Genomic DNA, 55,857 nt, shown 5'->3' with positions numbered 1-55,857 from the left:
GCGCGCGCGGCGATCGAGCTCTTGGCGGGCGCACCGCGATTCTGACGCTCGCGCAGATCGACCTCGGCGGCGCTGCCGCGATCGGGGGTGACCGCGCCGCCATGCACGCGGCGCAGCGCGCCCTGCTCCTCGAGCACGGCGAGGTCGCGGCGCACCGTCTCGGTGGTCACGTTCAGGCGCTGGGCCAGCTCGGCCACAGACACCCGCGCCTCATCGAGCAGCATCCGCTCGATCAGCTCCCTGCGCTCCGTCGCGTACATCGTCCTCCTTCGGATGCGAAGACATTACAACGCATTCCCACAGAAAACAACACAAACGCAGATCCTTGTCGTCCCGGATCCGGCGCCCGGCGCCCGGGCCCCGGCGGAGGCTCGAGGCGCGCCCGGCCCAGCGTGGGCCGTTGACTAGTCCCGCGCGGGATTACTAGTCCAGGCGGGACTAGTAATCCCGCGGAGGACTAGTCAACGCACGGAACGCCGTGTCGCCACAACTCACAGTCCCGCGTCCGGACCCCGCCCCGCGCGCGACCCCCAACGCGAGCGCCCCGCCTCGCCGGAGGGCGAGACAGGGCGCGGCGGGGCGGAGCGGATCAGCTCAGACCGGAGTAGGCGTGCAGACCCTGGAAGAACTGGTTCACGATCGTGAAGTTGAAGATGACGGCGGTGAAGCCGACGATCGACAGCCAGGCCGAGCGCGTGCCGCGCCAGCCCCGGGTGGCACGCGCGTGGATGTACCCGGCGTAGAGCACCCAGATGATGAAGGTCCAGACCTCCTTGGTGTCGAAGCCCCAGTACCGACCCCAGGCGTCCTGCGCCCAGATCGACCCGGCGATCAGGGTGAAGGTCCAGAAGATGAAGCCGATGATCGCGAAGCGATAGGCCAGCCCCTCGAGAGCCTCGGCGGTCGGCAGCGTGCGCAGGAACGAGCGCTTCGGCGCGGCGTCGGTGGCCGCCGCCAGCTCGAGGCGCTCGCGGCGGGCCTGCAGCAGCTGCAGCACCGACAGGCCGAAGGCGAGCGCGAGGAAGGCCGTGGCCAGCGAGGCGACGAACACGTGCACGATCAGCCACACCGAGCGCAGGGGGTCGGCAAGCGGCACGACATCCACGTGGTACAGGGTCGCCGCGCCCATCAGCACCGTGACGAGGCCCACCATGAACGTGCCGAGGAACCGCAGGTCGCGCCAGAACTGCACACCGAGGTACACGGCGATCACGAGCAGCGTTCCGGTCATCGCGAACTCGTACATGTTCGACCACGGCACGCGCCCCGCGGCGATGCCGCGCAGCACCGTGCCCGCGAGGTGGAACAGCCAGCCGAGCACCGTCAGCACGGTGCCGATGCGGGCAAACACCTGGTTGCGCCGGTCCTCCGCGGCGTGCATCGCCTGCACGCCCGGGGCGATCGTCTGCGTGTCGATTCCGCCGGCGGCCACGAGCACCTTCGCGTCGGCCCTCTCGAGCGACAGCTGCGAGCGCTTGGCGAGGTCGAACGCGTACGCGATGAACGCCAGAGCGTAGATGGCGACCGCGGTCCACATAAGAAGGAACGAGATCCCGTCGAGCGGGCCGGCTTCGGGGTGCATGGGCTGGATCCTACTTCTCGAGGGTGGAGAGGTGCTTGGTGCGCAGCTGCTCGAGGGCGGCCGCGAGGGTGGGGTCCTCACCGCGCGCGAGCGCGGCGTATTCGATCTCGATCGAGCCGTCGGTCCCGGGGGTCGCCTTCACCCAGACGCGTCGGCGCGGCACGAAGAGCGCGGTCATCAGTCCGGCGATCAGCAGGATCGCGAAGACCAGCACGAAGATCGCGGATCGGTCCTGGTGCGTCTGCAGCGACACGAATCGCTTCACCGACTCGGTCGCCCCGACCATCGCCCGATCGGCGTCGACGGGCGTCTCGTCCTCGAACGTGATGGTGCCGAGTCCGTTCGGCAGGTCGGCGGTCTCGCCCGGGGCGAGCTGGATCGCCTCGACGTCGGCGTCGCCGCCCGCGAGCTGCGTCATGCCCGTCGGGTCGAGCTCGTAGACGTTGCGCGGCACACCCTCGTTGATGCCGAGATCGCCCGAGTAGACGTTGAGCGTGAGCAGCGGGTCGAGCGTGTCGCCGTAGATGGAGGTCTTGGCACCGGTGTCGAGCTGCCCCCGGGTCGGATAGAAGAAGCCGATCATGCCCAGCTGCTCGGGCATCCCGTCGGCGATCTTCACCACGCCCATCGACGTCATGTTGGCGTCCTGCGGGATGAAGGGAACCGACTCGCTGAACACCGCGTCGCCGTCGGCGTCGCGCACGGTGATGGTCGGCGCGTAGCCGTTTCCGAGCAGGTAGACGCGCTCCCCCGCCACCTCGAGCGGGTGGTTGACGCGGATCGTGCCGCTCGTCTCCTCGCCGCCGGGCTTGGTCACGGTGACGTTGGCCGCGAAGTCTCCGGCCTGTCCGGATCCGAGCGGGGCCGGTGGCTGGTAGGTCACGTCGAACGAGTCGAGCCGCATCGAGTAGGGGTTCAGCGCCTCATCGCCGACGAACCGTCCGCGGTTCATCGACGAGTAGTCCACGAGCGAGTTCACGAGGGTCTGCCCCTCGACGAAGATGCGCTGGCCGGTGTACGCGAATCCGCCGCCGATGCCCACGGCCAGCAGCACGCCCACCAACGAGGCATGGAAGACGAGGTTGCCGGTCTCGCGCAGGTAGCCGCGCTCGGCCGACACGGAGAAGGCGCCCCTGCCGTCGTAGCGCTCGACGCGGTAGCCCTGGCCCTTCAGCAGCGCGGTGGCCTCGTCGATGGCGTGCGCGGCGCCGACCTCGGCGTCACCTTCGCCCTCGACGCGCTGGGTGAGGTGGTCATCGAGTCGCGACAGGCGTGCGGGCGTGCGCGGCGGGCGTGCGCGCAGGGCCTTCCAGTGGTGCTGCGTGCGCGGCAGGATGCAGCCGACGAGCGAGATGAACAGCAGGATGTAGATCGCCGAGAACCAGGCCGACAGGTACACGTCGAACATCTGGATCGCATCGAGGATCGGGAAGAGCCCGGGGTTGTCGCGCTCCCACTGCACAACGCCGTTCGGGTTCGCCATGCGCTGCGGGAAGATCGAGCCCGGAACCGCGGCGATCGCCAGCAGCAGCAGCAGCACGAGTGCCGTGCGCATGCTCGTCAGCTGACGCCAGCCCCACCGCAGCCAGCCGACGACGCCCAGCGCGGGCGAGGTCACCGTGTCGTCGGACGAGTCGACGTGATCTGACGGACGAAGCGGATCGGATCCGCTCGCCTTCTTCGACGCAGCCTCAGAGGAGGGTCGGGATACCAACGAACACCCCCTGGAGGCGAGACATGATCTGGGTCCAGATGCCGAGCACCATCAGCAGCCCCAGGAGGACGAGGAGCACGCCGCCGACCACGTTGACGACGCGGATGTGGCGGCGCAGGAATGCGAGCGAGCGCGTCGCCCAGCCGAAGCCGAGGGCGATGAGCAGGAACGGGATGCCGAGGCCCAGCGAGTACACGAGGCCGAGCAGTCCCCCGCGCACCGGATCACCCTGCTGCCACGCGACGGCGATGATCGCGCCCAGCGTCGGACCGATGCAGGGAGCCCAGCCGAGACCGAGCGCGATGCCGAGCAGCGGGGCGCCGATGAGGCCGAGGTCGCCCTTCACCTGCGGCTTGGCGATCTTCTGCGCGAAGCCGAACAGCCCCATGAACACCAGGCCGAGCAGGATGATCACCACGCCCAGGATGCGCGTGATCAGGTCGCCGTACAGGATCGAGAATCGCGACATCGCGCCGCCCGCGACCCCGCCGAGCACAACGATCGTGACGAAGACGAGGGTGAACCCGGCGACGAACAGCAGCACGCCGCCGACCAGCTTGCGGCGCCCGACGAGCGCTCCGGATCCGGAGGCCTGCGGATCGACGGATCCGCTGATGAACCCGAGATAGCCGGGCACGAGCGGAAGCACACACGGCGAGAGGAACGACAGCAGTCCCGCGACCAGCGCGAGCGGGAGCGAGGCCCACAGCGCGCCGTCCAGGACGACGGAGGTCACGCCTTCTCCGCCAGGGCGTCCTTGACGAGCGTCGAGAGGATCGACGGGCTCTCGATCATCGACAGGATGCGCGCGGCGACGCGGCCCTGCTTGTCGATGACGAGGGTGGTCGGTGTGGCCGAGATGGGCGTCTCGGCGGCGAACGCGAGCTTCACGGTGGCGTCATCGACGTCGATGATGCTCGGGTAGGTGATGCCGAACTCCTCGGCGAAGGAGCGCGCCTGGTCGGCCTGGTCGAAGGTGTTGACCCCGACGAAGGAGACGCCGTCGTCCTTGAACTCGTCGTACACCTTCTGCAAGTCGGCGGCCTCGACGCGGCAGGGCGCACAGGTGGCGTACCAGAAGTTGACGACCACGACCTGCCCGGCGAGGTCCTCGCTCGAGAGCTTCTCGCCGTGCTCGGTGACGCCCTCCCAGACGACCGGCTCGCCGCGATCGGCGGCCGGGAACTCCTGGATGAGCTGCTCACCGGCGATGTATCCCGTGTCGCCACCCTCGCGATACTGCTCGGCGACAGGATCGGGGGTGCATGCGGCGAGGCCCACGGCGAGCGCCGCGATGCCCAGTGCCGCGGTCAGACGCGCGACGAGACGGGGGTTCTGAGGCACCCTTGGATTCTACGTTTCCGGCTATGCCGGGGCTGTGTGCGCGCTGACTGCTCGCGCAGGTGCTTCGCTCTCGAAAGACCGCCGGATCACACCGCTCCCACGTCGACCGCGCCCGCGGTCTGGGCGGGCTCGGCGTAGGAGACCTCGCGCCACACGTCGCCCACGCGCTCGAACGACGTGACGCTCGAGAGGGCGCAGCGTCGCGTGCGGGGGTCGTGGCGCAGGGGCAGCCCCGCCACCGAGAGGTGCCAGAGCCAGATGGGCGCCTGGTGCGACACCACCACGACGTCGCCGCCGTCGGTGTGATGCCAGGCATCGTCGAGGGCGGATCGCATCCGCTCGACGATCGCGTTGTACGGCTCGCCCCAGCTGGGCAGCGACGGGCGGCGCAGCAGCCACCAGTTCGCGGGGTTGCGGAGCGCGCGGCTCATGCGCTGGCCGGCGAAGAGGTTGGTGGGCTCGATGACGCGCTCCTCGAGCTCGGGCGTCAGCCCGAACAGCTCGGCGAACGGCTCGGACGACTCCTGCGTGCGCTGAAGAGGCGAGCACAGCAGGCGCGACACGGGCCGGTCGAGGCCCCGGATGTGCTCGGCCGCGACCCGGGTCATCGCGCGGCCGGCTTGGCTCAGCCCGAAGCCCGGGATGCGCTCGTAGAGCACCCGGGCGGGGTTGTGGACCTCGCCGTGACGCACGAGATGGATCCGGTCGGCAGGCATGCTGTCCCCGTTCGTCGGCGTGGTCCGCGGGAATGGCGCGGTGCTTCGATCCTAGGATCGGTGCGCCAGCCGGAGAGTGTCGCCCGTCGCGGTTACCGTGGTCGGGTGAGCAGGCGGGGACGGCGATCCGACGGCGCGCGGCTGAGGGCGAGGGCGGCGTCGGCGCTGCTCGCCGCGGCGCTCGTTGTGGGGCTCTCGGCCTGCGTGCCCGAGCCGGAGCCCGGCGAGGCCCGTCGCGATCCCGCCCCCTCGTTCGCCGATGCCCGCACCACCCAGGTCGACGGCGACGGTGAGAGCTGGACCACCGGCGACGTGGCGATCGACGTGCCCGCGGGCGCCGTCACCGTCAAGGTCGCGGGCATCGCCGTGGGCGCCGAGATCGGCGTCGCCGATTCGGGGATCGCCCGCGAGACCTTCGGCACGCCGGTGCGGATCGAGACGACCTCTGCCCTGCATGATCCCGCCACCGTGACGTGGGATGTCGGCGGGCTCGACCCCGGTCTCGCAGAGGCCGCCGTGCTGGTGGCCTGGGACGACGACGCGCGCGTGTGGCGCCCGCTCGACACGCCCCTGACGGTGGCCGACGGCACGCTGTCGGCTCAGCTCGACGCCAGCGGGGTCGTGACCTGGGCGACCGGCGCGCTCTCCACGCCCGCCGCGACCCCGGATCCGGCGTCACCCGCCTGCGACGGCCCCTCGCTGCCCGGCTGGGTGGCGGTGTTCGGCGATCCGGACCGCTCGCGCGACGACGCCGCCCTCCCCTCGTGCCCCGAGAACCCGCAGGGCGACGAGCTCACCGTGCACACGGCGAGCGCGAGCCCCGTGACCCGCGCGCTCGAGGCGCAGGAGGGGGCCGGATGGCAGTGGGCCACGCGTCACGGCGCCGCCGGGCGGTTCTGGGCGCTGGCGGCGTCTCTCATCGACGACGAGCGCACCGTGCTGCTGCCCCCGTCGGCGACGGTCGACGTCGGATTCCGCGCGCCCTCTGATCCGGCGGTGCCGCTTCGCGCGGTCGCGCGGGTCGACGCTCGCACCGCGACCGTGGACCTGCTCGCCGCGTTCGCACGGCAGGTGTCGCTGGGCGAGGTGGCGGACGCCTCGGTGGACGCGCTGCTGACCACCCTGTACGAGTGCGGCGCTTCGCAGACCGGTGCGCTGACCGATCCGGCCGCCGCGGGGGCCGTCGCTGCGGCGCTGACGGCGTGCGACCTCGGGCCGGTGGCGCACGCGCTGGCCGGGACGATCCGCGACAGCGACGACGACGCGGCTGTCCAGGGCGCCCGCGCCGCCGCGACGGCGGCGCGGCTTGCCGCGCAGGGCCGCTTCGACGACATCGCGTCGAGCCACGCCGAGGCGCTCGCGGCCGCTGCCGCACTGCCGCAGGGCGGCGCGTCCTTCACCGTGCTCGCCCGCCGTGATGCTCCCGCGCTCGGCTCGTGGACGCCCACCTGCACCGACCCCGCCGCCGACTCGATGGCGCTGTTCGGCGTGCTCGCCGTGCAGCCCCCGTTCGTCGGCGTCCCGCGCGACATCGCGGCCGATCCCCAATGGCGCGACGCCGTCGTGACCGCTCTCGCGCCGCTCGCGCGCTGCACGCCCGCGCAGCAGGCGGCCTTCGCGATGCAGGTGCCGGGCGAATGGAACGACCCCGATGCGGCGGGCGTGGTCGTCGAGGAACTCGCGGGGCTCGGGCTGTCCCTGCTCACGTGCGATGAGCTGTTCGCGGCCGCCGCCCCGCTCGCCGCCGGCTTCTCGCCGGCATCCGGCGTCACCGCCGGCACGGGTCAGCTCGCGTGCGCATGGGGGGCTGATCGGGGCAAGGACGTCGCCGACGAATCCCAGCGCGCGCTCGTGCAGGTGTGGGTGTCGCGAGAGGCCGGAGACGCCGCGGCGGTCGCCACGCGCCGCGGCGAACTCGAGAAGCTGCCCGACAACGGCCTGCAGCAATCCGCCACGATCACTGCCGCGGACGGCTACCTGCTCGGCTCGTACATGCCCACGGGTCTCGAGCTCGAGGCGCGGGTGCCGGGCTACCGGGTCGTCATCACGACGACGAGCGCGACGGAGCCGGCGCAATGGCGCATGCATGAGGGGATCGCCGCGGCGGAGGCCGTCGTCGCCGCCGTCGCGGGCTGAGCGGGCCAGACGCGCCCGGGGCTACTCCTCGCGCTCGCGGCGCCCGCGGCGTCGCGCGCGCCACCGCACCACAACGAACCACACGATCAGGCCGGCGACAACGACGATCACGATGTCCTGCACGATCGACAGGTACGGATCGATCACGTGCCACTTCTCGCCGAGGATCCAGCCGAGCATTACGAACAGCGTGTTCCAGATCAGGCTGCCGCCGCCGGTGAAGGCGAGGAACCGGCCGAGCGGCATGCGCACGATGCCCGCAGGGATGGAGATCAGGCTCCGGATGCCCGGCACGAAGCGTCCCAGGAACACCGCGCGCCCGCCGTACCGTCCGAACCAGTCGACGGTCTTGTCAACGTCTTCCCCGCTGACCAGGGGAATCCGGTCCGCGATGCGGCGCAGGCGATCCGGCCCGAGCCACGCACCGAGCCCGTAGAGGGCGAGCGCTCCCACGACGGAGCCGAGCGTCGTCCAGAGCACGGCCTCCCACAGCGTGAACGCCCCGCGCGAGGCCGCAAGGCCCGCGCTCGGGAGGATGACCTCGCTCGGGATCGGCGGGAACACGTTCTCCAGCGCGATCGCGAGGCCCGCACCCGCCGGGCCGATCACGTCCATCAGGCCGACGACGCCGTCGATCAGCGCGCCGAGCCAGGATCCGTCGCTCATGCTCCGCCGTTCAGGATGAAGAGCGCGCCGAGGCCGATGCCGAGCGGGAGCACGATCGCCGCGAGCGGCACCCACCAGATCAGCCAGCGCTTGAGGATGCCGATGATGACCACCACGCTCGCGAGCGCGAGCGCGATGCAGGGCGCGAGGATCATCCAGGCGTAGAACCAGCCGTCCGGGTCATCGGCCACGCAGTCGAGTCCCTGGCAGGCCCAGCTCGCGATGCCCGAGACGGGCAGCGCGATGCCGATGCCGATGAGCAGCAGCACGACCGCGACGATCATGTCGAAGCTCCGGATGGGGCGCACGGCGTCGCCCTTCTTCGCACCGGGGGCCGCCGATCCGGATCTCGCCTTACCCGTCGATCCGGATCTCGCCTTCCCCGTCGATCCGGCTCGCGAAGATCCGGACTTCGCCGCCCCGGGCCTCGACGGGGCGGGGGCGCGGCGGGAGGAGGGGGATGAGGGCATGGGCGCAAACTAGCATCGGGACCTCGGTGAGAGCGGCACGGGCGGGAAGAAAGCCCCGGTGAAGCGCCGCGTAGACTTGACGGGTTGCCTGACGCCTATTCCGTCATCTGGCGGTCGTCAGATGAACCAGGAGGAACCCCCGTGCTTCGCACCCACACCGCCGGCTCGCTGCGAGCCGAGCACATCGGTCAGACCGTCACCCTCACGGGCTGGGTCGATCGCCGTCGCGATCACGGCGGAGTGGCGTTCATCGATCTGCGCGATGCCTCGGGCATCGCCCAGGTGGTCATCCGCGACGAGGCCGTGGCGCATCCGCTGCGCAGCGAGTTCGTGCTGAAGGTCACCGGCGAGATCGGCAAGCGCCCCGCGGGCAACGAGAACCCGAACCTGCCGACCGGCGAGATCGAGCTCATCGCGACAGACGTCGAGGTGCTGAACGAGTCGGCCCCCCTGCCGTTCCAGGTCTCGGGTGGCGAGAACGCCGACCCGATCGGCGAGGAGGTGCGCCTCAAGCACCGCTACCTCGACCTGCGCCGCCAGGGCCCCGCCGCCGCGATCCGCCTGCGCTCGAAGGTCTACAAGGCCGTGCGCGACGTGCTCGCCGAGCGCGAGTTCGTCGAGGTCGAGACCCCGACGCTGACGCGCTCGACGCCCGAGGGCGCCCGCGACTTCCTGGTGCCCGCACGTCTGCACCCCGGCAGCTGGTACGCGCTGCCGCAGAGCCCCCAGCTGTTCAAGCAGCTGCTGATGGTCGGCGGCATCGAGAAGTACTACCAGATCGCGCGCTGCTACCGCGACGAGGACTTCCGCGCCGACCGCCAGCCGGAGTTCACGCAGCTCGACATCGAGATGAGCTTCGTCGACCAGGAAGACGTCATCGAGATGATGGAGGACGTCATCACGGCGATGTGGAAGACCATCGACGTCGACGTCCAGACGCCGCTCCCCCGCATCACCTATGCCGACGCGATGGCGAAGTACGGATCGGACAAGCCCGACCTGCGCTTCGGCCTCGAGCTCGTCGAGGCGACCGACTACTTCTCCGAGACGCCCTTCCGCGTGTTCCAGTCGGAGTACGTCGGCGCCGTGCTGATGCCCGGCGGCGCGAGCCAGCCCCGCAAGACGCTCGATGCCTGGCAGGACTGGGCCAAGCAGCGCGGCGCCCGCGGCCTGGCCTACGTGCTGTTCAACGAGGACGGATCGCTCGGCGGCCCCGTCGCCAAGAACCTCTCCGAGGCCGAGCAGGCCGGGCTGAAGGACCTGGTCGGCGCCTCCGCCGGCGACTGCGCCTTCTTCGCCGCGGGCGAGACCAAGTCGTCGCGTGCTCTCCTCGGTGCGGCGCGCGTCGAGATCGGAAAGCGCCTGGGTCTGCTCGACCCCGACACCTTCGCGTTCACGTGGGTCGTCGACGCCCCGATGTTCGAGCCCGCCTCCGACGCGGTCGCCTCGGGTGACGTCGCCGTCGGCGCCGGCGCCTGGACCGCCGTCCACCACGCCTTCACGGGCCCGAAGCCGGAGTTCGAGGACACCTTCGACACCGACCCCGGATCGGCCCTGGCCTACGCGTACGACATCGTCTGCAACGGCACCGAGCTCGGCGGCGGATCGATCCGCATCCACCGCGAGGACATCCAGAAGCGCGTCTTCAAGATCATGGGCATCGACGAGGAGGCCGCACAGGAGAAGTTCGGCTTCCTGCTCGACGCCTTCAAGTTCGGCGCCCCGCCGCACGGCGGCATCGCGCTGGGCATGGACCGCGTGCTGCAGCACCTGACCAAGACCGACTCGATCCGCGAGGTCATCGCGTTCCCGAAGTCGGGCGGCGGCTTCGACCCGCTGACCGCGGCGCCCGCCCCGATCACCCCGGAGCAGCGCGCCGAGGCCGGCATCGACGCCGACCCCGAGGCCGACGAGGCGTAAGCCCCCGCTCGCCGAGCGAGCGAGCCAGTCGAGACGCCCCGAACCTCCGCATGAGGCTCGGGGCGTCTCGTCTTCGCCGCCTCCGCCTCGCCCGCGAGCGAAAAGGGCGAGCGGAAATGTAGCCTCCCCCCATGGACACCGACATCGTCGTCGTGGGGGCCGGGCTCGCCGGGCTTGTGGCCGCAGCCGAGGCCGCCGACCGGGGCAGGAGCGTCACGCTCGTCGATCAGGAGGGCGAGCAGTCGCTCGGCGGGCAGGCGTTCTGGAGCTTCGGCGGCCTGTTCCTCATCGACAGCCCCGAGCAGCGACGGATGGGCGTGAAGGACTCGCTCGACCTCGCCCGTCAGGACTGGTTCGGCAGCGCCCAGTTCGATCGTCCGGAGGACCGCTGGCCGCGCGCCTGGGCCGAGGCCTACCTGGGCTTCGCGGCGGGCGAGAAGCGCGCGTGGCTGCGCGAGATGGGCCACCGCCTCTTCCCCGTGGTGGGCTGGGCCGAGCGCGGCGACGGTCGCGCCGGCGGGCACGGCAACTCCGTCCCGCGATTCCACATCACCTGGGGCACGGGCCCGGGCCTCGTCGAGCCGTTCGAGAAGCGCGTGCGCGCGCACGCGGAGGCCGGCCGCATCCGCTTCGCCTTCCGTCATCGCGTCGACGGCCTGCTTCTCGACGCCGGGTCAGTGGTGGGCGTGCGCGGAGCGATCCTTGCTCCCGACGACACCGCGCGCGGAGCCGCCACCAACCGCGAGGTGCAGCGCGAGTTCGAGCTGCGCGCGCAGGCCGTGATCGTCACGGCCGGCGGCATCGGCGGCGACCACGATCTGGTGCGCGCCGCCTGGCCCCCGCGCCTGGGCACTCCCCCGCGCTCCATGGTGAGCGGCGTTCCCGCCCACGTCGACGGACGAATGCTCACCATCACGCGCGACCACGGCGCGAGCCTCATCAACCCCGACCGCATGTGGCATTACGTCGAGGGCATCCGCAACTGGGATCCGATCTGGCAGAACCACGGCATCCGGATCCTGCCCGGGCCGTCGTCTCTCTGGCTGGATGCCGCGGGCAATCGCCTCCCGGCCCCGCTCTACCCGGGCTTCGACACGCTCGGCACGCTCGCGCACCTGCGCGCCACCGGATACGACACCTCCTGGTTCGTGCTCACGCAGAAGATCATCGAGAAGGAGTTCGCGCTCTCCGGATCGGAGCAGAACCCGGATCTCACCGGTCGCGACCTCCGGCTGCTTGCGAAGCGGATCGGCAAGGGCGCGCCGGGGCCCGTCGAGGCGTTCAAGCGGCACGGTGCCGACTTCGTCGTGGCCGACACGATCGAGGAGCTCGTGGCGGGCATGAACGACATCGCGGATCCGGATGCCCCCGCGCTCGACGCGGCCGCCGTGCGACGCATCGTCGGGGAGCGCGACCGCGAGATCGTCAACCCCTTCTCGAAGGACGCGCAGGTCACGGCCCTCCGCGGAGCGCGCCAGTACCTCGGCGACAAGCTCATCCGCGTGGCGAAGCCGCACCGCATCCTGGATCCCGCCGCGGGACCGCTCATCGCGGTCAAGCTGCACATCCTCTCGCGCAAGACGCTCGGCGGGCTGGAGACCGATCTGCAGGGCCGGTGCCTCGCGCCCTCGCCGGACGGCACGGGCGAGCCCCTCCCCGGCCTGTACGCGGCCGGCGAGATCGCCGGCTTCGGAGGCGGCGGGATGATGGGCTACAACGCCCTCGAGGGCACGTTCCTCGGCGGCTGCCTGTTCTCGGGGCGCACGGCCGGCCGAGCCGCGGCCGCCGCGGTCAGCTGAGCGGGCTCAGAGCTCGAAGTCGATCGCGGCGCGGTGCTCGCTGCGGATGGTGCCGATGAACTCGGCGGCCTTCACGTGCTCGGGGTGCACGGTGTAGCCGTTGAGCGACTCGAGATCGTCGAAGTCGGCATCGACGGCGAAGTCGAAGTTGCCTCCCCCGAGCACGTCCTCGCGCACGTCCATGCGCACAAGGCCGGGCACAACGCCCACAAGCGCCTTGAGGCGCTGCCGGGCCTCGGCGACCTGGGCGGTGCGCGTCTCGGGGTCGTCGGAGACGAGCTGGAACAGGACGACGTGACGGATCATCGGATCTCCTCGATCAGGTTCTGGGGGCGGTGACGGCGGCGGTCAAGGCCGCCCGCAGACGGTCGGCTGACACGCGCCAGTGGCCGTGCAGGGTGTCGTCGATGAGGACGACGGGGATCTTCTCCCACCAGGCGTCGTAGAGCGCCGGGTCCTCCTGGATGGAGGCCTCGCGCACATCGATGCTGTCCGCGATGTCGGAGGGCAGTTCGGCGAGCACCTGATCCACGATCTCCCGCGCGACGTCGCAGAGGTGGCAGTCGGACTTGCCGATCAGCGTGAGGGTGGTCACCGCGCGGCGCTCAGAGGTCGACGGGGTAGCCGGCGTCGCGCCATGCGGCGGTGCCCCCGGCGACGTTGGTCGTCTCGTAGCCGCGCTCGTTCAGCGCCTGGACGACGCGCGCCGAGCGTCCGCCGAGCTCGCAGATGACATCGAACGGCTCGGCCGGCAGCTCGCCCACGCGCTCGTTGAGCTGCGACATCGGGATGTTGACGGCCCCGGGCACGTGACCGGCCTCGTACTCGTGCACCTCGCGAACGTCGACGAGGGGGACATCCTTGCGGGAGTGCAGGTCCTGGACCGAGATCTCGTTCATGTCTCCATTATTGCGGCGCCCACCGGCGAGGGCGCTCGATCCGGCCGTCACGCCGCGGTGATGCGCCGGGTGTGCCAGCCGGTCGCGCCATCCGGAGCGGGCGGCGCCGTCTTCGAGGTCTGGGTCGATCCGTCGGCGCTCAGAGCCCGGCATCGGATGATGTGCTCGCCGGCGCCGAGCTCGACGCGCGTCGACCACTGCACCCACGTATCCGCTGAGATCGCGACCGCGAGCGCAGCCGCTTCCCACGGTCCGTCGTCGACCTGCACCTCGACCCCGGCGATGCCGATGTGGGGGTGCCACGCGACCCCGGCCACGGTGACCTCGCCGGATGCGACCGCTCCCGCGCGCGGCACGTCGATGCGCGACTGCAGCTTGATCGGGCCTCGCGCCGACCATCCGCGATCGGTCCAGTACGCGCGGGCGCGGTCGAAGCGCGTCACCTCGAGATCCACCACCCACTTCGTCGCCGACACATAGCCGTAGAGCCCGGGCACCACCATCCGCACCGGGAACCCGTGCGTCAGCGGCAGCGGCTCGCCGTTCATGCCGATCGCGAGCAGCGCGCCGCGATCGTCGGTCAGCGCCTCCAGGGGCGTGCCCGCGGTGAAGCCGTCCTGCGACCGCGACAGCACCATGTCGGCCTCGGGCAGCGGCCCCGCCTGCGCGAGCAGCTCCCGGAGGGGGTGGCCGAGCCAGACCGCGTTGCCGACGAGGTCGCCGCCGACTTCGTTCGAGACGCAGGCCAGCGTGACGGGGCGCTCGACGAGCGGCAGGGCGAGCAGATCGTCCCAGGTCAGCTCGATCTCGCGCTGCACCAGGCCGTGCACCCGCAGCGTCCAGGTCGCGGGATCGATCTCGGGCACGATGAGCGCGGTGTCGATCCGGTAGAACGCGTCGTTCGGCGTGACGACGGGTGCGAGCCCCGTGACCCCGAGCTCCGATCCGGGAGGCAGGATCGCCCCCGCGGCGGGCGTCGGGAGCCGGAGAGCGGATCGGATGGCCGCGACCGACCGCGCGCCCGCTTCGCGAGTCGCCGCCCAGGCGATCATCGCCGCGCCCGCGAGCGCGGAGGCGAGCGAGGCGCCCAGGAAGGCGCGGCGGGTCATCCCCGCCGCGCCGTCGCCGTCCGTGCGCGCACGCGCCAGCAGGAGGGAGAGCACGATCGCCGCCACGGTCCCTGCGACGAGAGACGGCACAACGGCCAGCACGCCGCCGTCGGCGCGGGTCACGGCGGCGAGGGCGCCGACGACTCCGAGGGATCCGGCGACGACCGCGCCCCACGGCGGGCGCCGCCGCTGCAGCAGCCCCGCGACCGCCGCCACCGCCAGCAGCACAAGCGCGATGAGGGTCAGCAGGGCGACCTTGTCGCCCGTGCCGAACAGCGCGATCGCGAGGTCCTTGGCCCACGCCGGCGCGGCGTCGATGAGCACCGATCCGATCGCGGCGAACGGGCTCGTGCGGGGCGCGATCGCGGCGGCGAGCAGTTCGCCGGCTCCGGCGCCCAGAGCCGCCGCGGCGACGCCGGCGCCGGCCGCCGCGATGCGTCCGGGCTCGAACCTCATGGTCATGCCCCGAACGCTACGCCTCACGCCGCCGTGCGGGTCTCCCGGGTCTCGCGGTCGGCCCGGGCAGCCGCCCTGGACACCAGAAACGCCGGCCCGAGAACGGGACCGGCGTCAGTGGTTGCAGTCGCGACTTACTTCTTGTTGCGACGCTGGTGGCGAGTCTTGCGAAGCAGCTTGCGGTGCTTCTTCTTCGCCATGCGCTTGCGGCGCTTCTTGATGACAGAACCCATGGGAACCTCACGTAGTCAAGGGGTTGGACGCCGATCGAACAGCGTCCGGGATCGAGCACAGCGGAAGCGTGCCTTCGGGACAGCCTACCGCATGCGTCGCCCTGCACTTGGCGAGGGCGACGGTTCGGACGAGGCTCTCAGCCCGCGTCGGCGATGGGGCGCTGCAGCGCGGCGGTGACGGCCGACTCGGGGACCCGGTAGCTGCGGCCGAAACGAACCGCGGGGAGCTCGCCGGAGTGGACGAGGCGATACACGGTCATCTTGGACACGCGCATGATCTCAGCGACCTCGGCCACGGTCAGGAACCGCACGTCCGGCATCTCGGGCACTGCGGCCTCCCCTTCTTTAACTTGCCGCAAGCGTAGGGCTTTGCCGGGCCCCCTGTAAACCTGAGTGACGGATGTGACGGATGTGACGATCACGCGCACGCGCGCGACGCGTCACCCCTCGGGGCGCGGGCGGAGTGGAACGTCAGGCGCCGAGGCGTTTGAGCGCCGACTGCACCACGACCTTCGCGGAGGCGGCGGCACGTCCGATGCCCTCGGCGGCGCGCACGGCGGGCACGGGAAGCGCCGGCACCTCGATCTCGCCGAGGTCGAAATCGCCGTCGGCGACGAAGAAGGGCACAAGCCAGTCGTCCACCTGCTCGAGCGGCTCGGGCGAGAGGCTGTAGTAGCGGTGCTGACCCTCTTCGCGCACGGAGACCAGCTCCGACTCGCGCAGCACCTTGAGATGCTTCGACACGGTCGGCTGGCTGACACCGAGCGCCGCGACGATCTGCGACACGCTCGTTCCCGTTGCGCCCTCCGACGAGCGCTTCAGCAGGAGCTGCAGGATCTCGCGCCGGGTGCCGTCCGCGATCACGTCGAAGATGTCCGCCATAGGGGCCAGGGTAGCCGGACGCCCACGGGAGTACCATGTCCAAGGCCCGGGGCACCGCCCCGGCGCATGAACCGAATCGCATACCGAGGGAGACCGGATGGCGCCTACCGCCTCCTCCGTGCGCCTTGCGGCATGGAAGCGGTTCGGACGCGGGCTCGGATCGTGGTTCCGCGAGCTCACGACGTCCTCGCCGTCGCGCTTCGCGATCCTGGTCTACCTCAGCCTGATCGCCCTCTTCACGCTGCTGCTGTCGCTTCCGCTCGCCTCGGCGGATGGCCGCATCACGCCCTTCGTCGACGCGTTCTTCACGGCCGTCTCGGCGGTGTGCGTGACGGGTCTGACGACCGTCGACATGACGACGCACTGGTCGTTCTTCGGCGAGTTCATGATCTTCATCGGCACGAACATCGGCGGACTGGGCGCGCTGACCCTGGCTTCCGTCCTCGGACTCGTGGTCTCGCGCAAGCTCGGTCTGCGCGCCAAGCTCATCGCCGCCGGCGACACCAACCCGCTGCGATCGCACGGCGGTCCCATCAACGAGTCGCAGACCGTGCGACTCGGCGAGGTGGGCCACCTGCTGAAGATCGTGGCCCTCTCCACCGTGGTCATCGAGGCGGGCCTGGCGGTGCTGCTCTACCCCTCGATCGTGATCGCGGGCCACTCCTGGGTGGAGGGCCTGTGGCTGGCCCCGCTTCATGCGGTGATGGCCTTCACCAACACCGGCTTCACCTTCACCAACGGCGGACTCGCGCCGTTCCAGTACGACTACTGGTTCCTGTCGGTGCTGATGCTCGGTGTGTTCCTCGGCGGCATCGGGTTCCCCGTGATCGTCGCCGTCTCGAAGCAGCTGCTCACCCCGAGGCGCTGGAACCTGCACGCCAAGCTCACGCTCATCACGACCGTGATCCTGTTCGTTGTGGGATCCGGCGTGTTCCTCGCACTCGAGTATCTGAACCCGGGCACCTTCGGCACGCGCGACGCCTGGGACACCACCTTCCAAGCCTTCTTCCTCTCTGCGATGACGCGCTCGGGGGGCTTCTCTGTCGTCGACATCAGCAACCTCAACGGCTCGTCGTTGCTGGTGGGAACGATGCTGATGTTCATCGGCGGCGGATCCGCGTCCACCGCCGGCGGCATCAAGGTGACCACCCTCGCGGTGCTCGCCCTCGGCGTGTGGTCGGAGGCCCGCGGCCGCGTCTCCGTCGAGGCGTTCGGTCGCCGCATCCCGTCCGACGTGCAGCGCGTGGCCGTCGCGGTGCTCGCGTGGGGCGCCACGATCGTCGCGGTGGCGACCGTCGTGATCGCGCAGATCACGCAGATGCCCGTCGACAAGGTGCTGTTCGACGTGGTCTCCGGCTTCGCGACCGTCGGGCTCTCGTCGGGCGTGACCGAGCAGATGCCGGATTCCGCCGTGTACGTCATGGCGGTCACCATCATCATGGGTCGTGTGGGTACCGTGACCCTGGCCGCGGCCGTCGCCGCGTCCTCCAGCCGGCAGCTGTACGCGCTGCCCGTCGAAAGGCCGATCGTTGGTTGAGCAGATCCGCAGCGACGCCCCCGTTCTGGTGATCGGCCTCGGTCGCTTCGGCGCCGCGTGCGCCGGAGAGCTGGACCGCCTCGATCGCGACGTGCTCGCGATCGACGAGGACCTCGGGCTGGTGCAGAAGTGGTCCGACCGCGTCACGCACACCGTGCAGGCGGATGCGCGCAACATCGACGCGCTGAAGCAGATCGGCGCGCAGGACTTCCAGGTCGCCGTCGTCGCCGTGGGCTCGTCGATCGAGGCGTCGGTGCTCATCACCGCCAACCTCGTCGACCTCAAGGTGCCTCAGATCTGGGCGAAGGCCGTCTCCCAGGCGCACGGCAAGATCCTGGCTCGCGTCGGCGCGAACCACGTGATCTACCCCGAGCGCGAGGCAGGCGAGCGCGTCGCGCACCTGGTGTCGGGCCGCATGCTCGACTTCATCCGCTTCGACGACGACTTCGTGCTGGCCAAGATGTACCCGCCGAAGTTCGTGCGCGGCGTCGGGCTCAACGAGTCAGGCGTGCGCACCAAGTACAACGTCACCGTGGTGGGCATCAAGAGCCCGGGCAAGCCCTTCCGCTATGCGGAGGCGAACACCGTGGTCACCAACCACGACCTGATCATCGTCTCGGGCACCAACGTCGACGTGGAGCGCTTCGCCGCCCTCGACCGCTGACAGGCTTCGCCGCCCTCGACCGCTGACACGCGTCGTCGCCCGGCGCGGCGATTCCCCCTCCCTCCGCTCGTCGACCGAGCGTCCCCTCCCTCCGCTCGTTGAGCGAGCGCACCCTCCCTCCGCTCGTCGAGCGAGCGCCCCCTCCCTCCGCTCGTCGAGCGAGCGAAGCGAGTCGAGACGCCCCGAACCCGGCGCAGGGGTCAGCTCCCGGCGCAGGCGTCAGCTCCCGGCGGCGAGCTCTTCCCTCCGCTCGTCGAGCGAGCGAAGCGAGTCGAGACGCCCCGAACCCGGCGCAGGCGTCAGGAGCCGGCGCAGGGGTCAGCTGCCGGCGGCCAGCTCCTTCGCACGGGCGACCGCCGCGTCGGTCGCCTCGTCGAAGAGGGCGTCGAGCTTCGCGTCCTGCAGCACGGCGATGGCGCGCTCGGTGGTGCCCTTGGGGCTGGTGACCTGGCGGCGCAGCTCGGCGGGATCCTCGCCCGTGTGGTCGAGCAGCGCGGCGGCGCCGACGAACGTGCCCTCCACCAGCGTGCGCGCGGCGGCCTCGTCGAATCCCTTGGCGACCGCGGCCTTGGTGAGCTCCTCGATCAGCAGGTAGACGTAGGCGGGGCCGGACCCCGAGATCGACGACAGCGCGTCGATCTGCTCCTCGGGCACCTCGACGACCGATCCGACCGTCTCGAAGAGCGTGCGGGCGATCCGGATCGCGTCGTCCGAGGTGCCCTCGACCGCTGCGAGCCCGGTGACCCCCTTGCCCACGAGCGACGGCGTGTTCGGCATGGAGCGCAGCACGGTGACCGAATCGGGCAGCAGCGAGCGATACGTGGCGAGCGTGACGCCCGCGGCGAGGCTGATGACGATCGCGTCGGGGCGCAGCTGCGGGGCGATGTCCCGCAGCAGGTCGGGCACCATGGCGGGCTTCACGCCGACGAGCACGACACGTGCCTCGGCGGCGGCGCGCAGGTTGCCGTCCGGCACCTCCTCGAGCGCGATCGACTCGACGCCCTCGAGGCCCGCCAGGGTCTCGGCACGGGCGGCCGTGCGGTTGGTCGCGACGATGCCGCCCTCGACCGGGATACCGCTGGCGACGACACCCCTCAGGATCGCACCGCCCATCGATCCGGCACCGAGGAACGCGAGCGGAGGCAGGGTCTCAGACATGCCCCGATCCTATTGACTCGCTCCGTCGGCGGACTCGCCTCGGTCATCGCATTCGCAGTGTCGGCGACGGTCAATAGAGTGGTGTCATGAGTGCATCTGGCGGCGGCAAGGCGATCCTGGCGGCGTTCCTCGCGAACCTGGGGATCGCCCTCGCGAAGTTCATCGGATGGGCCCTCTCGGGCTCGGCGTCGATGCTGGCCGAGGCGATTCACTCCGTCGCCGACTCCGGCAACCAGCTGCTGCTGATGCTCGGCGGTCGCAAGGCCAGGAAGTCCGCCGACCTGTCGCATCCGTTCGGCTACGGCCGCGAGCGCTACGTCTACGCCTTCGTCGTGTCGATCATCCTGTTCTCGGTCGGTGGGCTCTTCGCCATCTACGAGGGCATCGACAAGCTGCAGCACGGCCACGAGCTCGACCCGCAGTGGCAGTACCTGCCCATCGTGATCCTTGTGGTCGCGATCGTGCTCGAGTCGTTCTCGCTGCGCACCGCGGTGAAGGAGTCGTCGGCGATCAAGCCCAAGGGCCAGACGTGGGTGCAGTTCATCCGCCGCGCCAAGGCTCCCGAGCTGCCCGTTGTGCTGCTCGAGGACTTCGGGGCGCTGCTGGGTCTGCTGTTCGCGCTCTTCGGCGTCGGCATGACGATCATCACGCACAACCCGTTCTTCGATGCGCTCGGCACCCTCATGATCGGCGCGCTGCTGATCGTGGTGGCCTTTGTACTGGGTATGGAGACCAAGAGCCTTCTGGTCGGCGAGGGCGCCACGCCCGAGGACTTCGAGAAGATCGTCCGGGCGATCGAGAAGGGCCCGGAGGTCGACAAGCTCATCCACATCAAGACGCTCTACGTGGGCCCCGACGAACTGCTGGTCGCCGCCAAGGTGGGGGTGCCGCAGGACAAGCTGCTGGCCGACGTGGCATCCGACATCAACGCGGTCGAGAAGCGCATCCGCGAGGCCGTGCCCGCCGCTCGCATCGTCTACCTGGAGCCGGATGTCTTCCGCGCGCCGGGGCTGGAGCAGCCGCCGACCGAGTCGGTCATCCTGAAGTCCTCCGACTGACGCGGCCCCGATGACCGTCGAGTACTGCGTCTTCACCGAGCCCCAGCAGGGCGCGAGCTACGACACCCAGCGCGTGTTCGCGCAGCGCGCCGAACAGCTCGGGTTCCACGGGTTCTTCCGTTCGGATCACTACCTCGCCATGGGCGACCGCGACGGGCTCCCGGGCCCGACCGACGCGTGGACGACGCTCGCGGGCCTCGCACGCGAGACGACCCGGATCCGACTGGGCACCCTGGTCTCGTCGGTCACCTACCGCCATCCGGGTGTGCTGGCCATCCAGGTGGCGCAGGTCGATGACATGTCCGGGGGCCGCGCCGAGCTCGGCCTCGGCACGGGCTGGTTCGAGGCCGAGCACCTCGCGTACGGCATCCCGTTCCCTGCGCGGCGCTTCGACATCCTCGAGGAGCAGCTCGAGATCGTGACGGGCCTGTGGCAGACGCCGGTCGGCGAGACGTTCACGTACGAGGGTGTGCATCACGCGCTCGAAGACTCCCCCGCGCTGCCCAAGCCCGTGCAGTCGCGCGTGCCGGTGATCGTCGGCGGGGCCGGGCCGCGCCGCACGCCGGCGCTCGCGGCCGCGCACGCCACGGAGTTCAACATCGGCTTCAAGCCCGAGGCCGAGATCGCCGAGAGGTTCGCCGCCGTGCAGGCGGCGTGCGAGACCGTCGGCCGTGATCCCCAGACGCTCAAGCTCTCGGTCGCCCTGCCCACCGTCGTGGGCGCGACCGAGGCCGACCTCGCCCGCCGCGCCGCCGCCATCGGACGCGACGTCGCGGAGTTCCGCGGAGACACCAACATCTGCGGCGATGCCTCCGCGGTCATCGCCAAGGTGCAGCGTCTGACGGCGCTCGGCGCACAGCGCATCTACTTCCAGCTCGAGGACATGACCGACCTCGACCAGCTCGCATACCTGGGCGAGGAGATCCTGCCCCACCTGCCGTCGGTCGCCGGGCGAGCGTAGCGCGTCACACCTCCCGCAGCTCCCCCGCCCGATACGGTGGCCCCATGCTCATCGCGGCTCTGATCTTCGCCGGCCTGGCGGCCCTGGTGCACGTGTACATCTTCGTGCTCGAGACCCTCCGCTGGGAGGCGGAGCGCACGCGCGCGATCTTCGGCACCAGTGCCGAAGACGCCCGCATCACCAAACCGCTCGCGGCCAATCAGGGTGTCTACAACCTGATGCTCGCGCTCGTCACCGCGGTGGGCATCGCGCTCACCGTGCCAGTGCCGGATGCGGGCGCAGCTCTCGTGCTCGCAGGCACGGGGTCGATGCTCGGCGCCGCGCTCTATCTCGCGGCCACCGACCGCACCAAGCTGCGTCCCGCCACCACTCAGGGCGCCTTCCCGCTGCTGGCGGTGCTCTTCACGATCCTGGCGCTCGCGCTGTGACGCGCATCGCCGTCGTCGCCGGAGCGAGCGGCTTCGTCGGCGGTGTGCTGGTGCGCGCCCTCGCCGAGGACGGGTTCGAGGTGCGCACGATCGGGAGATCCGGATCCGCGCACTGGGGCGATCCGGCTTCCGTCGCGCGGGCGATCGAGGGGGCAGACCTCCTCATCAACCTCGCGGGCACGTCGGTCAACCGCCGCTACTCGGACGCGAATCGCAACGAGATCCTGCGCTCGCGGGTCGACACGACCCGGGCCCTGCGCGAGGCGGTGGCGACGGCGGATCAGCCTCCGCGCGTCTGGATGAACGCCAGCACCGCCACGATCTACCGCCACTCGACCGACCACCCGCAGACCGAGTCGACCGGCGAGCTCGGCACGGGATTCTCGGTCGATGTGGCCCGCACTTGGGAGCGCGAGTTCTTCGCGGGCGATCTGCCCGGCACCCGACGCATCGCCCTGCGGATGGCGATCGTGCTGGGCGACGGCCCTGCGACGAACCTGCTTTTCCGGCTCGCGCGCCTCGGCGTCGGCGGCCCGCAGATCGACGGCTGGTGGTTCGATCATCGCCGCTACCGCGGTATCGGACCGGATCCCTCCGGCGACGGCCGCGCGCCGCATCACCGCACCCGAGGACGGCAGCGGTTCAGCTGGATCCACATCGACGACGTGATCGGCGCGATCCGGTTCCTGCGCGATCGCGACGACCTGGACGGCCCGGTGAACCTCGCCGCGCGCGCCACGAGCGACAACACGACGCTGATGGCCACGCTGCGGCGCATCGTGCGAGCGCCGATCGGTCTGCCCGCGTGGCGCTGGATGCTCGAGCCCGCGATGTGGGTGCTGCGCACCGAGCCCGAGCTCGTGCTCAAGAGCCGGTGGGTCGTTCCCGAGCGGCTCGAGGCAGCCGGGTACCGCTTCGTCTGGCCCGAGCTGGAGCCCGCGCTTCGCGACGTCGCGGACCGCTGACCCTAGCGCCGGGCCTCGAAGAACGTGCGCAGCTGGGCCTGGGCCTCCGCCTCGCGCACCCCGCCGACCACCTCGGCCCGGTAGGGCAGGCGGCGGTCGCGCACGACGTCGTACAGGGATCCGGCCGCACCGGCCTTCTCGTCCCAGGCGCCGAAGACCAGGCGGGAGATGCGGGCCTGCAACAGGGTGCCCGCGCACATCAGACACGGCTCGAGGGTGACCACCAGCGTGCAGCCCTCGAGGTTCCACGATCCGATCTCTCGCGCGGCCTCGCGCATGGCCACGACCTCGGCGTGGGCCGAGGGGTCGAGGTCGACCTCGCGGCGATTGCGGCCCTCGCCGATCACGCGACCGCCGGCATCGAGCACCAGCGCACCGACGGGCACCTCGCCCGCATCGGCCGCGGCGGCCCCGAGCGCCAGCGCGCGGCGCAACGCGGCGTCGTCGGCCTCGTTCGGGATCATGCTCCGAGCCTACGGTTTCCCTTGAGTTGCCGCGGGGTGGCGCAGGTAGCCTGATGCCATGCGCCTGCACGTCGCCGACCACCCGCTCATCACGCACAAGATCACGGTGCTCCGCGACAAGAACACCCCGTCGCCCGTGTTCCGTCAGCTCACGTCCGAGCTGATGACGCTGCTCGCCTACGAGGCCACACGCAACGTGCGTGTCGAGCCGTGCGAGATCGAGACCCCCGTCACCCGCACGACGGGTGTGAAGATCAGCGATCCGCGCCCGCTCGTGGTGCCGATCCTGCGCGCCGGCCTGGGCATGCTCGACGGCATGGTCACGCTGATCCCGACGGCCGAGGTCGGCTTCCTCGGCATGGCCCGCGATGAGGTGACCTTCGAGCCGGTCACCTACGCCGAGCGCCTGCCCGAGGATCTCAGCGATCGCCAGTGCTTTGTGCTCGACCCGATGCTCGCGACGGGCGGATCACTCGGTGCGGCCATCGAGTTCCTCTTCCGTCGCGGCGCGCAGGAGGTCACCGCGGTGTGCCTTCTCGGCTCGCCCGAGGGCGTCGCGGCGATCGAGAAGCAGGTCGCCGGCCGCAACGTCACCCTCGTGCTCGGTGCGCTCGATGAGCGTCTGAACGAGAAGGGCTACATCGTGCCCGGCCTCGGCGACGCGGGCGACCGCCTCTACGGCACCGTCTGATCCCGTCCCGGCTGCGGCGCCCGGCGCGCCCGCAGCTGGTCACCGCGCGTGTGCGTCGCGCCAGTGCGGGCTCTGGATGAGGCCGATCAGGTTGCCGAACGGATCGGCGATCGAGGCGCTCCAGAATCCGCCGCCGCGCTCGACGATCGGATCGGCGGGGCGAGCCCCCAGCCCGACGAGCCAGTCGAACGCGGCCCGGATGTCGTCGACGTGGATCGAGGCGAGCGCGCCTCCCGGAGCGGCGAGGGACGGACGGAACGCCGAGCTCATCACGGCGAACTCGTCGGCGTCGTCGCCGAAGCGCCACTCGGCGTACTGAGGTTCGCCCGTCTCCGGGCGCACGAAGTAGGGCGCCTCGCCGAACACCCGCGTGTACCAGTCGATGGCGGCGGGGACGTCATCGGCGACGACGTTCAGGTTCGCAAGGCCGCGCAGCGGGCTCGTGTTTCGACGCATGATCCTGTCCTTCCTGGGCCGTGGCTCTCACGCCCTGGATCGAGTCTTCTCGGTGAAGTGCTCACCTTCTGAGCGCTTTTTCTGAGATGGTCGGATCGTGCGAGCCGATCGTCTGCTGCGGGCCCTCTTTGTCCTGCAGTCGCGTGAGATGGTGACCGCCGCCGAGCTGGCGGCGGAGCTCGAGGTGTCGCTGGCGACCGCACGCCGCGACCTCGAGGCGCTGGCGTCCGCGGGGGTGCCGGTGTACCCGCAGCGTGGTCGCGCGGGAGGGTGGAGCCTGCTCGGCGGAGCCCGCACGGACCTCTCGGGTCTCACGGAGCCGGAGACCACGGCGCTGTTCTCTCTGCTGGGGCAGACGCGCGGGGCCCCGGCCGAGGCCGCGGATGCGATCCGCAAGCTGCTGCGCGCACTGCCGGCGACATTTCGCGAGGGGGCCGAGCGCGCGATCGGATCGGTGGTGCGCGAGGATGCGCCGTGGGGCGAGCGCGATGCCACCCCGCCCGAGCTGCTGCCGACTCTGCAGCTCGCGATCGCGCAGCAGCGCGTGGTCTCGATCGCGTACGGCGATGCGGACCCGGTCGACGTCGCTCCGCTCGGCGTCGCGGCCAAGGGGCCGCGCTGGTACCTGCTCGCCCACCGCCGCGGGATGGGAAGACACGAGCAGCCGCGACTGTACCGCCTCGACCGCATGCGCTCGGCGACGGTGATCGATGAGACGGTGGCCCGCGATCCGGCGTTCAATCTGGACGAGGCGTGGCGCCAGGCGTCCGAGCGGATCGAAGCGCTGCGGGGTTCGGCGTCGGCGACGGTGCGGGTCGAGCCCCACGCCGTGGAGGCGCTGCTGTCGCGCTTCGGGGCGCAGGCGACCGACCTCGGGCCGGCACCGGACGGCCGCACCGTGGTCGACGCTCGCGCGCACACCGTGCAGGCGCTGGCCGAGCAGCTGGCGGGCTGGGCGGAGGTCGCCGAGGTGACGGGGCCGACCGAGGTGCGGGCCGAACTCGCGCGGCTGGGCGGTGTGCTCGTCGAGCGCTATCGCTGAGGCGTCGCCGGCTACGCCACCCCGACGAGCCGCGCGAAGGCGCTCATGCGAGCGACTCCGTCTGCATGACGGGGAAGATCGTCGAGCAGCGCCGGCGAGTGGATCAGGTAGGCGGCGACCATCGCGCGCGAGACCGCGACGTTGAGACGGTTCTGCAGCAGCAGGAAGTCGGATCCACGGGGCGCGTCACGGCCCGACGAGGCGGCGAGCGTCACGATCGAGACGGCGGCCTCCTGACCTTGGAAGCGGTCGACGGTGCCGACCCGCACCTCGGCGAACCCGTGTGCCGCCAGGGCGTCCTCGACTGCCTGCACCTGCGCGTTGTACGGCGCGACGACGATGACATCGGCCTGCGTGAGCGGCCGCGGCGGACAGGGCACCCCGGTGCCGCCCTCGCCGATCGTGATGTCGGTGAACGAGCGGCCCATCACCTCCTGCACGATGCGCACGACCTCGGCGGCCTCCTCGCGCGACTCCGTGGCGTTGCCGTGATGCCGCACGGGCAGCACATGCAGTCCGGGCTCGATGCCCTCAATGGCGCGCAGAGCCGCGGGCTCGTGGGATGCGAGCCGCCCCGCATACGAGAGGTCGGAGACCGCGGCCGAGACGGCCGGGTGCATACGCCAGGAGCGGGCGAGGAAGTAGCCGTGCGTGGCGGGAATGACCTGCTCGCCGTCCATGACCCAGCCGAGAGCCGAGGTGTCGACGGGCTCGGGGTGCGTGCCCTGGCTGACCTGCGGCAGCTGCTGCGGGTCGCCGAGCAGCAGCAGGCGTGAGGCGGCGAGCGAGACGGCGATGGTCGACGCCAGCGAGAACTGGCCGGCCTCGTCGATCACCAGCAGATCGAGGCTGCCCCGCGGCACCCGCTGCTCGTGGGCGAAGTCCCATGCAGTGCCGCCGATGACATAGCCGTCGGGGCGTTCGCCGGCGAAGGAAGCCAGCCCGTTCTTCTGGATCACGGTGTACGTCGGGGGCTCCCCCGCCGATCCGGACTTGGGAGCCTTGCCGACGAGGGCGGCAGGCACCCCCGCGGCGACGATGCGGTCGAGCATGTTCTCGACCACCGCATGCGACTGCGCGACGACGCCGACCTTGAACCCGTGCTCGTGCACAAGGCGCGCGATGACGTGCGAGCCGACATAGGTCTTGCCCGTGCCGGGCGGGCCCTGCACGGCGAGGTAGCTGCGGTCGAGATCGCGCACCGCCGCGACGATCGCGGCCACGTCGTCCCCCGTGGATGCGGGCAGCGACCCCGACCGGGTACGCGGGGGACGGCGGCGCAGGATGTCCGTGGCCGGATCCTGCGGAAAACCCTCCCCCGCCGCGAGCACGTCGCGCGCCCAGGCGTCGATCGACTTCTGCTGGTTTCCCGCCTGCGGCGGCGCGGCGGGCGTGAGGGCGAGCGGCAGCACATCCCACGTGGCGCCGCCGATCGACGTCTCGGAGATCACCACACCGTCGTCGAGCTCGGCCACCACCTCGACCGAGCGGCCGACGTGGATCCAGCGCGAGGAGGCCGTGGCGTCGAAGGGTGCGGGCTTCGCGTAGAGCGCGAAGGGCTGCACGCCTTCCTTGAGCCGCGTGCCGGGGGCCACCTCGCCGCGCAGCTCGACGACGCGGCGCACCGCTCGCGCGCGCGTGCCCTCGGGCACACCCCAGTCCTCGAGCACCCGCGAGCGAGCGGGATCGACGGAGATGACGTCACGGGTGTCGGCCCACAGTGACAGGGGCTCGCGCAGGCGCTGGAAATGGCCCTGCCAGAACGTCTTCGCCTCACGCGGGTAGTAGTCGATCGCCGCCGCGCCCAGCCGCAGCGCGACGGTATCGGAGGCGCGGGGGTCGCCCTCGGCGGCGCGGGCCGTGAGCGACAAAGCCAGCTCGGACGGCTTGTACGCGAATGCCTCGTGCTCGTCGGGCCGGGCGGGCACGGCCCCCGTCTCGCGCGCGCGGTCGACGAGCCAGTCGCGCAGGCGACGGGTGGAGACGCAGTCGTAGCGGTTGTAGTCGGCCAGGTCGTCGAGGATGACCTTCGCTCCGGCCTCGTCGCCGCCGGCGAGCAGCTCGCGAGCCTCCACGTAGCGCAGGATCGAGTCGCCGCCCTGCTGCACGTCCTGGGTGCGCACCTCTTCGCCCATGTAGAGCGGCTCGAGCTTCTTGATCGAATACGACCGGGAGCCCACGCGCAGAGCACGACGCACGATCGGGTAGAGGTCGACGAACAGCTCATCGCGCAGCATGCGGTCGACATCGGCCTCACGCACGCCGTGCCGAGCGGCCATGGCAGCCAGGTGCGTGGGCTCGTAGGGCGCGTAGTGATAGATGTGCATGTCTGGCTGCGCCGCGCGGCGTGCCGCCACGAAGTCGCAGAACTGCTCGAGCGCGGTCTTCTCGTCGGCGAAGCTGTGCGCCCACAGGGGCGTGTACTGCTCCTGCATGTCGACCCAGCCGAAGAGATAGTCGATTCCCCAGCGATCGCCACCGGCCCCGACCTCGGTGTAGAGCGGGTCGCCCTCGAAGTCGAAGAAGATGTCGCCGTTGCTGGGGCGGGGCATCGTGGCCAGGGCCTCCGGCAGCACGACCTCGTAGAGCGGGGCGGCCGCAGGGGCGGCACCGGAGGGATCGGGCACACCCGCGGGCGAGGCGATCTGCAGACGGGCCTGCGTGCGCAGCCCGGCGAAGACCTCGGGGTTCATACCGTCGGGGCCCTGGGGTGCCGCCGCCAGGTCGTCGATCGTGATGATGCCGGCTGCGCGCAGGCGCTCGCGCTGCACCGGCCGCATCCCTGCGACGAGCAGCACGTCGCGCGTGGCGACGACCTGCTCCTCGCACGTGGCGCAGCGCCCGCACGCGACGATGCCGAGGTCGCCCCGCGGATCGGCCCACGCGATGGCCTCTCCCCCGGCACCGAGGTCGACGCGGCGGTCGGCGATGAGCGCACGCAGCCGGTTGCGTCGAACGGCGAACAGCGGCAGCAGGTCGCTCACCTGATGTGTCGACGTGCTGCCGTCGCCGAGCAGCAGGTCGACCTCGTCCGACCGCGGGATGCCGAGGCGGTCGAGCTGGTCGACGTATGCGGCCAGCTGCATGAGCGCGGTGACCTTGGCACGGCGCGCGAGCTTGGAGTCCTGCACACGCCAGCGGCCATCCGGCTCGCGTGTGAGGAAGTCGGCGAAGCCCACGAACTCGGACGTGCTGAACGCGGCCTGGAACACAACCTGCGCCGACGGATCCTCCAGCCCCGCGCGCGTCGCCTCGAGCGCGGCGGCCATCGCGTCGGCATCCGATGAGGCCGCGCGCTCGATCTCGATCACGCGAGACCCGAACTGCGCCCGGTAGGCCGCGAGCACGGCCTCTTCGTGCTTGTCGCCGAGCCGGGCGGCGCGCTCGAGCATCTCGTCTTCGGGCTCGACCACCGCGGGCACCCGCCCGAGCTTGGCATCGAGCGCCCGCAGCCACGCGAACTCGCACTCGGCGGCGACCTTCAGGTCGCTCGCGCTCCACACGACGCGGGCCTCGGACTCGATGTATCTCACTCTTCGAGGCTAGACGGGGCCGCCGACATCGACGCCGCGCCCGCCAGGCGCTGCGCCCTCCAGGCGCCGCACCCTCACTCAGCCGTCGTGCGGCGTGCCCGCGGCGGGCACGGCCTCGGCGGGCGGCGCGGCCGGCGCGGCGGGCTCCGCGGCATCCGTGGACCGCCGCCGCTGGAGCGCCCAGACCACGCCGAGCGCGATCACCAGCAGGCCGATGCTCAGCGGCACGATCGCCGAGAACCACTCGGGGCGCATGGCGTACAGGAGGGGGCGGATCCATCCCACCACCGCCTGCGGGTCGGGCACGGCGAGCACCAGGATGCCGACGCCCGCGGCGAGCGCGAAGAGCGCGCCCCAGATGACGCCGGGCCAGCGGATGCCCGGTCGCGTTGTCGTCTGGCTCATCGGTTCGTCCCCACTACCTGGATCATCACGTCGACGTCTTCCTGATCGAGCACGATCGTGCGCGTCCGCCCGGACCGCGGATCGTCGTGCGACCAGCTGAAGTGCCCCTCTCGCGGTTGCAGCACCGTCGACTCCACCGGGATCCCGTCCGCGCCGAGTTCCTCGACCCACACGGAGCCCGTGCCCGACGTCGTCTCGAACTCCACGTCGATGCCCGGCTGCACGGTGATCCACACCTGCCCGCTGCCCTTCGAGACGCGGGTCTCGCCGCTCTCGTCGTACACGCCGCCCACGTCGAGGGTCAGCTGCCCCCAGGGCTGATCGATCGCGAGGTCGCCGTCCGGCATCGGCACGTACCGATCCGGCCCGATCATGTCGTCGACCAGATACATCGCCACGCCGGATCCGCCGATCGCCAGCAGGATGAGCGTGACCGCCGCAAGGAACCCGCTCCGGCGCCGTCGGGCACCGGCGAGCACCATCGCCAGGCCGATCACAGCCGCCGCGGCGAGCACCGCGGCGTACCCGGCCCACGCCGACCTGTTCGGCTGGAAGAGGATCCACACGACGGTGCCCACAACGAGGGCCGCGCCCAGGGTGATCGCGACGAACGCCATGGAGGCGCGCGGACGCAGGGCGCGACGCTCGGCCCGCTCGCGCGCGACCTGGGCGCGGAAGGCCGCGTACTCGGCCTGGCGACGTGCGCGCTCCTCGGCGGCCGCGGCGGATCCGTCCGCCTGCGCCACGCGCCAGGCCTCGTGCTGCTCGCGCCAGGCGGCGTGCTGGGCGCGCCAGGCGTCGAGCTCCTCGGCGGAGGCGAGCGCGTCCGGCAGAGGCTCGACCGGCTCAGGAGAATGGGGCGGGGCCGCACCCGAAGCGGCCCCGCCGGAGACGGCGGTCGTGCCCGACACCCCGCCGTCATCCCCCGTTCGGGGGAGATCGAAGCGCGCCGGCGCGCGGCGCGAGAGCCAGACCAGTACGGCGATCGCGGCGCTGATCGCGCCGCCCCAGACGATCAGCGACGCCAGCGCGCCACTGAGCCCGCTGCTGAAGGAGATGCCGAAGACCAGGGCCGCGAGCGACGTCGACGCCCACGATGCCAGCACGGCGCCGATCACGACCGCGACGATGCCCGCGATCGCGGGGTCGCCGGATCGGCCCGCCCGCACCGCGATCCGCCCCGCCCGGTCGGGCAGCACGGCCCAGGCCAGCGCGTAGAGCCAGAGCCCCGGGAAGCCGAGGAGCGTCGCCACCACGAACACCCCGCGCACGATGACGGGGTCGACGCCGATTCGCTGGGCGATCCCCGAGCACACGCCGCCGAGCCAGCCGTCGCCGCGGACGTAGCCGAGCGAGCGGATCCACAGCCACGTCGAGCTCTCCGCACGCGGCGCGACCGGAGGCGGGGCCGGTGAGTCGGACGTGGCGCCGGCGGCCGGCGGCGCGGTGATCTGATCGGTCATGTCTCGATCGTGCCGGTCGCACGCGATCCGCTCTATGAGGGATCACCCGGACGCGACCCCGATAACCGCGGATCAGGGCCGGGGGCGGTGGTTGTATGGCTGGCATGACCTCCCTGCCTCTCGCAGCGCCCGCCCGGGCCCGTGCAGCCGCGGCCACGGACACAGCGCCCATGAGGCGTCCGCGCGACGCGACGGTGGCGGGCGTCGCCGCAGGTCTCGCACAGCACCTGGGCTGGCGCACGGACACCACCCGCACGCTGTTCGTGCTGATCACGCCCCTGTTCGGCGCGGGTGCGCTCTTCTACCTATGGCTGTGGGCGTTCACCCCGCTGACGCCCGGAGACGAGCGCGTCACCCGGCGTGCGCCGGTCGCCTGGATCTCGCTGATGATCGGCGGTCTGCTCACACTGGTGCTGCTGCCGCCGTTCCTGAGCCGGTCGCTGGTGGGCATCGACGGCGAGGTGCTGCTGGCGATCGCCGGCACCTTCACGGTGGCCGCCGCGCTCTGGTCGGGCATCCTCGATCGCGCGGATCCGTCCCGCGGCGAGAACCACGACCTCGCCCTGCGGATCATCGCGACGCTGGTGCTGGTCGTCCACATGATCATCGGGCTGGAGCACGCGCCGTACGGCGTGGCCGGGCTGTTGGTCTCCTTCGCGTCGCTGCTGTGCATCCTGCTCGTCTGGTCGCCCGCGCTGCTCGCCCGGTACCGCGAGCTGCAGACGGCCCGGGTGCGGGCGATCCGCGACGAGCACCGCGCCGAGATGGCGGCGCACCTGCACGACTCGGTGCTGCAGACGCTCGCGCTGATCCAGAACCGTGCGGGGGCATCGAGCGAGGCCGGCCGCCTCGCCCGCGCCCAGGAGCGCGAGCTTCGCGCGTGGCTGTACGACGGCGACACCCCCGCCGACAGCGATCTCGCGACCGACCTGCGCGATTACGGTTCGGCGCTCGAGCTCGACTACGAGGTCGTGATGACCGTCGTCTCGGCGGGCACCTCCACGGAGCGCGCCAGCGGCGAGGTCGCCGCGGCCGCGCGCGAGGCGATGCTCAACGCCGCGCGCCATGCCGGCGGCGAGGTGTCGGTGTACATCGAGGGGGCGCCCGGATCGGTCGACGTCTACATCCGCGATCGCGGGCCCGGCTTCGAGCTCTCGGACGTGCCCTCGGATCGCCTCGGGGTGCGCGAGTCGATCATCGGACGCCTCCGGCGGATCGGCGGATCGGCCGCGGTCGCGCCCGGAAGGAACGGCGGCACCGAGGTGCACATCCGCTTCCCGGCAGGGGGCGCGCGTGGCTGATCCGGGAGACGTCGCCGACCTGCGGGTGGTCATCGTCGATGACCACTCGATCTTCCGCTCGGGGCTGCGCCACGACCTCGACGGCCGCATCGAGGTGGTCGGCGAGGCCGCGGATGTCGCGTCGGCCGTCGCAGTCATCGCCGCGCAGCAGCCCGACGTTGTGCTGCTCGATGTGCATCTTCCCTCCGGAGCTGGGCGGAGCGCCGAGACCGAGCCGATCGGCGGGGCCGAGGTGCTGCGTCAGGCCGCTCCCCTCTCGCCCGCGACGCGCTTCCTGGCGCTGAGCGTCTCGGACGCCGCCGAAGACGTGGTGCGGGTGATCCGTGCGGGAGCCCGCGGCTACATCACCAAGGGTGCATCCGGATCGGATGTCTCCCGCGCGGTGCGCACGGTCGCCGAGGGCGATGCGGTGTTCTCGCCGCGCCTAGCGGGTTTTGTGATCGACGCCTTCGGTGCGGCCGCCGGTGAGATCGCCGCGACCGACGACGAGCTGGATCGTCTCTCGGCGCGCGAGCAGGAGGTCATGCGCCTCATCGCGCGCGGTTACGCGTACAAGGAGGTCGCCACCGACCTCTTCATCTCGATCAAGACCGTCGAGTCGCACGTGTCCGCGGTGCTGCGCAAGCTGCAGCTGTCGTCCCGCCACGAGCTCACGGCCTGGGCGAGCGCGCGGCGTCTGCTCTAACGCCCCGGCGCCTCGCGGCCTGGCGGCGCGCACGGCGCCGCCAAGGCGCCTCGGCCCAGCCATGCAGCTGCCACGTCGTGACGACCCACCACACGTGCCGCGCGATCGCCCCCACCGAGGTGAAGGCACGCGCCGAGGTGCCCACGACCGATCCGCGATCACGCTCCACGGTCATCCAGGGCCGCACGTGGAATGCGAGGTCGATGTCGTCGTGGATGTCACGCCGCGTGCGGTGCACTTCGGGACTGAGCTCGCGCCAGGTCGCGGCGCGCATGGCGAAGTTCGAGCCGAACAGCGGTGGGTGGCCGAGCAGCGGCGTCAGCCAGGCGTACAGCACGCCGACGTACGCGTGCCGCCCGATCGCGTCGAGCCACCTCGGGCTGTCCGGGAAGTGGGCGTCGCCCGTGACGAAGTCCGGCGACGGATCCGCCGCGAAGCGCTCCTCGATGCGCGCGAGCCAGCCGGGCGGGCAGACGGTGTCGGCGTCGATGCGGGCGATGACGTCTCCGGTGGCGGCGTCATAGCCCGCGGATGCCGCGCGCGGGATGCCGCGCTCCGGCTCGGTGATCACCCGCGCCCCGGCGGCACGAGCGACGAGGGCGCTGTCATCGGTGCTGCCGTTGTCCACCACCACGATCTCGTCGGCGGGACGGCTCTGCGCGGACAGCGACGCGAGGCAGCGCTCGAGCAGGCGCGCGTCGTCACGCACGGGCACCACCACCGAGATGCGCATCGTCCGCCCTTCTTTCACCCTCAGGACGATTCTCCCTGCGCGCGCAAGCCCCCGGAACCGGATTGACGCGCGTGACAGACTGGCCCCGTGAGCGACTTCGCCAACGCATACCGACACGGCTTCGCACGCATCGCGGCGTGCACGATCCCGCTGGCCATCGCCGATCCGGCCACGAACGCGCAGCACGTGCTCGACACGGCCGCCGAGGCGCACGCCGACGGCACGGCCGTCGCGCTGTTTCCCGAGCTGTGCCTGAGCGGCTACTCGATCGACGACCTGGTGATGCAGGATCCCCTGCTCGACGCCGTCGAAGCGGCGATCGTGCGCATCGCCGAGGAGTCGAAGCTGCTCACTCCTGTGCTCGTGGTGGGTGCGCCGCTCGCCCACCGCAACCGCATCTACAACACGGCGGTCGTCATCCACCGCGGCGAGATCCTGGGGGTGGCGCCCAAGTCGTACCTGCCCACGTACCGCGAGTTCTACGAGCGTCGCTGGTACGCGCCGGGCGATGACCAGCGCGGCACGATCACGGTCGCCGGTCGCGAGGTGCCCTTCGGCCCCGACCTGCTCTTCGAGGCGACAGATGTGCCGGGCCTCGTCATCCATGCGGAGGTCTGCGAAGACGTCTGGGTGCCGATTCCGCCCTCCGCCACCGCGGCGCTGGCCGGTGCGACCGTGCTGCTCAACCTCTCGGGCAGCCCGATCACGATCGCGCGCGCCGAGGACCGCAAGGACCTCGTGAAGTCGCAGTCGCTGCGCTGCCTGGCCGCTTACGCCTATGCCGCCGCCGGCATGGGAGAGTCGACCAACGACGTCTCCTGGGACGGCCAGACCATGATCTACGAGGGCGGCAACCTGCTCGACGAGACCGAGCGCTTCCCCGACGGCCCCCGCCGCTCGGTCGCCGACGTCGACCTCGACAAGATGCGCCAGGACCGGATCCGTCAGGGCACCTTCGACGACAACCGGCGCACGTTCGCGCCGGAGTTCCGCACGGTGCGGTTCGCGCTGACGCCGCCGACCGGAGACATTGGCCTCCGCCGTCAGATCGACCGCTTCCCGTTTGTGCCGGACGACCCCGCCCGCCTCGCGCAGGACTGCTACGAGGCCTTCAACATCCAGGTCGCGGGTCTGATGCAGCGAATGCGCGCGATCGGCGACCCGAAGCCCGTGATCGGCGTGAGCGGCGGCCTCGACTCCACGCACGCGCTGCTCGTCATCGCCCGCGCGATGGATCGGATGGGCCGCCCGCGATCGGACATCCTGGCCTACACGATGCCCGGCTTCGCGACGAGCGACCACACGAAGTCGAACGCGATCCGCCTCGCCGAGTCTGTAGGCGCGACCATCGAGACCATCGACATCCGTGCCGCCGCCACCGAGATGCTCCGCGAGATCGGGCATCCGTTCGGCCAGGGCGAGCCCGTGTACGACGTGACGTTCGAGAACGTCCAGGCGGGCATGCGCACCGACTACCTGTTCCGCCTCGCCAACCACCACAACGGCATCGTGGTCGGCACGTCCGACCTGTCCGAACTGTCTCTCGGCTGGGCGACCTACGGCGTCGGCGACCACATGAGCCACTACGCGGTCAACGCGGGTGTGCCGAAGACGCTGATCCAGCACCTGATCCGGTGGGTCATCGCGCACGGATCCGAGCAGGGGGTCTCGGCAGAGGAGGCCGAGGTGCTGCAGTCGGTGCTGGACACCGAGATCAGCCCTGAGCTGGTACCCGCGGGACAGGACGGGAAGGTGCAGTCGACCGAGTCGACGATCGGCCCCTACTCGCTGCACGACTTCACGCTGCATCACATCCTGCGCTTCGGATACCGCCCCTCGAAGATCGCATTCCTCGCACAGCATGCGTGGTCCGACGCGCACGCCGGCGCCTGGCCTCCTGGCTTCCCCGACGAGGATCGCTACGCGTACGACCTCGAGACGATCGTGAAGTGGGAGAAGATCTTCCTCAAGCGCTTCTTCGGCTTCGCCCAGTTCAAGCGCTCGGCGATCCCGAACGGGCCGAAGGTCGCGCCCTCCGGATCGCTCTCGCCGCGTGGCGACTGGCGCGCCCCGTCGGACGGCAACGCCCGTGCCTGGCTTGCGGAGCTGGATCAGGCGCTGCCCGAGTTCGCGGGCTGACCACACCCTCCGTTCGTTGGGCGCTGCCCACCTCCGCTCGTTGAGCGAGCCGCCCGCCCCGCTCGTTGAGCGAGCTGCCCACCCCGCTCGCTGAGCGAGCTGCCCACTCCGCTCGTTGAGCGAGCGCAGCGAGTCGAAACGCCCGGTCCCCCGGCGCGCGTCAACCCCCTGCGCCGGGGACGGTGCGCACCCGTAACCTGACGGCATGGACGGGTTCCTCGCCCCAGACTTCGCCCTCGCGCGCGAGGTGCTGCAACGCGGCGTCGCGGCCGTGTACCTCGTCGCCTTCCTCTCGACCCTGAATCAGTTCCCCGCGCTCCTCGGCGAGCGCGGTCTGCTGCCGGCCCCCGCGCTGCTCGACTGGGCGCAGGACGAACCGCGGCGGCTGAATCCGACGCTGTTCCGCTGGATCCGCTACTCCGATGCGCGCCTGCGAGTGCTGTGCGTCGTCGGCATGCTCATCGCGGCCGCGCTCATCCTCGGCCTGCCGCAGCTCGGCCCCTCGTGGGTGCCGATGCTCGCGTTCCTGGCGCTGTACGCGGGGTACATGTCGATCGTCTCGATCGGCCAGACGTTCTACGGCTTCGGGTGGGAGATGCTTCTGCTCGAGGCGGGCTTCCTCGCCGCGTTCCTCGGATCGGCGCACGAGCCGCCGCCCACGCACATCATCGTGCTGTTCTGGTGGCTGACGTTCCGCCTCGAGTTCGGCGCGGGGATGATCAAGATGCGCGGCGGGCGCGAGTGGCGCGACCTGACCGCCCTGACCTATCACCACGAGACCCAGCCGATGCCCGGTCCCTTCAGCCGCACGGCGCACCTGCTGCCGCGCTGGATGCACAAGGGCGAGGCGATCGGCAATCACCTGGCGCAGCTGCTTGTGCCCTGGCTGCTGTTCGCGCCGATTCTCGGCCTGTGGATCCCGGATCAGATCCCGCAGCTGATCGGCGCCGCCGGCGCGGTGATCCTGATCCTCTCGCAGCTGTGGCTGGTGGCTACGGGCAACTTCGCGTGGCTGAACTGGGCGACGATCGTGATGGCATGCTCGGCGATCGCCATCCCCGCCAAGCCCGTGGAGGGCGAGCTGCCGCTCTGGTGGCTGGTTGTCACTCTGGCGGTGACCGCCCTGTACCTGTGGCTGAGTTGGCGGCCGGCGCTCAATCTCGTTTCGTCGAACCAGCGGATGAACGCCTCCTTCAACCGCTGGAACCTCGGGAACGCCTACGGCGCGTTCGGAACGGTGACGAAGAAGCGCGTCGAGTGGATCATCGAGGGCACCCGCTCGGAGGATCCGATGCGGGCCGAGTGGCGCGAGTACGAGTTCAAAGGCAAGCCCGGCAACGAGCGGCGCCTGCCGCGTCAGTTCGCGCCGTACCACCTGCGCCTCGACTGGCTGATGTGGTTCCTGCCGCTCGGTCGCGGCGTCGAGAGCTGGTGCCAGGCCCTCATCGTCAAGCTGCTCGAATCGGATCCGTCGACCTTGCGGCTGCTGCGCACGGATCCGTTCGCGGGCGACCCGCCTCGCTGGATCCGCGTGGTCTCGTATCGCTACCGCTTCGCCACTCGCGAGGAACGTCGCGAGCACGGCGTCATCTGGATCCGCGACCGCCGCCGCACGGTACTCGACCCGGTGCAGCTCTCCGCCCCGCGCTGAGCCCCCGGCCCCTGGCTCGTCGATCCCGCACCTCCGCTCGTCGAGGGAGCGCAGCGAGTCGAGACGCCCCACGCCTCCCCACCCCGCTCGTCGAGCGAGCGCAGCGAGTCGAGACGCCCAAACCTCGGGCAGCGCCTCACCCCGCGCGGTGCCTCACCCCCCGGCTCGTCGAGCGAGCGGAGCGAGTCGAGACGCCCCACGCCTCGCGCAGCGCCTCACCCCGCGCGGTGCCTCACCCCCTCGCTCGTCGAGCGAGCGCAGCGAGTCGAGACGCCCCACGCCTCGCGCAGAGTCTCACCCGCGCGGTGGCGCGCCGCCGTCAGTCGCCGGAGCGCGCGTTGTACACCGTGACCCGCCCGGCGTCCACGGCGTTGCGGTACGCGCGGAACACGTCGACGGCCTCCTCGCGGCGCAGATCCTGGATCACCCGGATGCCTCGCGCCTCGAAGGCGCCGGCCCAGTCGCCGATCATCGGGCCCTCGTCGAAGGTGGTGAGGTCTTCGCATTCGGGGCCGGATCCGGCGATGACCAGCGTGCGGATGCCCGACCACATGGCCGCGCCGTAGCACTGCACGCAGGGGCGCCAGTTGACGAGCAGCTCGTGTTCGGGCTGGCCGTCGCCGCCGAGATCCCAGAAGCCGAGGCGCGCCTGGGCCAAACCGATCGCGGTGACCTCGGCGTGGCCGAGGGAGATGTTGCTGGCGAGCACGACGTTGACGCCGACCGACACGATGCGCCCGGTCTGCGTCTCGGCGATCATCGCGGCGAAGGGGCCGCCGTTGCCCTCGCGCCAGTTGCGGTCGGCGAGGCGGTTGACGAGCGCCATCCGCTCGTCACGGCTCGGGATGATCTCCGGCACCTCCGCGAGCTCGTCCTGGATCCAGTCGGGCAGGGAGATCGTGAATGTGCTCTGGATTTCCATGTCAGCGCTTTCGGTTGAGCAGGGCGTGCAGGGCGAAGTAGACGATGACCGCGACGAAGATGACGGCGGCGACCTTGGCGAAGAACCACATGACCGACAGCACGACCTCGACCAGGAACCAGGCGATCGCGACGGCGATCACCACGCCGACGATGGTCCAGATCGACTCAGTCTTCATGCCCTCGAGCCTACTTTCCTCGGCGGTCATCCCCCACTCGCTCGTTGAGCGAGCGCCAGGGACCCCCTCGTCCGTTGAGCGAGCGTCAGCGAGCCCCTCGTCCGTTGAGCGAGCGTCCGCGAGTAGAAACGCCCACAGCCCCGTCAGGCCTTGGGCTTGCGCCTCCCGAGCATCCGCCAGATGGCCAGCCCCGCGCCGGCGATGACGACCGCGTCATCCGCCAGCCCGATCGGCCCGAGCAGCTCGGGGATGATGTCGATGGGCGACGCCCCGTAGACGATGGCCGCCGCTCCGACGAGCACCGATCCGATGATCCTGCGCGTGTTCATGGCGTCAACCCTGCCTCACCACACTCCAGCCGTGCGACGTCTGCTCGACGCGGAGCTGCGCGGGGATCTGCTCCTTCATCGCCTCGACGTGGCTGATGATGCCGACGGTACGACCGCCAGAGCGCAGTTCGTCGAGCACCTGCATGGCGGTGTCGAGGGTCTCGGCATCGAGCGATCCGAAGCCCTCGTCGATGAACAGCGTGTCGAGCTTGATGCCGCCGGCGCGGTTGGTGACGACCTCGGCGAGCCCGAGCGCGAGCGCAAGGGAGGCGAGGAATCGTTCTCCGCCAGAGAGAGATTCGACGGGACGGGGCCGGCCCGTGAAGCTGTCCATCACCTCGAGCCCCAAGCCCGACTGAGCGCCGCGGGCCGCGAGACGGTCACTGTGCACCAGGCCGAACCGCCCGCGCGACATCTCCTCGAGACGGATGTTGGCCTGCTGCACGATCTCTTCGAGTTCGGCGGCGAGCACAAAGGTCTCGAGCTTCATGCGCTTGGTGTTGTTGGCGCGGCCGGCGATGGTGTCGGCGAGGCGCTTGATGCGGTCGGCTTCGGCGCGCAGGTCGGCGATCTCGGCATAGTTCTGCTCGATCTTGGCGACGGCGGCTTCGAGCGACTGGGCGCGCTGGGTGGCGCGGTTGCTGAGGTCGACCGCCGCCTCCCACGCGTGCTTGGCCTCGGCGAGGGCGTCGCCGCTGGCCGCGGTGTCGACGGGCTCGTCGGGCAGCATCTCGAGCTCGAGGTCGAGCAGGCCGCGCTTGGTGGCGGCGAGGTCGGTGTCGTGGCTCTGGATGCGCTCGTCGAGCGCGGCACGGCGGCCCGCGTCGCGCAGGGCGGCGAGGGACTCATCCGGCTCGGCGAAGCCCGCCTCGCGCACCGCTGCCTCGAACGCGTCGCCGGCCTCGATGGCTGTGCGCTCGGCGCGTGCGACCTCTGCCTGCGCCGTGACGAGCGCGGTGGCGAGGCGCGCGAGGGTCTGCTCGGCGTCGATGCGCTCGGCGACGGAGGCGGATGCGCCCCGCGCGTCGGCCACGGCGGCTCGGTTCAGAGAGAGGGTCGCAGTGGCTGCCTCGAGGCGGGCCTGCAGCTCGCTGCGGCGTCCGGCGAGTTCTTCACGCTCGGCGTTGTGCTGCGCAGCCTCGGCCTCGAGGCCGGCGCGTTCGTCGGCGAGCTTCTGCTTCGCAGACACGGCGGCGTCGGCCGCGGTGAGCGCGGCGTTCGCGGCATCGAGGTCGGTCAAGAGCTCGTCGACCGAGCGTCCGCCGGCGTCCTTGAGCGCGGCCTCGTGGGCGCGAGTGGCGTCGTTGAGCTTCGCGTTCGCGGCCTCGTAGGCGGCGCTCGCTGTGGCGCGCTCGGCATCGGCGCGCTCGACATCGTCGGCCGTCACCGCATCGTCGGCCCGCGCGGCAGGCACCGGGTGCGAGGTCGAGCCACAGACCGTGCACGCCTCCCCGTCGACGAGTTCGGCCGCGAGCTCCCCCGCCATGCCGGCGAAACGTCGACGGCGCAGGTCGTCGAGGTGGGCCTCGATCTGGTCGCGCCAGGCCTTCGCCTTCTGCGCCGCGTCGAGCGCGTCGCGCTGTGCCGCGGCGAGTTGCGCAACCGATCGCGCGGCGGCGAGCTGCCCCTCGAGGGCGGCGACGTCCTGTGTGCGGGCGTCGACGGTTGCGGCAAGCGCCGTCGCGGCCTCGATCGCGGCCCGCACCCGCTCGAGCTCGGCCGGCAGCGCCGCGGCCCGCTCGTCGAGCGCCGCGGTCTTCTCGACCACCGTGGTCAGGGATGCCTCGAGCTGCTCCACCGCACGCGCGTCCGCATCCAGGCCCGCCTCGGTCTCGCGCAGCGGACCCCAGGCGCCGATACGCCGCTGTGTCGCGGCGACGAACTCCTCGAGCTCGGCCGTCTCTGCGTCTTCTGCGGGTGCCGAGTCCGACCGTCCGTGCGCCCACGCCTCGCTCGCCGCGTCGAAAGCATCGTTCGCGCGGTTGAGCGCCCCCAGCGCTCGCGTCACGGCATCGCGCGCCGTGCGCACGGGCTCGGCGCGTGAGGCGGCGTCGCGCTCGGCGCGCAGCTCGTCGATCTCGCCGGCGCGCGCCTCGAGCGCCGCGAACGAGGCCCGCAACCCGGCGAGCCGCTCCTGCTTCTCGCGCTGTCCGACGCGCTCCTGGTGCGCGGTCTCCGCGGCTGCCAAGGACTTCTGCGCCTCCTGGCGGGCGGCATCCGTCGCTTCGGCGGCGTGGCGTGCGACGAGCGCTGCCCGGGTGGCCCATTCGATCCGCTCCGCCATCGAGGCGCCCTCTGCGAGCGGATCCACGAGAGCTTCGGCCAGCTCGGCGGCGTGGTCGAGCTGCACGTCGAGGCCGCGGCTCTGGTTCTCGACGCGCGCCTCGGCGGCTTTGCGCTGCTCGTCGAGCGACTTCTCGTAGTCCTCGAACCGCTTGGTGCCGAAGAGGGTGCGCAGCAGAGCCTGGCGTTCGTCGTTCTTGGCGAGCAGGAAGCGGGCGAAACGGCCCTGGGCGAGCAGGATGACCTGCAGGAACTGCTGCTTGTTGAGCCCGATGATGTCGGCGACAAGCGGGTCGGCTTCGACGGCACGGGCGGCCCGCCCGATCCAGGTGCCGTCGACGAGCTCCTCGATGCGGATGGTCGGCGCCGCGGTGGTAGTGCCGTCGCCGCGCTTCTTGGGACGTTCGTATTCGGGCGTGCGGGTGATTCTCCAGGTGCGGCCGGCCGCCGTGAACTGCAGGACGACTTCGGTGATGTCCTCAGGCTCGGCGTGGTCGCTGCGCAGGCGCTTGTCGCCGCTCTCGTAGCGAGGTACCGAGCCGTAGAGCGCGAAACAGATGGCGTCGAGGATCGACGACTTGCCAGCACCCGTGCGCCCGGCGATGAGGAAGATGCCGTCGGCGGCGTAGCTGTCGAGGTCGACCACCTGCCGTTCGCGGAACGGCCCGAAGCCGGCGATCTCGACGCGATGGATCCTCACGCCGGCACCTTCTCGTTCTCACCGTTCTCGTTCACGAGCACGCGGCGCGCGGTGACCACGTCGTTGATGAGCTCGCGCTCGGCGTCGTCGGCCCGCTCGCCCTCGCGCACGTGGTCGAGGAACGTGTCGATGAGGTCGACGTCGCTGACGGCCTCCTTCACGCGGGATCGGTAGCTCTGGCCGTCGTCGCCCGCGCGGCCCTGCGGATCCATCTGGATCGTCGCGCAGTGCGGGAAACGCGCCTGCAGGCGGCGCATGGGCTCGGCCTGCGGGGTGGCGTCGGTGAGCACCGCGCACACCCACGAGTCGAGGTGCGCGTTGTGCGCGGCGTCGGTGAGCAGCTCGTCGAGGGTGCCGCGCAGGGTGACGAGGGCGCGGGGCACGGGCAGTTCGAGCCATTCGGCCGAGGCGAAGCCTGCGGAATCGAGCTCGACGAGCCAGGATCCGCGGGGCTTGCTGCCCTCGCCGAAGCTGTAGTGCAGGGGTGCGCCGCAGTAGCGGATGTGCGGGGCCAGCTGGTTGCGGCCATGGATGTGGCCGAGAGCGACGTAGTCGGGGCCGTCGAAGGCGCTGACCGGCACCACGTCGAGCGAGCCCTGGCGGATCTCGCGCTCCACTCCCCCCGTCGCCTCGACGCCCGCGGTGAAGCAGTGGGACACAACGACCGAGCGGCCACCGCGCTCGGCGCGGTCGGCGTTGATGAGCGTCATGGCGTGGTCGATGGCGTGCTGCTGCGTGCGCAGTTCGACGCCGGGCCACACGCCCCGCACGATGATCGGCTCGAGGTACGGCACGCCGTAGAAGTGCACGGGGCCGTGGTCGTCGGCGAGCGTGATGGGCGTGCCCACGGACGACGGGTCGGTGACCACGTGGATGCCCTCACGCAGCAGAGGTGCGAGGAACCCGAGGCGCGCCGCGTTGTCGTGATTGCCGCTGGTCACAACGATCTGCGCGCCGGTGGCGCTCAGCTCGCCCAGCACCTCGGTCAGCAGCGTGTAGCAGGCGGCCGCGGGCGTCGCCGAGTCGAACACGTCGCCCGCGATGACCACCACGTCCACCTGGCGCTCACGAACCTTCGCGGTCAGCGCGTCGAGCACACCACGCAGCGCATCGAGGGTGCTGTGGCCGTGGAACGACCGCCCGATGTGCCAGTCCGAGGTGTGCAGGATCCGCATACCCACACGGTAAGGAGGGGGTCAGACATTGCCGCGGAGGACCGCCGGGGACGCACCGGATCCTCAGCTCGCCCTCGGCTGACCGCAAACGGAGCACGGTCGTGGCACTGTCGGATGTCAACGAGCTTCAGCGCGGTTCCACCCGCAGCAACCGGAACTCCCGCCGCCGCAGCACCCGCAGCACCCAGCTCGCCGGCGGCCCGAACGCCCGCAGGCCCGCCGCCGTGCCGTAAGGCTCGACGCCCGTCACCTCGAACCACTCCCCGCGCCAGAGCACGCGACCGCCGCCCGCGGCGACGAGGTTGCGATACCAGTTCACCCTGTCGCCATAGGTGAGTTCGGCGACGAAGCCCTCGGGCACGCGGGCGAGGATCAGCGGCGCCTCGAACGTGCGGCCCGAGGTGCGCCCTACGTGCACGACGAGCGAGAACGGGCCCCGACCGCGATGGGCGGCGCGCAGCGTGATCGGGTTGAGCGTGCGGTTCAGGAGCTTCAGGAAGCGCTGCGTGAACGTGGGCATGGGGCCAGCTTGGACCTGAGCGGGAGGTTTGGGGCATCTCGACTCGCTTCGCTCGCTCGATGAACGAGGGGGTAGCGCGCGCTCGATGCGCGAGGGAGCGAGAACGAACGGCGAGGTGAGTGCAGCGGAGGTTTGGGGCATCTCGACTTGCTTCGCTCGCTCGATGAACGGCGGGGTGAGAGCCCTGTCAGCGCACCCCGGGCCCTCGATACGCTCCCCGTATGACCCGCGCCGAGGTTCAGCCCCCTCCTCACAGAGCCAAGACCGCGTTTGTGCTCGGCGGCGGGGGCGTGCGCGGGGCCGTCGAGATCGGCATGGTGCGCGCGCTGCTCGAGCGGGGCATCCGGCCCGAGCTGGTCGTGGGCACCTCGATCGGCGCGATCAACGGGGCCCTGATCGCGAAGGATCCGACCCCCGCCGTGATCGACGCTCTGCTCGACGCCTGGGTGAGCCCCGAGGCGAGCAAGGTGTACGGCGGATCCCTCGCGGGCCAGTTCGGGCGCATCCTGCGCACCCGCACGCACCTGAACTCGCCGGATCCGCTGCGGCAGCTGCTCGAGAAGTCGCTCGGCCGCCACGCGACCTTCGAGGATCTCGCGGTGCCGCTGATGGTGGTCGCCGCCGTGATCGAGCGCGCGGCGGAGCACGTCTTCTACACGGGTCCGCTGATCCCGGCGATCATGGCGTCGGCGTCGGTGCCGGGAGTGTTTCCCGCGACGAGGATCGGCGACGAGCACTTCATCGACGGCGGAATCGTCAACTCCATCCCCCTCGAGCACGCGGTCGAGGCCGGCGCCACGCAGATCTACGTGCTGCAAGTGGGCCGTATCGAGGAGCGCCTCGTCGCCCCGCGCACCGCGCTCGAGACCGCTCGCGTCGCGTTCGAGCTCGCCCGGCGCCACCGCTACGCGCGCGACCTCGCCACCCTCCCCGAGGGCGTCACCGTGCACGTTCTGCCCTCGGGCGGCGCGCTCGAGGGCGATGAGCGCATCACCGCCTATCGCAACATGAAGACGGTGACCGACCGGATCGATCGCGCCTACGACGCGTCGTCGGCCTACCTCGACGAGGTGGCCCGAGAGGGAGACGCCTGAGCGGAGGCGTCAGGCGTCTCGACTCGCTCCGCTCGCTCGACGAACAGGAGGGACGGCGCTCGACGAACGGGAGGGGGCGGAGCTCGACGAGGGGGCGGAGCTCGACGAGCCAGTGGGGCGGAGGGATAGCATCGCGCCATGGACGCCCCGCTGGCCCGGCCGATCCTGCCGCGTGTGCCTCCGCGCTGGGTGAGGCGGGTGATCCTGGCACCCCTCGTCGTGGTTCTGGCGGTGCTGATCGTCGTGGCCGATCCGATCCTGCTGCTCGTGGCTCTGATCGTGTCGGCGATGCTGCCGGGGTTCCTGCGTGTGCCGCGCATCGTGCTGCTGCTGACGCTGTACTTCCTCTGGGACGCGAGCATGGTGATCGCGCTGTTCGCCCTGTGGATCGGATCGGGCTTCGGGTGGAAGCTGCGCTCGCCCGCGTTCCAGCGCGCGCACTACACGCTGATGGCGTGGGGGCTCGGCATCCTGTTCGCCGCCTTCACGCGCCTGCTGCGGCTGCGGATCGTCACGGAGGGCGCCCCATCGTTCGACGCCCTGTTTATGCCGGGCACTCCCCTGGTGGTCGCGAGCCGGCATGCCGGGCCGGGCGACTCGTTCATCCTGGTCGAGACGCTGATCAATGAGGTGTCGCGCAATCCGCGCATCGTGCTCAAGGACACGCTGCAGTGGGATCCGGCGATCGATGTGATCCTGCACCGCCTGCCCGCGCGCTTCATCACGCCGTCCGGCTTCACATCGAGAGCCGCCCGCGCGCAGGGAGTGGAGGAGCGGATCGGCGCGCTCGCCTCCGGCATGGGGCCGGCGGATGCGCTGCTCATCTTCCCCGAGGGCGGCAACTTCTCGCAGGCGCGACGGCTGTCTCGGATCACCCGGCTGCGCGAGCTCGGTCGCGACACCATGGCGACGCGCGCGCTCAAGATGCGGCATGTGATGGCCCCGCAGCCCGGCGGCTTGCACGCCGCTCTCTCGGCCGCGCCCGACGCCGACGTGGTGTTCATCGCACACACGGGCCTCGACCGCCTGGTCACGCTCTCCGACATCTGGCGCGAGTTGCCGATGGACAAGGAGATCGTGCTGCACGCCCACCGCGTGCCGCGCGCCGACGTGCCCGAGGACCGCAATGCGCAGGCCCGCTGGCTGTTCGACGAGTTCGCCCGGATCGACGCATGGGTCGAGGCCCGCAATCAGGAGTGGGACCTGGCCCACCCCGAGGCCTGAGGCGGACGGATCCGGATCTACGCGCCGTACTTCGCGATGATCCGGTCGAAGGCGGCGTCGAGGTCGGCGTTCACCGTGCGGCGAGCGGGATCGGCGAGGAACCACTCGACGATCTCCTGTGCGCCCTCGTGGAACGGCGTTGTGGCCACCCAACCGGGCACCAGCGCCTTGATCTTCGTGTTGTCGAACTGCACCGAGTGCGCCTTGTCGCCGACGAGGCCCGGTCCCATCTCGGGGATCTCGCGCGCGATCGCGTCCGAGGCGACGTGCACGATCTGCGGCTCCACGCCCAGGGCGCGAGCGAGCAGGTGAGTGATGTCGTCCCAGGTGAGGCTCTCGTCGCTCGTGATGTGCACGGCCTGGCCGAGCGCGTGCGGGTTGCCGAACAGGCCGACGAAGGCCTTCGCGAAGTCACGGGAGTGGGTCAGCGTCCACCAGCTCGTGCCGTCGCCGTGCACCACCACGGGCTTGCCGTCGAGCATGCGCTGGAGCGCCGTCCATCCGCCCTCCAGCGGGATGAGCGACTCGCCGTACGTGTGGCTCGGGCGCACGATCGTCATCGGGAAGCCGCTCTCGCGGTAAGCCTTGACCAGCAGCTCCTCGCTCGCGATCTTGTCGCGCGAGTACTGCCAGAACGGGTTGTGCAGCGGCGTCGACTCGGTGATCGGGGTGTGCGAGATCGGCTTCTGATAGGCCGACGCACTCGAGATGTAGAGGTACTGCTTGGTGCGGCCGCCGAAGATCCGGATGTCGTCGGTCACCTGCTGTCGCGAGAAGCTGCGGAAGTTGGCCACCACGTCGAAGGTCTCATCGCCCACGGCCGCTTCGATCGACGCGGCATCCCCGGCGTCGCCGATGAGGCCGCGGGTGCCCTCGGGCAGCGGACGGTTGCCGCGGTTCAGCAGCACAACGTCGTGCCCCTTCTCGACCGCGAGCGCGGTGACGTGAGAGCTGATGTTGCCGGTGCCGCCGATGATCAGGATGCGCATGGCGCCACGCTACCGGCGCCCCGGGAGGCCGGGGGCCGTCACTCCCGGTCAGCGCGCCGCGGCTCCGTCGAGCACGCCCGCGCGCTCGGGGTGGGCGGCGAACCAGTCGGCGACGTACCAGCACACGGGAAGCACGGTGCGGTCGCCCGCGGCCTCGATCTCCTCGACGGCGCGCTCGGTAACGACCGCGGCCCATCCGTGCCCGCGATGCTGCGGGCTCGTGAAGGCGCGGGTGAGGGCGATGGTGTGGCCGTTGTCGCGATAGTCGAGCACGCTCAGCAGGTCGTCGCCGCGGCGCAGCTCATATCGCTTCGACAGGCGGTCGTTCGTGAAGGTCAACTCGGGCACGCAGCGACTTTACGTTCGTCCACAGGCTCGGATGCGCTTTCGCGCTGGCGATTCTCTGTGGACAACCCGATTCCCCGCTGTACGCCGGACGACCATCGGGGCATGCGCACCTCCACCGCCCTCGTCCTCGCCGCCGCACTCGTCGCCGCCGTCGCCGCTGTGGGGGTCGCGAGCGCCCTGCACCACCCCGCGCCCGAGCCCGGGTCGACCCGCGCACCGACGACCGTCCCGACTCCCCTGCTGCCGCGTCCGATGCTCCCCGCCGAGGACGGCGCCGGTTCGTCCGCGTCACTCCCTGCCGCGGGCGAGCTTCGACGGCCACCAGATCGCACGACCGATGTCGGTGGCGAGGGCGGGCACGAGGAGCGAGCGCACGATGAAGGTGTCCAGCAGCACGCCGAAGGCGACGATGAACGCGATCTGCACGAGGAACAGCACCGGGATGACCGACAGCGCCGTGAACGTCGCCGCGAGCACAAGGCCGGCCGACGTGATGATGCCTCCGGTCAGGCGCAGACCACGCAGGATGCCCTCCCGGGTGCCGTGCGCGAGCGACTCCTCCCGCACGCGCGACATCAGGAAGATGTTGTAGTCGATGCCGAGCGCGACGAGGAAGACGAAGCCGTACAGCGGCACCGCCGGATCCGCCCCCGGGAAATCGAAGACGTGGTTGAACACGAGCGCGGCGACTCCCATCGCGGTGCCGAACGAGAGCACCGTGGTCAGCACCAGCAGCACGGGCGCGAGCACCGAGCGCAGCAGCAGCATCAGGATCACCAGGATCACGGCGAGCACGATCGGAACGATCAGGGTGCGGTCGCGGATCGACGCGTCGTTCGTGTCGACGTCGGTCGCGGTCTCGCCGCCCACCAGTGCGCCAGGAACCTGCTCCGACAGCTCTGTGCGGAGGCTGCGCACGGTGTCCTCCGCGGCGAGGGAGTCTGCCGCGTCGGCGAGGGTCGCCTGCATGAGCACGTCACCGTCGGCCACGACCGGCTCGGGCGCGGGGGTTCCCGGAGGGCCGAAGGCCCCGATGCCGTCCTCGGTCACGGGCGCCGTCTGGCCGTTGCCGTCGACGATGATCGACACCTCGGCCACGCCGTCGTGAGCGAGCAGGAGATCGGCGACCTCCTGCACCCGATCCTCCGGCGCGATGATCGACGCGGGGCTGCCCGATCCACCCGGGAAGTGCTCGCCGAGCACGGCCTGCCCGTCGCGGGCCTCCGACTGGCCGAGCACCAGCTCCGACTGCGGCACTCCCGACGCCTGCAGCTGCACAAGTCCCACGCAGCCGAGGGCGAGCACGGCCGCGGTACCGATCCAGATGGTGCGCGGGCGCCGCTCGATGAGGCGCGAGACCCATCCCCACAGGCCGCTGCGCTCGTCCTCGATCGACACCTCGGGGTTGTACTTGGGGCGACGCGGCCAGAAGGCGGCTCGCCCCATCGCGTAGAGCAGCGCGGGCAGCAGGGTCAGCGCCGACAGGATCGAGAACACGATGCCGATCGCGGCCACCGGTCCCAGCGAGCTGTTCGAGCGCAGGTCGCTCAGCAGAAGGCACAGCAGACCCGCGATCACGGTGCCGCCGGACGCCACGATCGGCTCGACCGACCGACGCAGCGCGCGCCACGTGGCCTCCCACTTGCCCTGCGTCTGCACAAGCTCGTCCCGGTACCGCGCGACGTAGAGCAACGCGTAGTCGGTGGCCGCACCGATGACGAGGATGAACAGGATGCCCTGGGTCTGCCCGCTGAGCACAAGCACGTCGGCCTTGGCCAGCCACCACACGGTCAGCAGCGCCACGCACAGGGCGAACATGCTGGTGGCGAGCACCGCGATCGGCAGCAGAAGCGAGCGATAGACGAGCACCAGGATGACGAGCACGGCTCCCAGGGCCACCGCGAGCAGCAAACCGTCGATGCCGGCGAAGGCGCCGACGAGGTCGCTCGTGAAGCCGGCGGGCCCGGTGACGGCGACGGTCACGCCATCCGGCAGTGCATCGTTCAGCTCGGCTCGCACCTCGGCCACCGCGTCGCCGACGTTCTCGTCGGCGTCGAGCGGCACAAACGCCTGCGCGGCTCGGCCGTCCTCGGACGGGATCGCGGGCGAGAGCTCGCCCGAGACGACGCCGAGGTCCGCCACGGTAGCGAGCGCATCGTCGATGGCGGCGAGGTCGTCGTCGGTCAGCTCCTCTTCGCCCGCCCAGACGATGACGGCGGGGATCGCGTCGCCCTCGGTGAAGTCGGAGAGCCGCTCCTGCACCTCGGTGGCCTCGGCGGCTGCGGGCAGGTAGGCGGTGCGGTCGTTGGAGGAGACCTCGTCGACGCGTCCGAAGTACGGGCCGCCGATCGCGGCGCCGGCGAGCCAGACGCCGATCAGCACAAGCGGCAGCAGCACTCGCAGCCACACAGGCACGCCTCCCCCGAGGTCGCGGCGCTCGCGCAGACTGCGACGGGACAGACGAGACGTGTTCGCCATGGGGCTCTCCTCGGATCGGAAGTTTTCACTAGCTTATCTAATTACTTCTCTAGCTAGTCAACTCGTCGAGCAATAGACTTCAGCGGTGGCCCCTGCGCACCTCGAGAGCTCGCACGAGGATCCGTCGATGATGGATCCCCGTGTCCTCGACCCTGCCCAGCGGATCGTCTCGCGCGAAGGCCTCACCGACACCCAGATCGACGAGACGGTGACACTGCTCGAGGCCCTGCGCCGCTGGCGCGAGACCGAGGAAGCCGTGAGCGAGGCGTCGCGGCGCTACATGAAGCTCGGCGACAACGACATGCGCGCCTTGCGCTTTGTGATCACGGCGCAGGAGCACGGTTCGATCGTCACTCCCAGCGCCATCGCCGACCACCTCCGCATCTCGACGGCCTCGACGACCAAGCTGCTCGACCGGCTCGCCGCGGCCGGGCACATCCGCCGCCTGCCTCACCCGTCCGACCGGCGCAGCGTCGCCGTCGAGGTCGTCGAGGAGACCCGCGACGCCGCGCGCGAGTCGATCGGCCGCGTCTACGGGCGACGCTTCAGCGCCGCCGCGCAGCTCACCTCAGAGGAGCGCGGCATCGTCACGCGCTTCCTGCGCTTACTCGCCGACACCTCCCCGTCGCCCGACACCGCGTTCTGATCCGGCACTGGCCTGGCCCCATCCGGTGACCGAAGGACCCGCCATTCCCTAGTGAAACGGTGGGTAATAAGTTGACACGGAGGGACACGCCCCGTCACAATCGGAGTCATGTCTGCCAACGCCACGTATCTGTCCGCCCTGGAGGCGAACGGACGTACCGGGATGATGATGCCCGGTCGCGTTGACATGTGCTGTCGAATGTGCCGCTGAGTCAGACCGAACCAGCGCGCTTCACGCTCCTCCGCGACCCGCGGACGCAGCACGAGCATCCACATCCTGATGCTCTCTCACCGATCATCGCCATCTGAGTGCCCCCGATCGGTCCGACGCACACTCGCACCTCCCCACCGGTGCACCTCCGCAAGGACACATCATCATGACGAACCCCGCCACGCTTTTCTCCGCCCCCGGACAGTCCGCTCCCGCGACCACCGCTGCCAAGCCCTCCGCGGCTCCGCGCGGCTTCGCCCTCTACGTCGGCCTCGATGAGCTGAAGGCCGAGGCCTCGGGCGTGAGCCTGCCCCAGCTGGTCGACGCCCTGCGCAAGACCATCGCCGAGCTCTCCCCGAACGCCGAGACCTACGCCGCCGTCGCCCTCGCCCCGGCCCAGGCCGGCGGCCGCGACGTCGACGTCGTGCGCCTCGCGCTGCACGAGCCCGGCGCCGTCGCCCGCACCAAGGCCCAGTCGGAGGAGCAGACCGAGGCCGCCAAGGGTGTCGTCGTCGACATCTCCCGCAAGCGCGTCATCATCGACGGCGAGTCGGCCAACCTCACCTTCAAGGAGTTCGAGCTGCTGCAGTACCTCGTGCTTCGCGAGGGCCGCACGATCGAGCGCAACGAGCTGGTCGGATCCCTCTGGGACGCCGGCGACGAGGACGCCCCCGGCGAGCGCACCATCGACGTGCACGTGCGCCGACTGCGCTCGAAGCTCGGCGCCTTCCAGGACATCGTGCGAACGGTGCGCGGCGTGGGCTACCGATTCGACCGTCACGCCGACGTGTCGGTGCGCTACGGCGCCGGTGCTCCGTCGCCCGACCGCTTCTGAGGCGCCGCGGGAGGCTCGGGGCGTTTCGACTCGCTCCGCTCGCTCAACGAGCGAGGGGGGTGGCGAGGCGCCCGCGGGAGGCACGGGGCGATTCGACTCGCTCCGCTCGCTCAACGAGCGAGGGGGGTGGCGAGGCGCCCGCGGGAGGTTCGGGGCGTTTCGACTCGCTTCGCTCGCTCAACGAGCGAGGGGGTGGCGAGTGCTCAACGAGCGGAGGGGTGTGGGTCGAAATGTCAGGGGCTCGGATTACTCTCGCCTCGTGATCCCCGAGCGCCTCGAGAGCGTGCACAGACCGGCGCGGCCGGTCGACGTGCGCCAGGTCGTCGGCGTGCAGCAGCGCGGGCCCGGTGATCCGACGCAGACGCACCACCTGGGCGTTATCTGGCGCGCCGCGCGCACACCGCTCGGGGCCGCGACGATCGCGCTGCGACAGGGGGCGGATGGATCCGTCCGGATCGCCGCATGGGGTCCCGGACGCGAGTGGGCGGTCGCTCAGGCGCCCGCGCTCTGCGGCGCCTTCGATGACGACGAGGGCTTCGACCCCACGCGGCATCCGCTGGTCGCCGACGCGCACCACCGTCACCCGCGGCTGCGCATCGGGCGCACCGACGGGGTGTTCGATGCGCTTGTGCAGTCGATCATGGAGCAGAAGGTCACGGCCATCCAGGCGTTCGCCGCCTGGCGGCGCCTGGTCGCCTGGTTCGGCGAGCGTGCGCCCGGCCCGACCCCGCGACCGATGCACGTTCCTCCGTCGATCGAGGGCTGGCGCATGATCCCGTCGTGGGCGTGGCATCGGGCGGGCCTCGAGCCGCCGCAGAGCCGCACCATCGTCGAGGCGGCGCGCCGCGGCGAGTCGCTCGAGCGCACCCTCGCGGCGTGTGCCCCCGAACGGCGCGACGGCATCCTGACGTCGCTGCCCGGCGTCGGGGTGTGGACGGCCGCAGAGACCCGCGTGCGGGCGCTCGGAGATCCGGATGCCGTCGCGGTCGGCGACTTCCACCTCGCCCACCAGATCGGCTACGCCCTCACCGGCAGCCGCGTCGACGACGACGGCATGCTCGAACTTCTCGAGCCGTGGGCCGGCCAGCGGCAGCGGGCGATCCGGCTGATCCTGGCGTCCGGCGTCAGCGAGCCGCGTAAGGCCCCGCGCCTGCACCCCGAAGACCACCGCGCCCGATGAGCACGGTTCTGATGAGCACCGTGCACGATGAGTAACGTGAAACGCATGTGGCTGCTCCTGCGCACCGTCGCGATCCTGGTCGTCGGCGGCATCATCGGCGCCGCCTACCTCGGCAGCGTGTGGCTCGGCCTGCTGCTCGGCTTCCTCGTCTCGCTCGGCCTGTTCCTCGCGTTCGAGGCGCGCAAGGGCGGCGGCCCCGGCCATGACGAGTACGACGACGGGGCCCGGCTCTGACGAGGGCACTGCGTCGCCTCCCGTTCAGGCGCGCGGCCGAGCCACACCCGTCAAGCCCGTGACAGACGAGCCCGCGGGACGGACAATGGGCGCATGACCACCAAGAACTCCGTGAAGGACTACGCCAAAGTCACCGCGGCGACGGCCGCCACCGCCAAGACCGCAGAGGCCGGGGTCGGCCTCGTGGGGAAGGCGTTCCTCTCGCTGCTCGGTCTCGTGCAGATCGGTCTGGCGCTGGCCGCGTTCTCCGATCTGTGGGCGCGCCCCGAGAAGCAGGTCCGGATGACGAAGCTGGCATGGATCCCGATCATCCTGATCAACTGGATCGGCCCCCTCGCGTACTTCATCGGCGGTGTCAAGCGCTGAGCGATGTCGGCGGCCCATGAAATGCTTAGCGGCATGCGAATCGCACTGACAGGGTCGTCGGGAAAGCTGGGATCGGTCGTCGCGCGCGAGCTGCGCGCCGCGGGGCACCGGGTGGTCGGAATCGATCGCGTCGGGCGACGCGACCGCGACTTCGTGCAGGTGGATCTCACCGACTACGGGCAGGTCGTCGACGCGCTGACCGCCGTCGGTGACACACATGACGGCTTCGACGCGCTGGTGCATCTCGCGGCCATCCCGGCGCCGGGTCTCGCGCCCGATGTGACGACGTTCCACAACAACATCTCGTCGACGTTCAATGTCTTCTGGGCGGCGACCCGCCTCGGCATCGACAAGATCGTCTACGCCTCCAGCGAGACCGTGCTGGGCCTGCCCTTCGACGTGCCGCCGCCGTATGTGCCGGTCGACGAGGAGTACCCCGCCCGCCCCGAGTCGACCTACTCGCTGGTGAAGCACCTCGAGGAGCAGCTGGCCATCGAGCTCGTGCGCTGGAACCCGGGGCTGTCGATCACCGCCCTGCGCTTCTCGAATGTGATGTGGCCGGAGGACTACGACGCGTTCCCGTACGACGCCGATGCGCGCGACCGCAAGTGGAACCTCTGGGGCTACATCGACGCACGCGACGGCTCGCACGCCATCGAACGCGCGCTCGAGGTGGCCCCCGCCGGGTTCGACCGCTTCATCATCGCCGCGGCCGACACGGTGTCGACGCGTCCGAACGCCGAGCTGCTGGCCGAGGTGTTCCCCGACGTGCCGCACGCCCGCGAGTTCGGCGAGAACGAGACGCTGCTCTCGATCGACAAGGCCCGGCGCCTGCTGGGTTACGACCCGCAGCACAGCTGGCGCGACCACAAGTAACCGGCCGCCCGAACAAGGAGGATCCGATGAGTCTGTTCCGGACGAAATCGATCGAGCAGAGCATCGCCGACACCCAGGAACCGGAGCACCAGCTCCGCAAGAACCTCGGGGTCTGGGATCTGATCCTCTTCGGCATCGGCGTCTGCGTCGGCGCCGGCATCTTCGTGCTCACGGGCCATGCCGCGGCCACGAACGCCGGCCCGGCGATCGCCCTGTCCTTCCTCATCGCGGGCGTCGCCTGCGCTCTCGCGGCGCTCTGCTATGCCGAGTTCGCCTCCACGGTGCCGGTGGCCGGAAGCGCCTACACCTTCACCTACGCGACCCTCGGCGAGCTGCTCGCCTGGATCATCGGGTGGGATCTGATCCTCGAGTTCACCGTCGGCGCGGCGGCGCTCGCGACATCGTTCAGTCAGTACCTCGCGGTGGTGCTCGATGGCACGTGGTTCGAGATCCCGCCGGCGATCGCGACCGCCGAGAACGGCTTCGTGAACCTGCCGGCCGGTCTGCTGGTGCTGGCGCTGACCGCCGTGGTCATCGGCGGCATCACCCTCTCGAGTCGCCTCAATCAGCTGGTCACCGGCCTGAAGCTGCTGGTGGTGCTCGCCGTGGTCGTGGTCGGCGCCTTCCTCGTGAAGGTCTCGAACTGGGTGCCCTTTGTGCCGCCAGCCGAGGCTCCGGCCACCGCGCGCGGTGCCGATCCGCTCCACCTGCCGATCGTGCAGGGCATCTTCGGACTCGATCCGAGCGTCTTCGGCATCGGCGGAGTGCTCGCCGCCGCGGCGATGGTGTTCTTCGCGTTCATCGGCTTCGACGTCGTCGCCACGACTGCCGAGGAGACCCGCAATCCGCAGCGCGACCTGCCGCGAGGCATCCTGGGCGCCCTGGCCATCGTCACGGTGCTCTACATGGCGGTCTCGCTCGTCATCACGGGCATGCAGAACTTCCGCGACATCGACCCCGACGACGGCGCCCCGCTCGCCACCGCCTTCGACGCCGCCGGCCTGCCGTTTATGGGCGACCTGATCGCGATCGGCGCGTGCATCGGCCTGATCGTCGTCTCGATGATCCTGCTGATGGGTCAGACCCGCGTGGCCTTCGCGATGGCTCGCGACGGCCTGCTGCCGCAGGGCCTGGCCCGCACGCATCCGCGGTTCCGCACGCCCTACCGCATCACCCTCATCACGGGCGTCATCGTCGCGGTGCTCGCGGCCTTCGTGCCGCTGTCCACGCTGGCCGAGCTGGTCAACATCGGAACCCTTGCCGCGTTCGTGCTGGTCTCGATCGGCGTGATCGTGCTGCGCCGCACGCGCCCCGACCTGCCGCGCTCGTTCAAGGTGCCGTGGGTGCCGGTGCTGCCGATCCTGTCGGCCGTCATCTGCTTCTACCTGATGCTCAACCTGACCCTCGAGACGTGGATCCGCTTCCTGGCCTGGCTTGTGATCGGCGTGGTGGTGTACTTCGCGTACTCGCGCCGCCACAGCCGCCTCGGCATCGCCGAACGCACCGCGCAGAGCGCGTCGCAGGCGGGGCGCCGTTAGCCCGATGTTCAGCGCCGCCTCGGGACAGCGCCCTTGCCGCCGCCCGCGCCGGTGGCGAGACTGAACCCGTCCCCCGATCCCCCACCCGACACCGCCGTCAGGAGCCGACATGCCCGTGCTCAACCCCTATCTGACCTTCCGCGACAGCGCCCGCGCGGCGATGGAGTTCTATCACCGTGTGTTCGGCGGTGAGCTCGAGTTCGAGACGTTCGGCGAGAGCAGCCTCGCCCATGAGCCGGGCGATGCCGAACTCATCCTGCACGGCGTGCTCGAGACGGTGGATGGCATGGTGCTGATGGCCAGCGACACCCCCACGGGCGTGCCCTACGAGGGCGCCGGGGGCCACGCGATCTCGATCAGCGGCGACGAGGAAGAAGACCTCAGCGAGTGGTGGGAGCAGCTCTCGGCGGGCGGCACCATCCTCGTCCCGCTGTCGGAGCCCGACTGGGGCGGTCTGTTCGGCATGTGCATC

Annotated in this window: 57 protein-coding genes (2 of these 57 only partly in view); 26 read left to right on the top strand and 31 right to left on the bottom strand. The window is 70.9% G+C overall.

The genetic code is table 11. The features are described 5' to 3' along the window. The 6 genes from J5V96_RS06030 to J5V96_RS06005 all read right to left on the bottom strand — a co-directional run. Positions 1-260, bottom strand: the start of a protein-coding gene (locus J5V96_RS06030; protein ID WP_208501718.1) for a DeoR/GlpR family DNA-binding transcription regulator. 517 nt of this gene lie to the left of the window's left edge; the window shows 260 of its 777 coding nt (coding positions 1-260); it begins with the start codon at positions 258-260; the stop codon falls past the left edge of the window. 329 nt (positions 261-589) lie between these two features. Continuing rightward, on the bottom strand, positions 590-1,582 hold the full coding sequence (gene ccsB, locus J5V96_RS06025; protein WP_208501716.1) for a c-type cytochrome biogenesis protein CcsB: 993 nt from the start codon (positions 1,580-1,582) through the stop codon (positions 590-592). Positions 1,583-1,592: 10 nt separating this feature from the next. Next, positions 1,593-3,296, bottom strand: a complete 1,704-nt coding sequence (resB, locus tag J5V96_RS06020) for a cytochrome c biogenesis protein ResB (protein WP_208501715.1) — start codon at positions 3,294-3,296, stop codon at positions 1,593-1,595. Continuing rightward, the gene (locus J5V96_RS06015; protein ID WP_443673952.1) at positions 3,274-4,005 is read right to left on the bottom strand and encodes a cytochrome c biogenesis CcdA family protein; all 732 of its coding nucleotides are present in this window, start codon (positions 4,003-4,005) and stop codon (positions 3,274-3,276) included. The genes resB and J5V96_RS06015 overlap by 23 nt, the downstream gene beginning before the upstream one ends. 23 nt (positions 4,006-4,028) lie before the next feature. After that, positions 4,029-4,640, bottom strand: a complete 612-nt coding sequence (locus tag J5V96_RS06010; protein WP_307793537.1) for a TlpA disulfide reductase family protein — start codon at positions 4,638-4,640, stop codon at positions 4,029-4,031. An 86-nt stretch (positions 4,641-4,726) separates the two neighbouring features. Further along, positions 4,727-5,356, bottom strand: coding sequence for a histidine phosphatase family protein (locus J5V96_RS06005; RefSeq protein ID WP_208501711.1), 630 nt, complete (start codon positions 5,354-5,356; stop codon positions 4,727-4,729). A gap of 105 nt (positions 5,357-5,461) precedes the next feature. Here J5V96_RS06005 and J5V96_RS06000 point away from each other — a divergent pair, with 105 nt between their 5' ends. Further along, complete coding sequence (locus J5V96_RS06000) at positions 5,462-7,492, top strand: hypothetical protein (protein WP_208501709.1); 2,031 nt, start codon at positions 5,462-5,464, stop codon at positions 7,490-7,492. A gap of 21 nt (positions 7,493-7,513) precedes the next feature. On the opposite strand, the gene J5V96_RS05995 is transcribed toward J5V96_RS06000, so the two are convergent. Together J5V96_RS05995 and J5V96_RS05990 are read right to left on the bottom strand one after the other, a co-directional pair. After that, positions 7,514-8,158 (bottom strand): DedA family protein, encoded by a 645-nt coding sequence (locus tag J5V96_RS05995; protein WP_236014530.1) that lies wholly within the window; start codon positions 8,156-8,158, stop codon positions 7,514-7,516. After that, the gene (locus J5V96_RS05990; protein ID WP_208501707.1) at positions 8,155-8,442 is read right to left on the bottom strand and encodes a hypothetical protein; all 288 of its coding nucleotides are present in this window, start codon (positions 8,440-8,442) and stop codon (positions 8,155-8,157) included. Before J5V96_RS05990 ends, J5V96_RS05995 begins: the two co-directional genes overlap by 4 nt. Between J5V96_RS05990 and J5V96_RS05985 the strand changes: the two genes are divergently transcribed. The 3 genes from J5V96_RS05985 (at position 8,441) to J5V96_RS05975 (ending at position 12,347) form a co-directional block, all read left to right on the top strand. Next, the gene (locus J5V96_RS05985) at positions 8,441-8,641 is read left to right on the top strand and encodes a hypothetical protein (RefSeq protein WP_208501705.1); all 201 of its coding nucleotides are present in this window, start codon (positions 8,441-8,443) and stop codon (positions 8,639-8,641) included. The two genes, J5V96_RS05990 and J5V96_RS05985, sit on opposite strands and share 2 nt — an antisense overlap. A gap of 128 nt (positions 8,642-8,769) precedes the next feature. Beyond that, positions 8,770-10,548, top strand: a complete 1,779-nt coding sequence (gene aspS / locus J5V96_RS05980; protein WP_208501703.1) for an aspartate--tRNA ligase — start codon at positions 8,770-8,772, stop codon at positions 10,546-10,548. A 131-nt stretch (positions 10,549-10,679) separates the two neighbouring features. Continuing rightward, positions 10,680-12,347 carry an FAD-binding dehydrogenase gene (locus J5V96_RS05975; RefSeq protein ID WP_208501700.1) on the top strand — a complete coding sequence of 556 codons (1,668 nt, stop codon included), beginning with the start codon at positions 10,680-10,682 and terminating at the stop codon, positions 12,345-12,347. A gap of 6 nt (positions 12,348-12,353) precedes the next feature. Here the strand turns inward: J5V96_RS05975 and J5V96_RS05970 are convergent, their stop codons facing one another. From J5V96_RS05970 to J5V96_RS05940, 7 genes are all read right to left on the bottom strand, one after another. Next, positions 12,354-12,653, bottom strand: a complete 300-nt coding sequence (locus J5V96_RS05970) for a Dabb family protein (RefSeq protein ID WP_208501698.1) — start codon at positions 12,651-12,653, stop codon at positions 12,354-12,356. A 13-nt stretch (positions 12,654-12,666) separates the two neighbouring features. Continuing rightward, entirely contained in the window at positions 12,667-12,942 is a 276-nt protein-coding gene (locus tag J5V96_RS05965) for a glutaredoxin family protein (protein ID WP_208501696.1), read from the bottom strand. Positions 12,943-12,952: 10 nt separating this feature from the next. Continuing rightward, positions 12,953-13,246 carry a rhodanese-like domain-containing protein gene (locus tag J5V96_RS05960; RefSeq protein WP_208501694.1) on the bottom strand — a complete coding sequence of 98 codons (294 nt, stop codon included), beginning with the start codon at positions 13,244-13,246 and terminating at the stop codon, positions 12,953-12,955. 47 nt (positions 13,247-13,293) lie between these two features. Beyond that, positions 13,294-14,811 (bottom strand): molybdopterin-dependent oxidoreductase, encoded by a 1,518-nt coding sequence (locus J5V96_RS05955; protein WP_208502405.1) that lies wholly within the window; start codon positions 14,809-14,811, stop codon positions 13,294-13,296. Positions 14,812-14,945: 134 nt separating this feature from the next. Beyond that, positions 14,946-15,044, bottom strand: a complete 99-nt coding sequence (locus tag J5V96_RS05950; RefSeq protein WP_003792170.1) for a 30S ribosomal protein bS22 — start codon at positions 15,042-15,044, stop codon at positions 14,946-14,948. Positions 15,045-15,181: 137 nt separating this feature from the next. Beyond that, positions 15,182-15,373 carry a helix-turn-helix domain-containing protein gene (locus tag J5V96_RS05945; protein ID WP_055992940.1) on the bottom strand — a complete coding sequence of 64 codons (192 nt, stop codon included), beginning with the start codon at positions 15,371-15,373 and terminating at the stop codon, positions 15,182-15,184. 142 nt (positions 15,374-15,515) lie between these two features. After that, positions 15,516-15,926 carry an ArsR/SmtB family transcription factor gene (locus J5V96_RS05940; RefSeq protein WP_208501692.1) on the bottom strand — a complete coding sequence of 137 codons (411 nt, stop codon included), beginning with the start codon at positions 15,924-15,926 and terminating at the stop codon, positions 15,516-15,518. Between the two features lie 97 nt (positions 15,927-16,023). Here J5V96_RS05940 and J5V96_RS05935 point away from each other — a divergent pair, with 97 nt between their 5' ends. Together J5V96_RS05935 and J5V96_RS05930 are read left to right on the top strand one after the other, a co-directional pair. Further along, complete coding sequence (locus J5V96_RS05935; RefSeq protein WP_208501690.1) at positions 16,024-17,463, top strand: TrkH family potassium uptake protein; 1,440 nt, start codon at positions 16,024-16,026, stop codon at positions 17,461-17,463. Then, positions 17,456-18,127, top strand: a complete 672-nt coding sequence (locus J5V96_RS05930) for a potassium channel family protein (protein ID WP_208501688.1) — start codon at positions 17,456-17,458, stop codon at positions 18,125-18,127. The genes J5V96_RS05935 and J5V96_RS05930 overlap by 8 nt, the downstream gene beginning before the upstream one ends. A gap of 318 nt (positions 18,128-18,445) precedes the next feature. On the opposite strand, the gene proC is transcribed toward J5V96_RS05930, so the two are convergent. Beyond that, positions 18,446-19,285: a pyrroline-5-carboxylate reductase gene (gene proC, locus J5V96_RS05925; protein WP_208501686.1), complete on the bottom strand. Its 840-nt coding sequence runs from the start codon at positions 19,283-19,285 to the stop codon at positions 18,446-18,448. A gap of 86 nt (positions 19,286-19,371) precedes the next feature. Here proC and J5V96_RS05920 point away from each other — a divergent pair, with 86 nt between their 5' ends. The 4 genes from J5V96_RS05920 to J5V96_RS05905 are packed head-to-tail and all read left to right on the top strand — an operon-like array spanning position 19,372 to position 22,697. Continuing rightward, complete coding sequence (locus J5V96_RS05920; RefSeq protein ID WP_208501684.1) at positions 19,372-20,343, top strand: cation diffusion facilitator family transporter; 972 nt, start codon at positions 19,372-19,374, stop codon at positions 20,341-20,343. A gap of 10 nt (positions 20,344-20,353) precedes the next feature. Further along, entirely contained in the window at positions 20,354-21,304 is a 951-nt protein-coding gene (locus J5V96_RS05915) for an LLM class F420-dependent oxidoreductase (protein ID WP_208501682.1), read from the top strand. A 44-nt stretch (positions 21,305-21,348) separates the two neighbouring features. Next, the gene (locus J5V96_RS05910) at positions 21,349-21,732 is read left to right on the top strand and encodes a DUF1304 domain-containing protein (protein ID WP_208501680.1); all 384 of its coding nucleotides are present in this window, start codon (positions 21,349-21,351) and stop codon (positions 21,730-21,732) included. After that, on the top strand, positions 21,729-22,697 hold the full coding sequence (locus tag J5V96_RS05905) for an epimerase (protein WP_208501678.1): 969 nt from the start codon (positions 21,729-21,731) through the stop codon (positions 22,695-22,697). The genes J5V96_RS05910 and J5V96_RS05905 overlap by 4 nt, the downstream gene beginning before the upstream one ends. A gap of 2 nt (positions 22,698-22,699) precedes the next feature. Here J5V96_RS05905 and J5V96_RS05900 read toward each other — a convergent pair whose 3' ends face one another. Further along, positions 22,700-23,161: a nucleoside deaminase gene (locus tag J5V96_RS05900; protein WP_208501676.1), complete on the bottom strand. Its 462-nt coding sequence runs from the start codon at positions 23,159-23,161 to the stop codon at positions 22,700-22,702. 58 nt (positions 23,162-23,219) lie between these two features. Here J5V96_RS05900 and upp point away from each other — a divergent pair, with 58 nt between their 5' ends. Then, complete coding sequence (gene upp / locus J5V96_RS05895; protein WP_208501674.1) at positions 23,220-23,852, top strand: uracil phosphoribosyltransferase; 633 nt, start codon at positions 23,220-23,222, stop codon at positions 23,850-23,852. Between the two features lie 39 nt (positions 23,853-23,891). Here the strand turns inward: upp and J5V96_RS05890 are convergent, their stop codons facing one another. After that, the gene (locus J5V96_RS05890) at positions 23,892-24,308 is read right to left on the bottom strand and encodes a VOC family protein (protein ID WP_208501672.1); all 417 of its coding nucleotides are present in this window, start codon (positions 24,306-24,308) and stop codon (positions 23,892-23,894) included. Positions 24,309-24,405: 97 nt separating this feature from the next. Here J5V96_RS05890 and J5V96_RS05885 point away from each other — a divergent pair, with 97 nt between their 5' ends. After that, on the top strand, positions 24,406-25,350 hold the full coding sequence (locus J5V96_RS05885; protein WP_208501670.1) for a helix-turn-helix transcriptional regulator: 945 nt from the start codon (positions 24,406-24,408) through the stop codon (positions 25,348-25,350). An 11-nt stretch (positions 25,351-25,361) separates the two neighbouring features. On the opposite strand, the gene J5V96_RS05880 is transcribed toward J5V96_RS05885, so the two are convergent. From J5V96_RS05880 to J5V96_RS05870, 3 genes are all read right to left on the bottom strand, one after another. Continuing rightward, positions 25,362-28,883, bottom strand: a complete 3,522-nt coding sequence (locus tag J5V96_RS05880; RefSeq protein ID WP_208501668.1) for a TM0106 family RecB-like putative nuclease — start codon at positions 28,881-28,883, stop codon at positions 25,362-25,364. Between the two features lie 78 nt (positions 28,884-28,961). Further along, the gene (locus J5V96_RS05875; RefSeq protein WP_208501666.1) at positions 28,962-29,288 is read right to left on the bottom strand and encodes a hypothetical protein; all 327 of its coding nucleotides are present in this window, start codon (positions 29,286-29,288) and stop codon (positions 28,962-28,964) included. After that, positions 29,285-30,751 carry a PspC domain-containing protein gene (locus tag J5V96_RS05870; RefSeq protein WP_208501664.1) on the bottom strand — a complete coding sequence of 489 codons (1,467 nt, stop codon included), beginning with the start codon at positions 30,749-30,751 and terminating at the stop codon, positions 29,285-29,287. Before J5V96_RS05870 ends, J5V96_RS05875 begins: the two co-directional genes overlap by 4 nt. A 170-nt stretch (positions 30,752-30,921) precedes the next feature. On the opposite strand from J5V96_RS05870, the gene J5V96_RS05865 reads away from it, so the two are divergent. Beyond that, positions 30,922-32,052 carry an ATP-binding protein gene (locus tag J5V96_RS05865; protein WP_236014528.1) on the top strand — a complete coding sequence of 377 codons (1,131 nt, stop codon included), beginning with the start codon at positions 30,922-30,924 and terminating at the stop codon, positions 32,050-32,052. Then, on the top strand, positions 32,045-32,737 hold the full coding sequence (locus J5V96_RS05860; RefSeq protein WP_208501660.1) for a LuxR C-terminal-related transcriptional regulator: 693 nt from the start codon (positions 32,045-32,047) through the stop codon (positions 32,735-32,737). The genes J5V96_RS05865 and J5V96_RS05860 overlap by 8 nt, the downstream gene beginning before the upstream one ends. Here J5V96_RS05860 and J5V96_RS05855 read toward each other — a convergent pair. After that, positions 32,703-33,470: a glycosyltransferase family 2 protein gene (locus tag J5V96_RS05855; RefSeq protein WP_208501658.1), complete on the bottom strand. Its 768-nt coding sequence runs from the start codon at positions 33,468-33,470 to the stop codon at positions 32,703-32,705. The two genes, J5V96_RS05860 and J5V96_RS05855, sit on opposite strands and share 35 nt — an antisense overlap. An 87-nt stretch (positions 33,471-33,557) precedes the next feature. Here J5V96_RS05855 and J5V96_RS05850 point away from each other — a divergent pair, with 87 nt between their 5' ends. Both J5V96_RS05850 and J5V96_RS05845 read left to right on the top strand, forming a co-directional pair. Beyond that, positions 33,558-35,609 carry an NAD(+) synthase gene (locus J5V96_RS05850; RefSeq protein ID WP_208501656.1) on the top strand — a complete coding sequence of 684 codons (2,052 nt, stop codon included), beginning with the start codon at positions 33,558-33,560 and terminating at the stop codon, positions 35,607-35,609. Between the two features lie 205 nt (positions 35,610-35,814). Next, the gene (locus J5V96_RS05845; protein ID WP_208501654.1) at positions 35,815-37,260 is read left to right on the top strand and encodes a lipase maturation factor family protein; all 1,446 of its coding nucleotides are present in this window, start codon (positions 35,815-35,817) and stop codon (positions 37,258-37,260) included. A 319-nt stretch (positions 37,261-37,579) separates the two neighbouring features. Here the strand turns inward: J5V96_RS05845 and J5V96_RS05840 are convergent, their stop codons facing one another. From J5V96_RS05840 to J5V96_RS05815, 6 genes are all read right to left on the bottom strand, one after another. After that, positions 37,580-38,182, bottom strand: coding sequence for a nucleoside deaminase (locus J5V96_RS05840; protein ID WP_208501652.1), 603 nt, complete (start codon positions 38,180-38,182; stop codon positions 37,580-37,582). A 1-nt stretch (position 38,183) separates the two neighbouring features. Then, positions 38,184-38,360, bottom strand: coding sequence for a hypothetical protein (locus J5V96_RS05835; protein ID WP_208501651.1), 177 nt, complete (start codon positions 38,358-38,360; stop codon positions 38,184-38,186). A 143-nt stretch (positions 38,361-38,503) separates the two neighbouring features. After that, the gene (locus J5V96_RS05830; RefSeq protein ID WP_208501650.1) at positions 38,504-38,689 is read right to left on the bottom strand and encodes a YkvA family protein; all 186 of its coding nucleotides are present in this window, start codon (positions 38,687-38,689) and stop codon (positions 38,504-38,506) included. A 4-nt stretch (positions 38,690-38,693) separates the two neighbouring features. Next, a complete protein-coding gene (locus tag J5V96_RS17375; protein WP_208501649.1) occupies positions 38,694-41,672 on the bottom strand; it encodes an AAA family ATPase in 2,979 nt (992 codons plus the stop codon). Continuing rightward, on the bottom strand, positions 41,669-42,847 hold the full coding sequence (locus J5V96_RS05820; RefSeq protein ID WP_208501648.1) for an exonuclease SbcCD subunit D: 1,179 nt from the start codon (positions 42,845-42,847) through the stop codon (positions 41,669-41,671). The genes J5V96_RS17375 and J5V96_RS05820 overlap by 4 nt, the downstream gene beginning before the upstream one ends. 127 nt (positions 42,848-42,974) lie before the next feature. Then, positions 42,975-43,367 (bottom strand): PNPOx family protein, encoded by a 393-nt coding sequence (locus J5V96_RS05815; RefSeq protein WP_208501647.1) that lies wholly within the window; start codon positions 43,365-43,367, stop codon positions 42,975-42,977. 221 nt (positions 43,368-43,588) lie between these two features. Between J5V96_RS05815 and J5V96_RS05810 the strand changes: the two genes are divergently transcribed. Then, positions 43,589-44,461: a patatin-like phospholipase family protein gene (locus J5V96_RS05810; RefSeq protein ID WP_208501646.1), complete on the top strand. Its 873-nt coding sequence runs from the start codon at positions 43,589-43,591 to the stop codon at positions 44,459-44,461. Between the two features lie 138 nt (positions 44,462-44,599). Further along, positions 44,600-45,685, top strand: a complete 1,086-nt coding sequence (locus J5V96_RS05805; protein WP_236014527.1) for a 1-acyl-sn-glycerol-3-phosphate acyltransferase — start codon at positions 44,600-44,602, stop codon at positions 45,683-45,685. A 17-nt stretch (positions 45,686-45,702) separates the two neighbouring features. Here J5V96_RS05805 and J5V96_RS05800 read toward each other — a convergent pair whose 3' ends face one another. The 3 genes from J5V96_RS05800 to J5V96_RS05790 all read right to left on the bottom strand — a co-directional run bounded on the left by J5V96_RS05800 (position 45,703) and on the right by J5V96_RS05790 (position 49,500). Then, positions 45,703-46,674 (bottom strand): SDR family oxidoreductase, encoded by a 972-nt coding sequence (locus tag J5V96_RS05800; protein ID WP_208501645.1) that lies wholly within the window; start codon positions 46,672-46,674, stop codon positions 45,703-45,705. 48 nt (positions 46,675-46,722) lie between these two features. Continuing rightward, the gene (locus J5V96_RS05795) at positions 46,723-47,022 is read right to left on the bottom strand and encodes a GNAT family N-acetyltransferase (protein ID WP_208501642.1); all 300 of its coding nucleotides are present in this window, start codon (positions 47,020-47,022) and stop codon (positions 46,723-46,725) included. Between the two features lie 288 nt (positions 47,023-47,310). Further along, positions 47,311-49,500, bottom strand: coding sequence for an MMPL family transporter (locus J5V96_RS05790; RefSeq protein ID WP_208501640.1), 2,190 nt, complete (start codon positions 49,498-49,500; stop codon positions 47,311-47,313). A gap of 85 nt (positions 49,501-49,585) precedes the next feature. Between J5V96_RS05790 and J5V96_RS05785 the strand changes: the two genes are divergently transcribed. The 8 genes from J5V96_RS05785 to J5V96_RS05750 all read left to right on the top strand — a co-directional run. After that, the gene (locus tag J5V96_RS05785; RefSeq protein WP_307793536.1) at positions 49,586-50,146 is read left to right on the top strand and encodes a MarR family winged helix-turn-helix transcriptional regulator; all 561 of its coding nucleotides are present in this window, start codon (positions 49,586-49,588) and stop codon (positions 50,144-50,146) included. Between the two features lie 376 nt (positions 50,147-50,522). Then, entirely contained in the window at positions 50,523-51,191 is a 669-nt protein-coding gene (locus J5V96_RS05780) for a winged helix-turn-helix domain-containing protein (RefSeq protein WP_208501638.1), read from the top strand. A 259-nt stretch (positions 51,192-51,450) separates the two neighbouring features. Further along, positions 51,451-52,371, top strand: a complete 921-nt coding sequence (locus tag J5V96_RS05775; protein ID WP_208501636.1) for a DNA-3-methyladenine glycosylase family protein — start codon at positions 51,451-51,453, stop codon at positions 52,369-52,371. A gap of 27 nt (positions 52,372-52,398) precedes the next feature. Continuing rightward, entirely contained in the window at positions 52,399-52,605 is a 207-nt protein-coding gene (locus J5V96_RS05770) for a hypothetical protein (RefSeq protein WP_236014526.1), read from the top strand. 93 nt (positions 52,606-52,698) lie between these two features. After that, entirely contained in the window at positions 52,699-52,971 is a 273-nt protein-coding gene (locus J5V96_RS05765) for a PLDc N-terminal domain-containing protein (RefSeq protein WP_208501634.1), read from the top strand. A gap of 33 nt (positions 52,972-53,004) precedes the next feature. Next, positions 53,005-53,847, top strand: a complete 843-nt coding sequence (locus J5V96_RS05760; protein WP_208501632.1) for an NAD-dependent epimerase/dehydratase family protein — start codon at positions 53,005-53,007, stop codon at positions 53,845-53,847. 26 nt (positions 53,848-53,873) lie between these two features. Continuing rightward, positions 53,874-55,385 (top strand): amino acid permease, encoded by a 1,512-nt coding sequence (locus J5V96_RS05755; RefSeq protein ID WP_208501630.1) that lies wholly within the window; start codon positions 53,874-53,876, stop codon positions 55,383-55,385. 109 nt (positions 55,386-55,494) lie between these two features. Beyond that, on the top strand, positions 55,495-55,857 hold the 5' portion of the coding sequence (locus J5V96_RS05750; RefSeq protein ID WP_208501621.1) for a VOC family protein. It continues 105 nt past the right edge of the window; 363 of the gene's 468 nt are visible here — the first part of the coding sequence; its start codon is at positions 55,495-55,497; its stop codon lies beyond the right edge, outside the window.

Source organism: Microbacterium stercoris (genome assembly GCF_017592545.1).
GTDB classification, from domain to species: Bacteria; Actinomycetota; Actinomycetes; order Actinomycetales; family Microbacteriaceae; genus Microbacterium; species Microbacterium stercoris.
Note: the sequence above shows the minus strand (reverse complement) of the source record. Positions and strands in the feature narration are given on the sequence as shown.

Bases quoted from the DNA above. Each gene is read 5' to 3' on its own strand.
- proC (WP_208501686.1), bottom strand. From the start codon at position 19,285: ATGTCTGAGACCCTGCCTCCGCTCGCGTTCCTCGGTGCCGGATCGATG.
- J5V96_RS05835 (WP_208501651.1), bottom strand. From the start codon at position 38,360: ATGAAGACTGAGTCGATCTGGACCATCGTCGGCGTGGTGATCGCCGTC.
- J5V96_RS05950 (WP_003792170.1), bottom strand. From the start codon at position 15,044: ATGGGTTCTGTCATCAAGAAGCGCCGCAAGCGCATGGCGAAGAAGAAG.
- J5V96_RS05765 (WP_208501634.1), top strand. From the start codon at position 52,699: ATGACCACCAAGAACTCCGTGAAGGACTACGCCAAAGTCACCGCGGCG.
- J5V96_RS05790 (WP_208501640.1), bottom strand. From the start codon at position 49,500: ATGGCGAACACGTCTCGTCTGTCCCGTCGCAGTCTGCGCGAGCGCCGC.
- J5V96_RS05820 (WP_208501648.1), bottom strand. From the start codon at position 42,847: ATGCGGATCCTGCACACCTCGGACTGGCACATCGGGCGGTCGTTCCAC.
- J5V96_RS05830 (WP_208501650.1), bottom strand. From the start codon at position 38,689: ATGAACACGCGCAGGATCATCGGATCGGTGCTCGTCGGAGCGGCGGCC.
- J5V96_RS05770 (WP_236014526.1), top strand. From the start codon at position 52,399: ATGAGTAACGTGAAACGCATGTGGCTGCTCCTGCGCACCGTCGCGATC.
- J5V96_RS06005 (WP_208501711.1), bottom strand. From the start codon at position 5,356: ATGCCTGCCGACCGGATCCATCTCGTGCGTCACGGCGAGGTCCACAAC.
- J5V96_RS05875 (WP_208501666.1), bottom strand. From the start codon at position 29,288: ATGAGCCAGACGACAACGCGACCGGGCATCCGCTGGCCCGGCGTCATC.
- J5V96_RS05995 (WP_236014530.1), bottom strand. From the start codon at position 8,158: ATGAGCGACGGATCCTGGCTCGGCGCGCTGATCGACGGCGTCGTCGGC.
- J5V96_RS05760 (WP_208501632.1), top strand. From the start codon at position 53,005: ATGCGAATCGCACTGACAGGGTCGTCGGGAAAGCTGGGATCGGTCGTC.
- J5V96_RS05940 (WP_208501692.1), bottom strand. From the start codon at position 15,926: ATGGCGGACATCTTCGACGTGATCGCGGACGGCACCCGGCGCGAGATC.
- J5V96_RS05845 (WP_208501654.1), top strand. From the start codon at position 35,815: ATGGACGGGTTCCTCGCCCCAGACTTCGCCCTCGCGCGCGAGGTGCTG.
- J5V96_RS05985 (WP_208501705.1), top strand. From the start codon at position 8,441: ATGTCGAAGCTCCGGATGGGGCGCACGGCGTCGCCCTTCTTCGCACCG.
- J5V96_RS05800 (WP_208501645.1), bottom strand. From the start codon at position 46,674: ATGCGCATCCTGATCATCGGCGGCACCGGCAACATCAGCTCTCACGTC.
- J5V96_RS05955 (WP_208502405.1), bottom strand. From the start codon at position 14,811: ATGAGGTTCGAGCCCGGACGCATCGCGGCGGCCGGCGCCGGCGTCGCC.
- J5V96_RS05960 (WP_208501694.1), bottom strand. From the start codon at position 13,246: ATGAACGAGATCTCGGTCCAGGACCTGCACTCCCGCAAGGATGTCCCC.
- J5V96_RS05910 (WP_208501680.1), top strand. From the start codon at position 21,349: ATGCTCATCGCGGCTCTGATCTTCGCCGGCCTGGCGGCCCTGGTGCAC.
- J5V96_RS05780 (WP_208501638.1), top strand. From the start codon at position 50,523: ATGACGAACCCCGCCACGCTTTTCTCCGCCCCCGGACAGTCCGCTCCC.
- J5V96_RS05990 (WP_208501707.1), bottom strand. From the start codon at position 8,442: ATGATCGTCGCGGTCGTGCTGCTGCTCATCGGCATCGGCATCGCGCTG.
- J5V96_RS05815 (WP_208501647.1), bottom strand. From the start codon at position 43,367: ATGCCCACGTTCACGCAGCGCTTCCTGAAGCTCCTGAACCGCACGCTC.
- J5V96_RS05920 (WP_208501684.1), top strand. From the start codon at position 19,372: ATGAGTGCATCTGGCGGCGGCAAGGCGATCCTGGCGGCGTTCCTCGCG.
- J5V96_RS05870 (WP_208501664.1), bottom strand. From the start codon at position 30,751: ATGACCGATCAGATCACCGCGCCGCCGGCCGCCGGCGCCACGTCCGAC.
- upp (WP_208501674.1), top strand. From the start codon at position 23,220: ATGCGCCTGCACGTCGCCGACCACCCGCTCATCACGCACAAGATCACG.
- J5V96_RS05900 (WP_208501676.1), bottom strand. From the start codon at position 23,161: ATGATCCCGAACGAGGCCGACGACGCCGCGTTGCGCCGCGCGCTGGCG.
- J5V96_RS05805 (WP_236014527.1), top strand. From the start codon at position 44,600: ATGGACGCCCCGCTGGCCCGGCCGATCCTGCCGCGTGTGCCTCCGCGC.
- ccsB (WP_208501716.1), bottom strand. From the start codon at position 1,582: ATGCACCCCGAAGCCGGCCCGCTCGACGGGATCTCGTTCCTTCTTATG.
- J5V96_RS05855 (WP_208501658.1), bottom strand. From the start codon at position 33,470: ATGCGCATCTCGGTGGTGGTGCCCGTGCGTGACGACGCGCGCCTGCTC.
- J5V96_RS05755 (WP_208501630.1), top strand. From the start codon at position 53,874: ATGAGTCTGTTCCGGACGAAATCGATCGAGCAGAGCATCGCCGACACC.
- J5V96_RS05840 (WP_208501652.1), bottom strand. From the start codon at position 38,182: ATGGAAATCCAGAGCACATTCACGATCTCCCTGCCCGACTGGATCCAG.
- J5V96_RS05915 (WP_208501682.1), top strand. From the start codon at position 20,354: ATGACCGTCGAGTACTGCGTCTTCACCGAGCCCCAGCAGGGCGCGAGC.
- J5V96_RS05970 (WP_208501698.1), bottom strand. From the start codon at position 12,653: ATGATCCGTCACGTCGTCCTGTTCCAGCTCGTCTCCGACGACCCCGAG.
- J5V96_RS05975 (WP_208501700.1), top strand. From the start codon at position 10,680: ATGGACACCGACATCGTCGTCGTGGGGGCCGGGCTCGCCGGGCTTGTG.
- J5V96_RS05865 (WP_236014528.1), top strand. From the start codon at position 30,922: ATGAGGCGTCCGCGCGACGCGACGGTGGCGGGCGTCGCCGCAGGTCTC.
- J5V96_RS05935 (WP_208501690.1), top strand. From the start codon at position 16,024: ATGGCGCCTACCGCCTCCTCCGTGCGCCTTGCGGCATGGAAGCGGTTC.
- J5V96_RS05810 (WP_208501646.1), top strand. From the start codon at position 43,589: ATGACCCGCGCCGAGGTTCAGCCCCCTCCTCACAGAGCCAAGACCGCG.
- J5V96_RS05890 (WP_208501672.1), bottom strand. From the start codon at position 24,308: ATGCGTCGAAACACGAGCCCGCTGCGCGGCCTTGCGAACCTGAACGTC.